Annotated in this window: 55 protein-coding genes, 1 tRNA gene and 1 pseudogene (1 of these 57 cut by a window edge); 33 read left to right on the top strand and 24 right to left on the bottom strand. The window is 70.0% G+C overall.

Features of this window, described 5'->3' with window-relative positions; all coding sequences use genetic code 11:
* The 3 genes in view from DI005_RS09235 to DI005_RS09225 are tightly spaced (at most 15 nt apart) and all read right to left on the bottom strand, a layout consistent with a single transcriptional unit that may run on beyond the window.
* Positions 1–1384, bottom strand: partial view of an ABC transporter substrate-binding protein gene (locus tag DI005_RS09235; RefSeq protein ID WP_113641863.1) — the 5' portion only. It extends 134 nt beyond the left edge of the window; the window shows 1384 of its 1518 coding nt (coding positions 1–1384); its start codon is at positions 1382–1384; its stop codon lies off the left edge, out of view.
* A 15-nt stretch (positions 1385–1399) separates the two neighbouring features.
* Positions 1400–1735 (bottom strand): hypothetical protein, encoded by a 336-nt coding sequence (locus tag DI005_RS09230; RefSeq protein ID WP_113641862.1) that lies wholly within the window; start codon positions 1733–1735, stop codon positions 1400–1402.
* 6 nt (positions 1736–1741) lie between these two features.
* Positions 1742–2707 (bottom strand): DUF6772 family protein, encoded by a 966-nt coding sequence (locus DI005_RS09225; RefSeq protein WP_112267951.1) that lies wholly within the window; start codon positions 2705–2707, stop codon positions 1742–1744.
* A gap of 301 nt (positions 2708–3008) precedes the next feature.
* Between DI005_RS09225 and DI005_RS09220 the strand changes: the two genes are divergently transcribed.
* Positions 3009–4187 (top strand): phosphatidylserine/phosphatidylglycerophosphate/cardiolipin synthase family protein, encoded by a 1179-nt coding sequence (locus DI005_RS09220; protein WP_112267949.1) that lies wholly within the window; start codon positions 3009–3011, stop codon positions 4185–4187.
* Positions 4188–4243: 56 nt separating this feature from the next.
* Here the strand turns inward: DI005_RS09220 and DI005_RS09215 are convergent, their stop codons facing one another.
* From DI005_RS09215 to DI005_RS09200, 4 genes are read right to left on the bottom strand one after another with little or no spacing between them, the layout of a single operon-like run.
* Positions 4244–5257, bottom strand: a complete 1014-nt coding sequence (locus DI005_RS09215; RefSeq protein WP_113641861.1) for a 2-hydroxyacid dehydrogenase — start codon at positions 5255–5257, stop codon at positions 4244–4246.
* Positions 5254–5871, bottom strand: coding sequence for a histidine phosphatase family protein (locus DI005_RS09210; RefSeq protein ID WP_112267945.1), 618 nt, complete (start codon positions 5869–5871; stop codon positions 5254–5256). The genes DI005_RS09215 and DI005_RS09210 overlap by 4 nt, the downstream gene beginning before the upstream one ends.
* Positions 5868–7334, bottom strand: coding sequence for an FGGY-family carbohydrate kinase (locus tag DI005_RS09205; protein WP_113641860.1), 1467 nt, complete (start codon positions 7332–7334; stop codon positions 5868–5870). The genes DI005_RS09210 and DI005_RS09205 overlap by 4 nt, the downstream gene beginning before the upstream one ends.
* Positions 7331–8818, bottom strand: coding sequence for an FGGY-family carbohydrate kinase (locus DI005_RS09200; RefSeq protein WP_113641859.1), 1488 nt, complete (start codon positions 8816–8818; stop codon positions 7331–7333). The genes DI005_RS09205 and DI005_RS09200 overlap by 4 nt, the downstream gene beginning before the upstream one ends.
* A 221-nt stretch (positions 8819–9039) precedes the next feature.
* Here DI005_RS09200 and DI005_RS09195 point away from each other — a divergent pair, with 221 nt between their 5' ends.
* A complete protein-coding gene (locus DI005_RS09195; protein ID WP_112267937.1) occupies positions 9040–9828 on the top strand; it encodes a DeoR/GlpR family DNA-binding transcription regulator in 789 nt (262 codons plus the stop codon).
* 180 nt (positions 9829–10008) lie between these two features.
* Here the strand turns inward: DI005_RS09195 and DI005_RS09190 are convergent, their stop codons facing one another.
* Complete coding sequence (locus DI005_RS09190) at positions 10009–11043, bottom strand: CdaR family transcriptional regulator (protein WP_113641858.1); 1035 nt, start codon at positions 11041–11043, stop codon at positions 10009–10011.
* Positions 11044–11138: 95 nt separating this feature from the next.
* Between DI005_RS09190 and DI005_RS09185 the strand changes: the two genes are divergently transcribed.
* Genes DI005_RS09185 through DI005_RS09175 form a run of 3 tightly spaced genes read left to right on the top strand, consistent with a single transcriptional unit; the run spans position 11139 to position 15522 of the window.
* Positions 11139–12035 (top strand): alpha/beta hydrolase, encoded by an 897-nt coding sequence (locus DI005_RS09185; RefSeq protein ID WP_112268322.1) that lies wholly within the window; start codon positions 11139–11141, stop codon positions 12033–12035.
* Complete coding sequence (locus DI005_RS09180; protein ID WP_113641857.1) at positions 12035–13819, top strand: ABC transporter ATP-binding protein; 1785 nt, start codon at positions 12035–12037, stop codon at positions 13817–13819. Before DI005_RS09185 ends, DI005_RS09180 begins: the two co-directional genes overlap by 1 nt.
* Positions 13816–15522: an ABC transporter ATP-binding protein gene (locus DI005_RS09175; protein ID WP_112267931.1), complete on the top strand. Its 1707-nt coding sequence runs from the start codon at positions 13816–13818 to the stop codon at positions 15520–15522. Before DI005_RS09180 ends, DI005_RS09175 begins: the two co-directional genes overlap by 4 nt.
* Before the next feature lie 9 nt (positions 15523–15531).
* Here the strand turns inward: DI005_RS09175 and DI005_RS09170 are convergent, their stop codons facing one another.
* Entirely contained in the window at positions 15532–16080 is a 549-nt protein-coding gene (locus DI005_RS09170) for a TetR/AcrR family transcriptional regulator (protein ID WP_112267929.1), read from the bottom strand.
* Between the two features lie 76 nt (positions 16081–16156).
* Between DI005_RS09170 and DI005_RS09165 the strand changes: the two genes are divergently transcribed.
* A complete protein-coding gene (locus DI005_RS09165; protein WP_113641856.1) occupies positions 16157–17350 on the top strand; it encodes an FAD-dependent monooxygenase in 1194 nt (397 codons plus the stop codon).
* A 30-nt stretch (positions 17351–17380) separates the two neighbouring features.
* On the top strand, positions 17381–18184 hold the full coding sequence (locus DI005_RS09160; protein WP_113641855.1) for a hydrolase: 804 nt from the start codon (positions 17381–17383) through the stop codon (positions 18182–18184).
* A 16-nt stretch (positions 18185–18200) separates the two neighbouring features.
* Here DI005_RS09160 and DI005_RS09155 read toward each other — a convergent pair whose 3' ends face one another.
* The 4 genes from DI005_RS09155 to DI005_RS09140 all read right to left on the bottom strand — a co-directional run bounded on the left by DI005_RS09155 (position 18201) and on the right by DI005_RS09140 (position 21523).
* Positions 18201–18614, bottom strand: coding sequence for an OsmC family protein (locus DI005_RS09155; RefSeq protein WP_112267923.1), 414 nt, complete (start codon positions 18612–18614; stop codon positions 18201–18203).
* Between the two features lie 21 nt (positions 18615–18635).
* Positions 18636–19064 (bottom strand): hypothetical protein, encoded by a 429-nt coding sequence (locus tag DI005_RS09150; protein WP_113641854.1) that lies wholly within the window; start codon positions 19062–19064, stop codon positions 18636–18638.
* A gap of 17 nt (positions 19065–19081) precedes the next feature.
* Entirely contained in the window at positions 19082–19630 is a 549-nt protein-coding gene (locus DI005_RS09145) for a hypothetical protein (RefSeq protein WP_137096409.1), read from the bottom strand.
* Positions 19631–19804: 174 nt separating this feature from the next.
* Entirely contained in the window at positions 19805–21523 is a 1719-nt protein-coding gene (locus DI005_RS09140) for a dihydroxy-acid dehydratase (protein WP_113641852.1), read from the bottom strand.
* Positions 21524–21635: 112 nt separating this feature from the next.
* On the opposite strand from DI005_RS09140, the gene DI005_RS09135 reads away from it, so the two are divergent.
* Both DI005_RS09135 and DI005_RS09130 read left to right on the top strand, forming a co-directional pair.
* Entirely contained in the window at positions 21636–22037 is a 402-nt protein-coding gene (locus DI005_RS09135) for a DUF2267 domain-containing protein (protein WP_112267915.1), read from the top strand.
* 49 nt (positions 22038–22086) lie between these two features.
* On the top strand, positions 22087–22398 hold the full coding sequence (locus DI005_RS09130; protein ID WP_113641851.1) for a hypothetical protein: 312 nt from the start codon (positions 22087–22089) through the stop codon (positions 22396–22398).
* Positions 22399–22547: 149 nt separating this feature from the next.
* Here DI005_RS09130 and DI005_RS38920 read toward each other — a convergent pair whose 3' ends face one another.
* From DI005_RS38920 to DI005_RS09110, 4 genes are all read right to left on the bottom strand, one after another.
* Positions 22548–23819, bottom strand: coding sequence for an MSMEG_1061 family FMN-dependent PPOX-type flavoprotein (locus DI005_RS38920; RefSeq protein WP_233520064.1), 1272 nt, complete (start codon positions 23817–23819; stop codon positions 22548–22550).
* 7 nt (positions 23820–23826) lie between these two features.
* On the bottom strand, positions 23827–24834 hold the full coding sequence (locus DI005_RS09120) for an iron-siderophore ABC transporter substrate-binding protein (RefSeq protein WP_112267911.1): 1008 nt from the start codon (positions 24832–24834) through the stop codon (positions 23827–23829).
* Positions 24835–24923: 89 nt separating this feature from the next.
* Complete coding sequence (locus tag DI005_RS09115) at positions 24924–26075, bottom strand: homoserine O-acetyltransferase (RefSeq protein WP_113641850.1); 1152 nt, start codon at positions 26073–26075, stop codon at positions 24924–24926.
* Positions 26072–27379 carry a bifunctional o-acetylhomoserine/o-acetylserine sulfhydrylase gene (locus DI005_RS09110; protein WP_112267907.1) on the bottom strand — a complete coding sequence of 436 codons (1308 nt, stop codon included), beginning with the start codon at positions 27377–27379 and terminating at the stop codon, positions 26072–26074. The genes DI005_RS09115 and DI005_RS09110 overlap by 4 nt, the downstream gene beginning before the upstream one ends.
* 227 nt (positions 27380–27606) lie before the next feature.
* Here DI005_RS09110 and DI005_RS09105 point away from each other — a divergent pair, with 227 nt between their 5' ends.
* Genes DI005_RS09105 through DI005_RS09095 form a run of 3 tightly spaced genes read left to right on the top strand, consistent with a single transcriptional unit; the run spans position 27607 to position 30247 of the window.
* A complete protein-coding gene (locus DI005_RS09105; protein WP_113641887.1) occupies positions 27607–28560 on the top strand; it encodes a MetQ/NlpA family ABC transporter substrate-binding protein in 954 nt (317 codons plus the stop codon).
* Positions 28557–29594: a methionine ABC transporter ATP-binding protein gene (locus DI005_RS09100; protein WP_113641849.1), complete on the top strand. Its 1038-nt coding sequence runs from the start codon at positions 28557–28559 to the stop codon at positions 29592–29594. Before DI005_RS09105 ends, DI005_RS09100 begins: the two co-directional genes overlap by 4 nt.
* Positions 29595–29647: 53 nt before the next feature.
* Positions 29648–30247 carry a methionine ABC transporter permease gene (locus DI005_RS09095; protein WP_112268318.1) on the top strand — a complete coding sequence of 200 codons (600 nt, stop codon included), beginning with the start codon at positions 29648–29650 and terminating at the stop codon, positions 30245–30247.
* A gap of 143 nt (positions 30248–30390) precedes the next feature.
* Here DI005_RS09095 and DI005_RS09090 read toward each other — a convergent pair whose 3' ends face one another.
* Positions 30391–30843, bottom strand: coding sequence for an SgcJ/EcaC family oxidoreductase (locus DI005_RS09090; protein WP_113641848.1), 453 nt, complete (start codon positions 30841–30843; stop codon positions 30391–30393).
* A 118-nt stretch (positions 30844–30961) separates the two neighbouring features.
* On the opposite strand from DI005_RS09090, the gene DI005_RS09085 reads away from it, so the two are divergent.
* The 4 genes from DI005_RS09085 (at position 30962) to DI005_RS09070 (ending at position 34713) form a co-directional block, all read left to right on the top strand.
* Positions 30962–31333, top strand: coding sequence for a YciI family protein (locus DI005_RS09085; protein ID WP_113641847.1), 372 nt, complete (start codon positions 30962–30964; stop codon positions 31331–31333).
* Positions 31330–32541, top strand: a complete 1212-nt coding sequence (locus DI005_RS09080; RefSeq protein ID WP_113641846.1) for an RNA polymerase sigma factor — start codon at positions 31330–31332, stop codon at positions 32539–32541. The genes DI005_RS09085 and DI005_RS09080 overlap by 4 nt, the downstream gene beginning before the upstream one ends.
* 141 nt (positions 32542–32682) lie before the next feature.
* Positions 32683–34131, top strand: coding sequence for an MFS transporter (locus DI005_RS09075; RefSeq protein WP_228714147.1), 1449 nt, complete (start codon positions 32683–32685; stop codon positions 34129–34131).
* A 9-nt stretch (positions 34132–34140) separates the two neighbouring features.
* On the top strand, positions 34141–34713 hold the full coding sequence (locus DI005_RS09070; protein ID WP_112267897.1) for a TetR family transcriptional regulator: 573 nt from the start codon (positions 34141–34143) through the stop codon (positions 34711–34713).
* On the opposite strand, the gene DI005_RS09065 is transcribed toward DI005_RS09070, so the two are convergent.
* Together DI005_RS09065 and DI005_RS09060 are read right to left on the bottom strand one after the other, a co-directional pair.
* A complete protein-coding gene (locus DI005_RS09065) occupies positions 34710–35177 on the bottom strand; it encodes a hypothetical protein (RefSeq protein WP_113641845.1) in 468 nt (155 codons plus the stop codon). The two genes, DI005_RS09070 and DI005_RS09065, sit on opposite strands and share 4 nt — an antisense overlap.
* Positions 35178–35442: 265 nt before the next feature.
* On the bottom strand, positions 35443–36465 hold the full coding sequence (locus DI005_RS09060) for a saccharopine dehydrogenase NADP-binding domain-containing protein (RefSeq protein ID WP_113641844.1): 1023 nt from the start codon (positions 36463–36465) through the stop codon (positions 35443–35445).
* Between the two features lie 108 nt (positions 36466–36573).
* On the opposite strand from DI005_RS09060, the gene DI005_RS09055 reads away from it, so the two are divergent.
* The 5 genes from DI005_RS09055 to DI005_RS09030 all read left to right on the top strand — a co-directional run bounded on the left by DI005_RS09055 (position 36574) and on the right by DI005_RS09030 (position 41492).
* Entirely contained in the window at positions 36574–38610 is a 2037-nt protein-coding gene (locus DI005_RS09055; RefSeq protein WP_233520063.1) for a heavy metal translocating P-type ATPase, read from the top strand.
* Between the two features lie 177 nt (positions 38611–38787).
* Positions 38788–39213: a hypothetical protein gene (locus DI005_RS09045; RefSeq protein WP_137096420.1), complete on the top strand. Its 426-nt coding sequence runs from the start codon at positions 38788–38790 to the stop codon at positions 39211–39213.
* 64 nt (positions 39214–39277) lie between these two features.
* A tRNA-Ile gene (locus DI005_RS09040) sits at positions 39278–39351 on the top strand.
* Between the two features lie 115 nt (positions 39352–39466).
* Positions 39467–40738, top strand: a complete 1272-nt coding sequence (gene xerC / locus DI005_RS09035) for a tyrosine recombinase XerC (RefSeq protein ID WP_113641841.1) — start codon at positions 39467–39469, stop codon at positions 40736–40738.
* A 205-nt stretch (positions 40739–40943) separates the two neighbouring features.
* Complete coding sequence (locus DI005_RS09030; RefSeq protein WP_113641840.1) at positions 40944–41492, top strand: NUDIX domain-containing protein; 549 nt, start codon at positions 40944–40946, stop codon at positions 41490–41492.
* On the opposite strand, the gene DI005_RS09025 is transcribed toward DI005_RS09030, so the two are convergent.
* Positions 41478–42611 (bottom strand): tetratricopeptide repeat protein, encoded by a 1134-nt coding sequence (locus tag DI005_RS09025; RefSeq protein ID WP_113641839.1) that lies wholly within the window; start codon positions 42609–42611, stop codon positions 41478–41480. The two genes, DI005_RS09030 and DI005_RS09025, sit on opposite strands and share 15 nt — an antisense overlap.
* A gap of 156 nt (positions 42612–42767) precedes the next feature.
* A complete protein-coding gene (locus DI005_RS09020; RefSeq protein ID WP_113641838.1) occupies positions 42768–43157 on the bottom strand; it encodes a helix-turn-helix transcriptional regulator in 390 nt (129 codons plus the stop codon).
* 147 nt (positions 43158–43304) lie between these two features.
* Between DI005_RS09020 and DI005_RS09015 the strand changes: the two genes are divergently transcribed.
* The 8 genes from DI005_RS09015 (at position 43305) to DI005_RS08980 (ending at position 50009) form a co-directional block, all read left to right on the top strand.
* Positions 43305–43586, top strand: coding sequence for a helix-turn-helix domain-containing protein (locus DI005_RS09015; RefSeq protein WP_170200602.1), 282 nt, complete (start codon positions 43305–43307; stop codon positions 43584–43586).
* Entirely contained in the window at positions 43580–43933 is a 354-nt protein-coding gene (locus DI005_RS09010) for a WhiB family transcriptional regulator (RefSeq protein ID WP_113641836.1), read from the top strand. The genes DI005_RS09015 and DI005_RS09010 overlap by 7 nt, the downstream gene beginning before the upstream one ends.
* Positions 43930–44259 (top strand): hypothetical protein, encoded by a 330-nt coding sequence (locus tag DI005_RS09005; RefSeq protein ID WP_199542682.1) that lies wholly within the window; start codon positions 43930–43932, stop codon positions 44257–44259. The genes DI005_RS09010 and DI005_RS09005 overlap by 4 nt, the downstream gene beginning before the upstream one ends.
* Positions 44260–44321: 62 nt before the next feature.
* On the top strand, positions 44322–45074 hold the full coding sequence (locus DI005_RS09000; protein ID WP_113641834.1) for a hypothetical protein: 753 nt from the start codon (positions 44322–44324) through the stop codon (positions 45072–45074).
* Positions 45071–47206 carry an FtsK/SpoIIIE domain-containing protein gene (locus DI005_RS08995; RefSeq protein ID WP_113641833.1) on the top strand — a complete coding sequence of 712 codons (2136 nt, stop codon included), beginning with the start codon at positions 45071–45073 and terminating at the stop codon, positions 47204–47206. Before DI005_RS09000 ends, DI005_RS08995 begins: the two co-directional genes overlap by 4 nt.
* Before the next feature lie 811 nt (positions 47207–48017).
* The gene (locus DI005_RS08990) at positions 48018–49142 is read left to right on the top strand and encodes a hypothetical protein (protein WP_233520062.1); all 1125 of its coding nucleotides are present in this window, start codon (positions 48018–48020) and stop codon (positions 49140–49142) included.
* 196 nt (positions 49143–49338) lie between these two features.
* On the top strand, positions 49339–49752 hold the full coding sequence (locus DI005_RS08985; protein WP_147263833.1) for a hypothetical protein: 414 nt from the start codon (positions 49339–49341) through the stop codon (positions 49750–49752).
* The gene (locus DI005_RS08980) at positions 49749–50009 is read left to right on the top strand and encodes a GntR family transcriptional regulator (protein ID WP_369973566.1); all 261 of its coding nucleotides are present in this window, start codon (positions 49749–49751) and stop codon (positions 50007–50009) included. Before DI005_RS08985 ends, DI005_RS08980 begins: the two co-directional genes overlap by 4 nt.
* A 649-nt stretch (positions 50010–50658) precedes the next feature.
* On the opposite strand, the pseudogene DI005_RS08975 reads toward DI005_RS08980, so the two are convergent.
* Positions 50659–51871, bottom strand: a pseudogene (locus DI005_RS08975) (IS256 family transposase).
* A gap of 209 nt (positions 51872–52080) precedes the next feature.
* Here DI005_RS08975 and DI005_RS08970 point away from each other — a divergent pair.
* The 4 genes from DI005_RS08970 (at position 52081) to DI005_RS08955 (ending at position 54536) form a co-directional block, all read left to right on the top strand.
* On the top strand, positions 52081–52833 hold the full coding sequence (locus DI005_RS08970; protein WP_113641830.1) for a class II aldolase/adducin family protein: 753 nt from the start codon (positions 52081–52083) through the stop codon (positions 52831–52833).
* Positions 52834–52900: 67 nt separating this feature from the next.
* Entirely contained in the window at positions 52901–53089 is a 189-nt protein-coding gene (locus DI005_RS08965) for a hypothetical protein (protein ID WP_113641829.1), read from the top strand.
* Positions 53090–53115: 26 nt separating this feature from the next.
* Positions 53116–54252, top strand: coding sequence for an ABC transporter substrate-binding protein (locus DI005_RS08960; RefSeq protein ID WP_233520067.1), 1137 nt, complete (start codon positions 53116–53118; stop codon positions 54250–54252).
* Entirely contained in the window at positions 54249–54536 is a 288-nt protein-coding gene (locus DI005_RS08955; RefSeq protein ID WP_113641827.1) for a hypothetical protein, read from the top strand. The genes DI005_RS08960 and DI005_RS08955 overlap by 4 nt, the downstream gene beginning before the upstream one ends.
* Before the next feature lie 438 nt (positions 54537–54974).
* Here the strand turns inward: DI005_RS08955 and DI005_RS08950 are convergent.
* On the bottom strand, positions 54975–55393 hold a 419-nt coding region (locus DI005_RS08950; protein ID WP_147263830.1), incomplete at its 5' end, for an integrase core domain-containing protein.

Genomic DNA, 55393 nt, shown 5'->3' with positions numbered 1-55393 from the left:
TCTTGCATGCCCGACTGTAGAGCTCCTCGCGGCGCCCGCGATCGGAGTCCCGGTGCGCCTGCCGCAGGATGGTGTCGAGCTCGGGGTTCCGGTAGCCCATCCGGTCGGCGTCGGAGTCGTACAGCCTGCCGAGCGTGAAGTCGGCGTCTCCGGTGGTCACCGTGTTGATCTGGAGGTCCATGTCGAACTCCTTGGCGTTCAGCCGCCGCAGCCACTCCGCCTTCTCCACGTTCTGCGGCTCCACGGTGACGCCGATCTTGGCCCAGTCCGAGATCATCGCCTGCGCGAGCGCGTCGGCGAGCGGTCCCGTGTCGCTGAACCACATCAGTGAGGTGCGGAAGCCGTCGGCCAGCCCCGCGTCGGCGAGCTCGCGCTTCGCCGCGTCGGGATCGTGCCGGTAGGGCTCCTGCGGCGCGTGCCCGAACACGGTGGAGGGGATCGGCGCCGTCATCAACTCGGCGCCGTCGCCGAAGAGGTTCTTGACGATCCCGGCGACGTCCACCGCGCGCCACATGGCCCTGCGCACGCGCGGGTCCGTGAACGGCTCCCTGCCGCAGTTGAACCAGTTGAAGTAGTACGCGTAGCTCGGGATGGTCTCCAGCCGGATCTCGTCGAGGCCCTCGAGCTCGCGAAGCTGGTCGGGCGGCACCGGCCACAGTGCACTCAGCTCCCCGGTGCGCAGCGCGGTGATCTGGCTGGAGGTCTCGGGGATGTAGGGGAGGGTGACGCGGTCGAGCTTCGGCTTGCCGCCCCAGTGTTCCACCGCGCTCAGGCGCAGCTCGTCGGACGGCGTGAATCCGTCGACCCGGAACGGCCCGCTGCCGATGGGCTTGCGGAAGAACCCCGGCTCGTTCATCTTCGCCGCGGGCAGGATGAACATCAGCGTCAGGTTCACCGGCATCGTGCCCAGTGGCTCGCTGGTGGTGATGCGCAACGTCGTGTCGGTCTCGGCCTCGACGGCGCTCACCGAGGTCCACAGCGCCGACTGCGCCGTCCCGGCGTCCTTCACGCGCTCCAGCGAGGCCTTCACGTCACCGGCGGTGAGCTTGCTGCCGTCGTGGAAGGTCACGTCGTCGCGAAGCTGGAACACCCACGTGTTCTCGTCGGTCTGCTCCCAGGACGTGGCCACACCGGGCACCAGCTTGTCACCGTCGCGGCGGATCAGCGTGTCGTAGATCAGCCGCCCCGCCAGCAGCGTGCTCTCGTCGACGCTGCTGGGCCCGTGCGGATCGAGATCGTTGACCGGCTGCGCGAACGCCGCCTTCAGCGCGTTGGCGGCCGCGCCGCTGTCACCGCCGCCGACGCTGCACGCGGCCAGGTAGGCGCCGGCGAGGCCGATGCCGCTGATCTTGAGGAAGCCGCGCCGGTTGTACGTGCTCACCATGTGTGTCTCCAATGCTCATTCTTTGAGCGTGAGGTAGATCTGAACCTTGACCGATCCTTCGTCCCCCTCGACGGATCCGCGGATCCGTAGCCATTGCCCGAACTCCCGCACGGGCCACGAGATCATCCCCTCGCCCTCGGCGACCTGTGGCGGGCACTCGGCGTCACACCAGTGCAGGCCGTCCGGGGAGACCTGCGTGGTCAGCACCACCTTCACGTCCGGAGCGGACGCGCGCAGCACCTGCACGAACCAGCGCGCCTCGGTGGCCCAGCCCGCCTCGTAGGGTTCGGTGGCGAACTCGCCCTCCAGCACGCGGTACCGTTCGAGGACGGCGGCTTGTGACTGTCGCATGTAGACCTACCAATCGACCGAGATCAGAACCGAGTCCAGGAAGAGGAAGTTCCTGACGTTGGTGTGGGTGCGGGTGCTGACGTAGAAGTTGAGCAGGTTGTCGAGCGAGTCGTAGCGCTCCTCGTACGCGGGCACGGGCACGTCGCGCATGTCGTAGACGCGGTCGTTGACCTGCAGCTCCACGTTGCGCTGCTTCTCGGTGTCGAGCTGCCAGCGCAGGTAGTGCCAGTTGACCTTGGTCGGCACCTCGTTGTAGCAGAAGGACTGCGGTTCGCCGAAGTAACGCCAGTCGTCGGGGTTCGGTGCGGTGAAGTCGTCGGTCGCGGCGAGCTTCGCCTTGCCCTCCAGGTGTTCCCTCGGTGTCGGCTCTGGCACCACCGGGTACATCCAGCGACGGGTGAACCGGTTCTCGAGGTCGGTGTTCTGGTAGCGGGCGACGCAGTGGTAGCGGACGCCGCGGTCGTCGCAGATGTCGGTGGCCACGGTGAACGCGCCGAACTGCTGTTCCGAGGGGTGGATGTTGCCGTCCCACTCGCCTGCGCCCGCCTGCTGCGCGGCGCCGTTCTCCTCCGACGCGGCCTCGGCCTTGTAGGTGAAGTACGTCTCGAACTGGACGAGGCCCTTCTTCGCCATGGTGAGCCTGCGGATCGCGACCGCGGTGTGGCCCGCAAGCGGCCGGGTGGCGACCTTGAGCGCGTAGGTGCCGGTCATCGCGCCGTGCGTGCCGACGTCGAAGAACGTGCACGAGCTCAGCTGCGGTGGCCGGAAGTCGCGCATGTGGTCGTCGACGGTGTCGAGGTTGCCCTCGCCGTCGTGGTTGCCGATCAGCTCGGTCCAGCCGTGCGTTCCCGAGTTGAACTGGTCGAACACGAGGATGCGAGAGAGCGGGTTGTAGCGGGAGAGTGCCGGGTCTGCGTCGAGCACGGCCCGGCGCAGACTTCCGGCGAGCTCGGAGTCGGTGATGTTGCCCAAAGGTGTCAGCTCCTGACGGGAGGCGGCCCACGGGAAGAGGATGAACGTTCACGTGAGCGCTAACTGAGATCGGGATGAACGTTAACTCCCGATGTCGCCCGAGTCAACGGTGTCGCTCAGCGAAACGTCGCGACCTTGACAGCGCTCGCCTGGCGGCCGTACGTTTCTGCTTCAGTCCCACCATTAACGTTAACTTTAACGTTAATTCTTCGCATTCCGAACTTCCGCCGAGACGTCATCGGCTGTTGGTGCTCTGTTCGCACTTCCCGGGCAAGGTCGCCCCGGACGAAAGGAATGATCGATGCGTGTAAAGGCACTGCTCACGGTGCTCACCGCGGCGGCGCTCGCGGTCACCGGCGCGGCGATACCCACGGCGGCCGCGGGCGCCGGCGAGAACCCGAGGCCGTGCGCCGACGCTCCGGCCGCCCCGGTACGGACCGGCGCGGTCTTCAACGATCCCGCGGCCGGTGACCCCACCGCGATCGTGCGGCAGATCTGCGCCCTGGTGAAGCAGGCCCCGAGCGGCTCGCGCATCCGCATCGCGCACTTCGTGATCTCGGGGGAGGCCGGAGCGGACTTCGCCGCCGAGCTCGTCAGGGCGCACGAGCGTGGCGTCGACGTGCAGGTGGTGCTCGACGGCTGGCAGGTGACCAACCCGGCCGTCGGGGCGCTGCGGGACGTGCTCGGCACCGACGAGACGCGGCGGTCCTGGCTGCACGTCTGCACCGGGCTCTCGCCCGAGGGCAACACCGCCGCGTGCATCGGGACCAAGGGGCAGCACAACAAGTTCTACCTGTTCTCGCGCACCGGCGGACAGTCCGATGTGGTCGTGCAGTCCTCGGCCAACTTCACCGACCTCAACTCGACGACCTACTGGAACAACGCACTCACGCTCGTCGGCAACTCCAAGCTGTACCGGGCCTACGACTCGTACTTCGAGGACCTGGCGGCCGAGCGTCGTACCGACGACTACGCCCGCGTCACCGGTACGGGAATGCGTGGCGGCTCGGTGACGTCGTACTTCCATCCGTTCGCCACGCAGGACCCGGTCGCCGCGTTCCTCGACGAAGCCGGTTGCCGTACGGCCACCACGATCCGCATCGGGATGTCCGAATGGGACACCTACCGGATCGGACTGGCCGAGCGGCTGGTGGAGCTGGCCGGTGACGGCTGTGACGTTCGCATCGTGCATGGCCTGATCGACGACGAGGTGCGGCGGCTGCTGGAGTCGCACCCGAACATCGCCTTGCGCGCGCTGGACGACGCCGCCGTGCTGCCCGGCCGGATCCACTCGAAGTACCTGCTACTCGAAGGCGAGTACGACGGCGAACCCGGCTCGAGGTGGGTGCTCACCGGCAGCCCGAACTTCAACCAGACCTCGTTGCGGCGCAACGACGAGGCGATGCTGAAGACCAACCTCGGCACGGTGTACGCGCAGTACGAGGACAACTTCCGGACGATGTGGGCCGCGGCGGGCTGAGCCGGTAGGCCCCCCGGACGAGGCCGCCGCCGGCGAGGGCGGCGGCCTCGTCCGCGTCAGGGGCGTACCGCGTTGGCGACAGGCTCGCCGCGCAGGAACCGGGCCACGTCGGCGGCGACCGTGCGGGCGGCGTTGTGGGCGGTCTGCTTGCTCGCGCCCGCGAGGTGCGGGGTGCTGACCACGCCGCGGGTGCGCAGCAGCCGGGAGGCCGGCGACAGTGGCTCCTCGGGATAGACGTCCAGGGCCAGCGCGAAGAGGTGGCCGGAGTCCAGCGCGTCGCATGCGGCGTCGTAGTCGAGCAGACCGCCGCGCGCGCAGTTGACCAGTATGGACCCTCGCGGCATGCGCGCGATCTCGGCCGAGGCGATGAGTCCCTTGTTCTCCGACGTCAGCCGGGCGTGCAGCGACACGACCTGTGAGCGTGCGAGCAGCTCGGCCAGCTCCACGCTCTCGACGTCGCCCTCCGGCGCGGCGTACGGGTCGTGCACGAGCACGCTGGCTCCGAAACCCCTCAGGATCGCGGCGACCCTGCGCCCGATCGCGCCGTAGCCCACCAGGCCGACTGTGGCGCCGTTGAGTTCGAGACCCACCTGGTCGTACTGGTAGTAGTCCCCGCGCCAGACGCCGCCGCGCAGCTCGCCGTGGGTGTCGGGAACGCGCCGCGCCGCCGCGAGGATCAACGCGACCGTGTGCTCCGCCGTGGCGACCGCGTTGCGCCCCGGCGTGTTCGTCACCGTGACGCCGTGGCGGGCGGCCGCCGCCACGTTGGCGTTCACCGGACCGCCCCTGCCGACGGCGAACAGCTCCAGATCGGGACAGGCGGCCAGCACCCGCTCGGTGAGCGGCGCGAACTGGGTCACGCAGACGCGCACGCCGGCCAGCGCCTCGATCAGCTCCCCCTCGCTGCCCGAGGCCTCGTCCACCTCGGCCACGGGGTGGTACGGCTCGACCGGCCACGGCAGGTCCAGCGTGCGGATCTCCGGGTCGTCGCCGAGCTCGGCGCGCAGTGCGTCGACGAGCAGGGAGGTGCGGACGAAATGGTCGCCGGCGGCCAGGATGCGGACCGTCATCGTGTCTCCTCGATACGGGTGTTGAACTCGATCAGCGCCGCCCGGCCCGTACCGGTCCAGCGCACGGTGGTGATCGCGCAGTTGCGCACGACCGGGAACACGGTGCGATAGGTGGACAGTGGCAGGCCGAGCAGCCTGCACAGCACCAGGCGGTGCAGCGTGGAGTGACCGACTACCAGCACCCGGCCCTCCGGTGCCGCCGCGACGACGTCGGCGAGGCAACGTTCGGCGCGCTCGGCGGCGCGCACGGGATCCTCTCCGCCGGGAAGGTGAAAGGCGACCGGATCGGCCTGGAATGCCTGCCGGGCCTCGGGAAACCGCGCGGCCATCTCCTGGCCGGTAAGGCCCTCGCCCTCGCCGAAGTCGAGCTCGGTCAGCCGGTCGTCCACTGTGGCCCGCAGCCCGATCGCGCTTGTGACGGCCTTCGCCGTGTCCTGCGCCCTGCTCAGCGGTGACGCCCACATCGCGGTCAGCCCGGCGTGCGTGGCCCAGTGAGCGAGGAGGTTCGCCTGCTGCCGTCCACGCTCGGTCAGGGAGACGTCGGTGCGCCCGGTGTAGCGGTTGTCGTGGTGCCATACGGTTTCCCCGTGCCGCACCAGAACCAGGTCGGTCATCGTGTGCTCCGTTCTCGCGCGTGCCGGGTGAGCTCGGCAGGCAGCCAGCCGCGCTCGTGCAATGCGGCCACCAGCCTGAGGTAGCCGTCCGTCAGGACTTCCGCCTGCGCGGGATCCGGGTCGAGGACCTCGCGGGGCGGGTCGCCCGCCACGTCGGCGAGTGGGTTTCCCTCGGCACGGGCGAGTAGTGCCATGCCCGCCGCGGGGTCGGCGTCCTCGGGGACCGTGACCGGGCGGCCGAGCGTGTCGGCGCGCAGCTGGCACCAGTACCGGTTGCGCGCACCGCCCCCGGTGAGGCTCAGTGGGCCGTCGGCCGGCGCGCCGAGCAGGTCGAGGTAGTCGAAGCAGAGCCGCTCGGCGAAGGCGACTCCGCGAAGCAGGGCCGCGTAGGTGTCGATGTCGTCGCCCGGTTCGCCCACGGTGATGCGCTCAGCATCACTCGCGACGAACGGGAACCGCTCGCCGCGCGAGACGAGGGGATAGGCCGAGACCGTGGTGTGCGGGCGCGCCGCCGCCTTCGCCGTCAGTTCGCCGAGGTCCGCCCCGCCGAACTCCGCGGCGAGCACGCCCGCACCCACGCTGGAGGCGCCGCCGGGCAGCCAGTTGCCGTCGGGAGCGCGGTGGGAGTAGACCACACCCAGTGGGTCGTGGATCCGTTGTGGAGTGACGCCCTTGAGCACGAGCGTGGTGCCGAGGACGCTGTTCCACGAGCCGGCCTCGAAGGTACCGGAGCCGAGCAGCGCCGCGCAGCCGTCGGTCATTCCCGCGATCACGGGCGTGCCGTCGGGGATTCCGGTCTCGCCCGCGGCCTCCCGGCCGATGCCGCCGAGCGGCGTGCCGGGGCGTACGACCTCGGGGAGGACGGCAGGCGAGATGCCGAGTTCGTCGAACATGCCGGCCGGCCAGCGTTCGGCGTCGAGGTCGTAGCCGGTCTTGAGCGCGTGGCTGGAGTCGACGGCGGTGGGCCGCCCCACCAGCCTGCCGGTGAGGTAGTCGGCCTGGTGGAGCAGGCGGACGTCGCGACGGGGTGTCCCGGCGAGGAGCCACAGCAACTTGGGCAACGCCCAGGATGCCTGTGGCCGGTAGCCCAGCCGCTGCCAGAGCGCCGTACCCGCGTCGACGACGCGCTGCGCCTCGGCGCCCGCCCGCGCGTCGTCGTACATCAGCCCCGGCGACACCGGCTCGCCGTCGCGATCAGCGAGCAGGATCGTGCCCGAGGTCGCGCACAGTGCGACGCCCCGCACGAGCCGCCCTCGGACGCCCGCCATCGTCTCGCGGGACGCTGCCGCGAGCGCGCTCCACCACGCGTGCGGGTCCTGTTCGTGCCGGTCGTCGTCGCGCGTGCCGCGCAGAGGATGCGACCCCGTGGAAACGGGTGTGCCCGTTCGATCGGCCGCCAGGCACCGCACGCTCTGCGTGCCCACGTCGATGCCGAGCCACACGGGCTCGAAGGTCTGCGTCATGCTCCCGGTCCGGTCGTCTCGCCGGCCCGCCAGCCCTGGGCCGCGATCTCGCGCAGTTCCAGGAACCGGCCGTACAGCCCGGTGTAGTGGCGCGCGCGGTCCGGATCCGGCTGCCAGTAGCTGGCCAGCCGCACGTGGTGCGAAGCGGCGGCCAGATCCGGCTCGGCTCCGGTCGCGACGAGCCCCGACAGAAACGCTCCCCGCGCGCCGACCTCCGTATCGGCCGAGCGGGCCGTCGGCACGCCCACGACGTCGGCGATCAACTGACACCACAGGTCGCTGACGGCGCCCCCGCCACACAGGCGCAGGTCACGCACGCGCGCCGAGGAGGCTGCGACGCAGTCGCGGATCACCAGCGACAGGCCCTCGAAAACCGCCCTCGCGAGGTCGGCCCGGTCATGTTCCAGGCTCAGCCCCCAGAACGTGCCCCTCGCGTACGGGTCGAGGAACGGCGCGCGCTCTCCGGCGGGGGAGAGGTACGGCAGGAAGATCAGCCCGTGCGCTCCGGGCGGCGATCCGGCGGCTAGCGCGCCGAGTTCGCGCGGGTGGTCGAGCCCGAGCATCCGGGTGGTCCAGTCGAGCACCTCGGTACCCGCGAGGGTGGGGAAGGCGCGCAGCACGTCGGTGCCGTGGTCGAGCACGATCGTGAGGCCGGACGGCTCTCCCGAGGTGTCGACGGTGTCGTGCACGACCTCGGTGCACAGCGTGGTGCCGAGGATCGTGCACGCCTGCCCCGGTTCCGTCACACCCATCCCGACCGCCATCGAGACGACGTCGTAGGGCGCCAGGACCACCGGCGTGCCTTCGGCCAGACCCAGCCGGGATGCCGCTTCGCCGGTCAGCGGCGCCGAGCGGGCCGTGTGGTCGATGATCTCGGGCAGCAGCCGCGCGGCCCAGTCGAGGCCGAACAGGGCGAGGAGCTCTGGCGAGTAGGCGCGGGCACGTGGATCGAGGAACGGCACCGAGGCGTCGGAGAAATCGGCGCCCCGCACGCCGGTGCACCGGGAGAACAGCCACCCACCGCAGTAGAGCGCCGTGGCGGACTTCGACAGTCGCGCGTGATCGTGTTCGTGGAGCCATGTCAGGATCGCGTGCGGCAGACCGGAGAAGCCGAGCGAACCGTTGAGCTGGAAGGCCTTCTCGGCCGTTCCCGCGCGGCGCCATCCCTCGACGACCTCCGCGGCGCGGCCGTCGGACCACAGGATCGCGGGCCCGGTCGGCTCGCCGTCCTCGTCCACGAGCCAGCATCCGTCGCCCTGCGCCGTCAGCGCGACGAACCGGACGTCGTCGCGTGCGTGCGTGAGCACCTCTCGCACGGCGGCGACCACGGCCTCCCACACAGCCGCCATGTCCTGTTCGGCCCAGCCCGGCCGCGGACGCAGCACCTCGGTGGCGCGGCGGGACACGACGATCTCGGCTCCGTCGTCGCCGAACAGCACGGCCTTGATCATCGAGGTGCCCGCATCGACCGCGACCGCTGCCATGTCGATTCCTCCTGTCCGCTCCGCTCCCGCGCGGAGTCGTGATCCAGGAGAGCGCGTCATGGAGCCCGACACAACAGCAACGGGCAAGACATCGCGGGTTCGTGCGATGATCGCGTTAGCTCAAGCGTGCGTGACCAGTTGTCATCGCAGGTCGATCGGTGATCTGGCGTTGCCATAGCATCAGCGATCTAACATTTTCTCACACGGAGTCGGGAGGTGCCATGACGGCCGGCCGGGCGTCGTTGCAGTCCGAGCGCAGGCAGCGCATCCGCGAGCGGGTGAGCGGCGACGGCTTCGTGCGGGCCAGCGCGCTGGCGGCCGAATTCGGTGTCAGCCTCATGACGATCCACCGTGACCTGGAGGCGCTGCAGCGCGCGGGCTGGCTGCGCAAGGTCCGCGGCGGTGCCACCGCGGTGCCTTCCGAGGTCTTCCATGGCGACGTTGCCCAGCGCAGGGAGGCGATGGCGCCGACGAAACGGGCGCTGGCCATGGCCGCCGCGAGCGAGGTGACCGAGGGGCAGGTGCTGATGCTCGACGAGAGCACCACGTGCCTGCATCTCGCGGAACTGCTGCCCGAGCGGGCGCCCTTGACCGTCGTGACCCATTTCCAGCCGGTGATCACGATGCTGGCGGGAAAACCCGGCATCAGCCTGATCGCGCTCGGCGGCGAGTACTTCCCGGCCTACGACGCGTTCCTCGGTCTCTACACGGCCGAAGGCGTGTCGAAGGTCAGGGCCGACACGCTCTACCTTTCCACCACAGCGATCTCGCAGGGGCGCTGCTATCACCAGTCGCAGGCCACGATCCAGGTCAAGCGGGCGATGATGGAGTCGGCGTCGCGCCGGGTGCTGCTCGTCGACCACACGAAGTTCGCACGCCAGGGCCTCTACGCGCTCGCCCCGCTGACGGCCTTCGACCTCGTGCTGGCCGACGACGGGCTGCCGCCCGCAGAGCAACGCCGGATCCGCGACTCCGGGGCGGCGCTGAGGATCGTGCCCGCTCCGTCCTGAGCTTCCTCATCCGTGTGATCGAGCGCCGACGGCGTTCCGGCGACGTGTCCGCCGGGAGGTGCCCGCGGCGGCGACCCCGGAGTGGCCGTCAGCCGCGCCATCGACCTGGTGCGTGCGCACGCCGGGGCTGTCCACGCCCAGCGTGGGTCCCGCGCCTGTGCCGTGTCGCTCCGGCGAGCGTCAGTCGTCGAGCAGCCGCCACGCGGTGAGGGCGAGCCTGGCGCGGGTCAGCCCGGTGGGCTCGGTGAGTTCGATGCCGAGCGCCTGCCCGATGCGTTCGAGCCTGCGGGCGACGCTGCTGTGGTGGAGGTGGAGCCGCTCGGATGCCTGGCGCAGGGATCCGGTGGCGCAGTAGGTGTCCAGGGTTTCCAGATCGTCCGGGCTGCCTGCCAGGCGGGCGATCGCGACCACGTCGGCGTTGCCTCGCAGGGCGTCGCGGCGTACCTCCGCGAGCAGCGCCAGCGACCCCAGCTCGTGGTGGTGCACCACCGGTTGGCGGCGGGTGGCGAAGCGCAGGGCCGTGCGCGCTTGGCACCAGGACCGTTCCGGGCTGCCGGTGGCGCCGATGCCCGCGTGGACGCCGGCTGGAAACCGTTCCGCGTCGAGGGTGGTGGCCAGGATGACGCCCACGCCGTCGAGCGGTGCGGCCTTCACCGGTCCCGCCGGGCAGACCAGGCCGCCGACCCGGTCGAGCGGCAACTCCGACCGGACGGCGGCGACGCGGACGGGCTGGTCGGCGGCGAAGCCGAGGAGCCGCAGCGCCCGGTTGCGGCCCGCCTCGTCGCTGTCGGCGCTGATCACGAGTTCGACGAGGGCGGGGTCGGCCATCGTGGTGCGGGCCGGTCCGTACCTTTCCACCACGGCCGCAGAGGCGATGGCGAGCCGGTCCAGCACCACGTCGTCGAGCGAGCTGGGCGTGACCGCGCGTTCCAGCCACACCGTGCCGATCTCCTCGCCGTCCAGCGTGATCGGGACCGTGGTGGAAGCGGGCTTCGCCGGTTCGGGTGCGGGCCTGCCATCGGGTGCGTAGCGGATCACCTTCCCCTTGTCGTGCAGGCGGATCCCGGCCACGCACTCGGCCAGGTTCGCCGAGGCACGGGCGAGCGCGGGAAGGTCCACCCGCCTGCGCATCAGCGTGTCGTAGAACATGACGACACGAAGGGCCCCTTCGACGTGGGAATCCAGGTGCGACAGCCGCTGCGCCAGTGCCTCCATGGCCTCAGGATATGCGCGTTCGGTGCACGGCCAGGCCGGATCGCGCGACGGATGGCGGCTGCCCTCCGTGGGGCCCGGCCAAGAGGATGGTCGGCATGGATCCCGAACTGGAAGCATTCCTCGCGCTGTTCCCGAAGACCGACCTGACCGATCTGGAGACCTCGCGCAGGAACTTCGCCGAGCTGGCCGTCGCGGTGCCCGCTCCCGATCTCACGGACATGCAGGTCGAGAACCGCACGGTGCCCGCCGATCCGGACGTGCCGGTGCGGATCTACCGTCCGCACCTGGCGCAGGGCGCCATCGTCTGGATGCACGGCGGCGGCTGGGTCATGGGCGACCTCGACACCGAGCACCCGTGGGCAGCGCGGCTGGCGGGCCTTTCCGGCGCCGTGGTGATCTCGGTGGGCTACCGCCTTGCCCCCGAGAACCCGTTCCCCGCCGCTCTGGACGACACCTACGCGGTGCTGAACTGGACGGCCGAGCACGCCGCCGAGCTGGGTATCGACGCGGCGCGGATCGCCGTCGGCGGACACAGCGCGGGCGGCGGCCTCGCGGCCGGCGTGGCGTTGCGGGCGCGTGACGAGCAGGGCCCGCCGATCCGGTTCCAGCTGCTCAACCAGCCCGGCCTGGACGACCGGCAGGGGACGTGGTCGGCGCGCAACTTCACCGGCACGCCCTGGATGAACCGCGACAAGGTCACCGAGGCGTGGCGGCACTACCTCGGTTCCGCTCCCGCCACTCCGTACGCCGCCCCGGCGCGGGCCACCGATCTGACCGGCCTGCCGCCCGCCTACGTCTCCACCGCGGAGTTCTGCCCGAACCGCGACGAGGACATCGAGTACGCGCTGCGCCTGCTCCAGGCGGGGGTGCCGGTGGAGCTGCACCAGTGGGCGGGCACGTTCCACGGGTCGCAGGCGATCCTGTCCGCCGAGGTGTCGCAGCGCCAGCTCGCCGAGCTCGGCGCGACCGTCCGCCGGGCACTGGCCGGCTGATGACCGCCACCGACCTCGCCGAGGCGAGGGCAGTGTCCACACCGGCCGCCGCCGAGGCGCCGCCGAGCACGGCCCGGCTGCTGCGTCCTTTCGCCGGGAGTTTCGCGGCCGTGGTGGTCCTCCAGGTGATCGGCGCGGTCGCTGGCCTGGCGCCGTTGCTGGCGGTGGTCGAACTGGGCCGGACCCTGCTCTCGCCGGGGCCGATCGATCACGGCCACGTCTGGTTCGTCGTGCTCGCGGGTGCGGCGGGCCTGCTCGTCCGCCTGCTGTTCACGGCCGCGTCGGCGGGGATCGGGCACCTCGTGGACGACCAGGTGCAGTTGTCGTTGCGCCGGGCGCTGGCCGCGAGGCTGGGAAGGGTGCCGCTCGGCTGGCTCTCCCGCCGCCGGACCGGGGAGCTGGCGAAGGTCGTGGGGGACGACGTGAGCGCGGTGCACCCGTTCGTCGCGCACGCCCCCGGCGAGCTCGTCGCCGCGTTCGTGGTGCCGCTCGTGTCCCTGGTGTACCTGTTCACCGTCGACTGGCGGCTCACGCTGATCACGCTGATTCCGGTGGTGCTGGCGGTGGCGCTGGTGCCGCTGATGATGACCCCGGCGCGGCGGCGCGAGCAGGAGGAGTTCGACGCGGCGATGGGCCGGATCGCGAACTCGGTCGTCGAGTTCGTGCAGGGGATCGCGGTGGTCAAGGCCTTCGGTGGCGCCGGGCGTGCCCACCGCCGGTTCCTCACCGCGGCGGACGACTTCGGCCGCGTCTTCTTCCGGTGGGTGCGTGGTCTGTCCGAGGTCGCCGCCGGGATGCAGCTGGCCCTGTCGCCGCCGTTCGTGCTGCTGGTGGTGCTGATCGGAGGCACGGTCCTGATCACGACGGGTGGCCTGGCCGCGCCCGACCTGTTGCCCTTCCTGCTGCTCGGTCTGGGCCTGACCGCTCCGGTGGCGGCACTCGGCCACGGGTTCGACGACCTGCAGGCCGCCCGGCGCGCGGTCGGCCGGATCCGGGACGTGCTGGCGGTGCCGTCGCTACCGGAGCCCGTGCGCCCTGCCTCGCCGCGGGGGCAGCGGGTGGAGCTGCGGGACGTCCGGTTCGCCTACGAATCCGGACACGAGGTGCTGCGCGGCATCGACCTGGTGCTGGAGCCGGGCACCGTCACCGCGCTCGCCGGGCCGTCGGGCAGTGGGAAGTCCACTGTGGTCCAGCTGTTGCCCCGGTTCTTCGATCCCACACACGGTTCGGTCACGCTGGGAGGCGTCGACCTGCGCGAGCTCGGCAGCCGGGAGCTCTACCGGAAGGTTTCCTTCGTCTTCCAGGACACCGTGCTCCTGCGCGCGTCGGTCGGCGACAACATCGCGCTCTCGGCGCCGAACGCCGGTCTCGACGACGTGGTGCGCGCGGCCCGGCTGGCGAACGTCCACGAGCGGATCCTGGAGCTGCCGCGGGGGTACCACTCGGTGATCGGGGAGGACGCGGTCCTCTCGGGCGGAGAGGCGCAGCGGATCTCGCTGGCCCGGGCACTGCTCGCAGACGCGGCTGTCCTCGTGCTGGACGAGGCGACGGCGTTCGCCGACCCGCAGACCGAGCAGGCGGTGCGCCGGACCCTGAAGGCGCTGAAGGGCGAGCGCACGATTCTCGTCATCGCCCACCGCCTGGAGACCATCGCCGACGCCGACACCGTCGTGGTGCTGGAGGACGGGACGGTCGCCGAGCGCGGCAGTCCCGCGGAGCTGCTGGCACGCGGCGGAAAGTTCGCGGCGTTCTGGCAGTCCCACCGACGAGGAGAGTTCCGATGATCCGCATGTTGCTGCGTGTGCTGGGTCCCGAGTACGCGAAGCCGGTACGCCGCACGGTGGCACTGATGACGATCACCGCGATCGCCGAGGGCCTTTCCTACGCGCTGCTGGTTCCCGTGCTGCGAGCGCTGTTCGGCGGCGATCCCGGTGGTGCCTGGCCGTGGCTGGCCGCGTTCGGCGGTGCGGTCGCGGTGTTCGCCGTGCTGCGCTACCTCAGCGACCTGTCCGGGTTCCGGGTAGGGACCTCGCTGCTGCTGGGGATGTATCACCGGCTCGGCGACCACCTGGCCCGCCTGCCCATCGGCTGGTACAGCGCGGCCCGGGTCGGTGAGGTGTCGGTGCTGGCCAGCCGGGGCGTGCTGGACGCGATGGGTGTGGCGGCGCACCTGCTGGCGCCGTTCGTCTCCGCCTGCGTGACGCCGTTGACGATCGTCGCCGTGCTGCTCGCTCTCAACTGGCAGCTGGGGCTGGCAGCACTGGTCGCCGCGCCGATCGTCGCGGCGATCCAGATCTGGACGGGACGCTCGATGGCGGCTCACGACGCCGAGCGGCACGAACGCGACCACGAGGCCGCCGGGCGGGTCATCGAGTACCTCCAGGCCCAGCCGGTGCTGCGGGCAGGCGGCCGGACCCACGAACGGTTCGAGATGCTCGACGACTCGCTGCGCGAGGTGCAGCGCGCGTCCCGTCGCACCCTGCTGTCGGCGCTGCCCGGCACGGTGGGCCTGACGCTCGCGGTGCAGGCCATGTTCACCGTGGTGCTGGTGCTGGGCACCCACCTCGCGCTCGGCGGGCACATCGGGGTGGCGGAGGTGCTCGCGATCCTGGTGCTGGCCGCTCGCTGTGCGGATCCGCTGCTGTCGCTGTCGGACATCGGGGGCAAGCTCCGCGGCGCGCGCTCCGAGCTCGCGAGGCTCGACGCGGTGCTGAGGACGGAACCGCTGCCGGAACCCCGCGACCCGGTCGAACCGGAGGGGCACGCACTGGAGTTCGACGCGGTCACCTTCCGGCACGGCGACCGCGTGGTGCTCGACGGCGTTTCGCTGTCGGTGCCGGAGGGACGGCGGCTCGCCGTGGTCGGGCCGTCGGGTGCGGGCAAGAGCACGTTGCTGCGGCTGCTCGCGCGGTTCCACGACGTCGACGCGGGCGCGGTGCGCGTGGGCGGCGCGGACGTCCGCGAGATCGAGACCGGCGAGCTGATGTCGCGGATCGCCATCGTCTTCCAGGACGTCTACCTCTTCGACGGCACGATCGAGGAGAATGTGCGGCTCGGTCGGCCGGGCGCGAGCGTCGCCGAGGTGCGCGCGGCGGCGAGCGCGGCGGGACTGGACGACGTGGTGGAGCGGTTGCCCGGTGGCTGGGCGGCGAACGTCGGGGAGGGTGGCGCGCTGCTGTCCGGCGGTGAGCGTCAGCGGGTCTCGATCGCGCGGGCGTTGCTCAAGGACGCGCCGATCGTGCTGCTGGACGAGGTGACCTCCGCGCTGGACCCGGTGAACGAGGCGGCGGTGCACGCTGGCATCGAGCGGTTGCTCGCGGGGCGGACGGTGGTGCTGGTGGCGCACCGGTTGCGGACCGTGCGGAACGCCGATCGGATCGTCTTCCTGGAGGGCGGCCGGGTCGTGGAGGAGGGCGGCCACGACGAGCTGCTGCGCCGGGGTGGTCGCTACGCGGAGTTCTGGAGGCTCGCCACGACGCCGGGGTAGGCGAGGGGGTCACCTCGCGGGGAGGCCGAGGGCCGCGCAGGCGGCGTCGAGTGCGGCGGTCCGCAGCTCGTCGACGGGCGTGTCGGCGAGCAGCACCAGGCAGTCGCCGAGCCCGCCGAGCGCCACGATCGCCCGTGCCTGGGCGGCGACGTCGGCGCCAGGGCCCACCAGCAGCGTGGTGAGGCGGCGACGCCAGTCCACGATGCGCTCGACGAGACCGAACTCACTCAGCGTCGGCAGGTCGCGCAGCATCAGGCCGGTGACGACACGATGGCGGTGGGAGACGTCGAAGTAGCGGCCGAGCAGCTCCCGCGGGTCCACCTCCTCGGCGGCCTCGTCCTCGGCGAGCAGGGCGTCGAGGTCGTCGGTCAGCGGCTGCAGCAGGCTCGCGACGAGCTCCTCGCGGGACGCGAAGTGGTAGTACAGCGCGGGTTTGGTTAGGCCGAGCCGGTCGGCGATCTGGCGCAGGCTCGTCTGCCGCACGCCCTGCTCGGCGAACAGCTCGAGCGCCACCTCCTGGATGCGCTGCCTCGTCCGGCTTGTCCTCGGTCTCGCCACGCGTCACACCCTAGTTCATTGACCGACCGGAAGGTAAACGGTTTACTTACCGGAAGGTCAATGAACGGGGGTACCGATGAACGTGCTGATCTCCGGGGCGAGCGTCGCCGGCCCGGTCGTGGCGTACTGGCTCGCGCGGGCGGGGTTCTCGCCGGTGGTCGTGGAACGGACGCCCCGCCCGCGGCTCGGTCTTGGCGGTCATGCGGTCGACCTCTTCGCGCCGGCCATGGAGGTGGCCCGACGGATGGGCATCGTGCCCGCGTTGCGCGAGGCCGCGCTCCCGCCGGCGACGATCCGGCTGGAACGACCGGGCAAGCCGGCCATCGAAACGGACCTGGCCCACCTGTCGGACGCGTTCGCCGAGGCCAACCACGTCGAGGTCATGCGTGGCGAACTGGCCTCGACGCTGCACGACGTGACGCGGGACGACGTCGAGTACGTCTTCGGCGACTCGATCCGGACGCTCGCCGAGGACGCCGGGGGAGTGGACGTCACGTTCGACAGCGGGCGCACGCGGCGGTTCGACCTCGTGATCGGCGCTGACGGCCTCCATTCGAACGTGCGGCGGCTCGCGTTCGGGCCCGAGCGCGGCTTCCTGCACCACCTCGGCGGCCACCTCGCGGTGTTCACACTGCCGGACCGCCTGGGGCTCGCCGGGCGGACGGTGCTGTACAACGCAGTGGACCGCGTGGTGGCGATGTACGCGGTGCCGCGCACCGGGCAGGCGCGGGCGGTGCTGCTGTTCCGCTCGGGCGAGCTGTCCTACGACCACCGCGACGTCGCCGAGCAGAAGCGTCTGCTGCGCAAGGAGTTCGCCGGTGCGGGCTGGGAGGTGCCCCGCCTGCTCGACGCCGCGGAGGACGCCGACGACTTCTACCTGGACGCGATCGCCCAGGTCCGGATGGACACGTGGACGCGCGGCCGCGTGACCCTCGTCGGCGACGCCGGGTACTCGCCGGGGCCCGCGGTCGGCGGTGGCACCACGCTGGCGATGGCCGCGGCGTACGTGCTCGCCCGCGCGCTCGCGAACGCGCGCGGCGACCACGCCGCGGCGTTCACCGCGTACGAGCACGGCGTGCGCGACTACGTGCTCCGCTGCCGCGAGGTCGCACCGCGCGTGCTGCGCAACGGCATCCCGCGCTCACCGGCCCACGTCGCGCTCACAGCGCTCTCGATGCGGCTGCTGCCACGGCTGCCCCGTGGCATCCGCCGCCGCGCGCTCGCGGGCGGGGCCAGCAGCACACTGTCGTCCTTCACCCTCCCCGGGTGAAGATGGACCCTCTGGGGAAGGGAGAACACGATGAGCTTCTGGATCTGCCGGACGTGCGCGGTGGAGCACGACGAGCGCGTGGAGGTCTGCGCGATCTGCGCCGACGAGCGACAGTGGGTGCCGGCCGATGGCCAGCAGTGGACCACGCTCGCGGAACTGGCGTCGGCGGGCCGGCGGGTCGACGTCGTGCCGCTGGAGGCGGACCTGTTCGGTCTCCGCAGCGATCCGGCGGTGGGCATCGGCCAGCTGTCGAAACTGCTGCGCACGCCGGAGGGCAACGTGTTGTGGGACCCGATCGGCTTCCTCGACGACGACGCCGTGCGCCGGGTGCGGGAGCTGGGCGACGTCGTGGCGATCGCGGCCAGCCATCCGCACATGTTCGGCGTGCAGGTGGAGTGGAGCAGGGCGCTGGGCGGCGTGCCGGTGCTCGTCTCCGAACCAGACCTGGAGTGGGTGGCGAGGCGCGACCCGGCGATCAAGCCGTGGTCGGGCACCGTCGAACCGGTTCCGGGCGTGACCATGACGCAGCCGGGTGGCCATTTCCCGGGCAGCGCGGTGGTGCACTGGGCGGCGGGCGCCGAGGGGCGGGGTGTGCTGCTGAGCAGTGACACCGTCTTCGCCAACCCGGACCGCGTCTCGGTGAGCTTCATGCGCAGCTACCCCAACCGCATCCCGCTGTCGGCCGGGGTCACGGCCCACCTCGAACGCTTCGAGTTCGACCGGCTCTACGGCAACTTCGACAACGTGATCGCCGAGGACGCCAAGGCGGTGGTGCGCCGGTCGGCCGACCGCCACATCGGCTGGGTCCGCGGCGACTTCGACCACCTGACCTGACGGGCTCCGGCCGCGGCTACTCGATGATCGTTCGCACCGGGGTGCCACGCTCGACGGTGCGGCTGACCGTGCACAGCTTGTCGTGGGACAGGGCGACCGTGCGCGGCAGCATCGCGCGCGCCGCGTCGCCCTGCTCGCCCTCGGGGAAACGCACGTGGAACGTCACCGAGAGGTTTTCCATCCGGTTGCCGGTCTCGCGATCGGACACCTTGTCGCCGCTGACGGCGACGGTGAACTCGGTCGGCTCGGTCCGCCTGCTCGTGGCGACGTCGGTGTCGATGGCCGTGCAGCCGCCGATGGCGGCGAGCAGCAGCTCCACGGGGCTGAAGTCGTCGCCGCCGATGGGCAGGGTGCCGCCGCGGTCGTTGTGCGCGACGTAGCGTCCGGCGGAGACGCGCTCGATGCGGACGGACCTCTCGGATGTCGTCATGCCCCGAACCTACCGGCGAGGTCAGGCGTCGAGGCCCACCCAGTGCCGGGTGTCCTTCCGCCGCGCCTGCACCAGTGCCAGCGTCCCGAACAGCAACAGGATCCCGAGTCGCTGGCTGTTCGCCGGGCCCGTGCTGCTCGCGTACTCCGGCAGCGAGTTCACCACGAGCTCGGCGAGGACGATGACCAGCGCGAGGACGCTGCCGATCGAGCTCACCCTGACGCCCGTGGGTTTGCGCTGGAGCAGCAGCACGCAGCCGGCGAGGGAGAAACCGGCGCAGGCTCCGTAGAGCGCGGCGAAGAGCACCACCAGCAGCGGGTCCACCACCACCTCGTCCAGCACGCCGAACACACTCACGAACACCAGCAGACAGACCAGGCCGACCAGCCCGCCGAACACCACGGCCAGCACGGTGGATACCTTGCTGGGCCGGTACTCCGTTGGTTCCATGTCCGTTGCTCCGATGGTCAGGCACCCACGGCGCCGAGGAAGATCCGCCACTGGCTCTTGGCTATGTCCGCGCCCTCGGCGCAGATGCTCTGCGCCTCGGCGGCCAGCTGCGGTGGGGGCGAGGGCTTGTCGTTGAGTCCGTAGCAGGGCATCGACCCGGCGAGCTGGCCGACCGTGGAGCGGATGGCGCTCGCGGTGGTGAGCACCGCGCCGTAGAGCAGGTGCGCGTGTTCGGGGTTCCCGGCCGTCAGTGTCTGCGCCGTGGCGTCGGCGACGTCGGCCGCCGCCGACAACGCCGTGCCGCACACCGTGTCGGTCAGCGGCGTCTGGCGGGTGCAGCGGTCCAGGCTCTCGGTGCCGGGATGCGCGGCCAGCGCGGCCTCGTACGCATCCCGGATGTCGCGCTCGACGGGCAGCTCCTCCGGGGTGGGCGCCGGAGCGGAGGTTGTGGTCGTGGGCGACACGGCCACCGAACTCCGCGGGGTCGCCGCGTCCTGCCCGCCCCCGCACGCGGCGAGCAGAGTTCCCGTGGCGAGGGCGAGTGCGGCACGAATGGTCCATCCCATGTCGCCAAAGCTAACCGCGAGCACCGCTGAGTTGAGCGACCCTGGCCGGTAATTGCCACGATCCGAAGTGGACCCAACCGCAGTGAAGGCCACCTTCACTGCGGTCAACGCAGTGAAGGTGGCCTTCACTGCGGTCCGGGCGAGGCGGGGCACGCGGGCTGGGGCAGGCGGGTGTCAGTGGGACTCGCGGCTGACCTTCGAGCCGCTGGAGCCGCGGAGGAAGTCCAGGTCGGCGCCCGTGTCGGCCTGCCCGACGTGGTCGACGTAGAGGCGTTCCCAGCCACGGCGCGGGCTGGCGAAACCGTCGAGGGTGGCCCGGTTCGGCGTCCGCGCGCGCAGTTCCGACTCGGGCACGTCCAGGTCGATCCTGCGTGCCGCGACGTCGAGGACCACAGGGTCGCCGGTGCGCGCGAGCGCGAGCGGGCCGCCCGCCGCCGCCTCGGGAGCGACGTGCAGCACGACGGTGCCGTACGCGGTGCCGCTCATCCGGCCGTCGCACACGCGCACCATGTCGCGCACGCCCTCGGCCAGCAGCTTCGAGGGAAGCGGCATGTTCGACACCTCCGGCATCCCGGGGTAGCCCTTGGGTCCGCAGCCGCGCAGCACCAGCACCGAGTCGGCGTCGACGTCGAGGTCCGGGTCGTCGATGCGGGCGTGGAAGTCCTCGATGGAGTCGAAGACGACCGCCCGGCCGCGATGCCGGAGCAGGTGCGGGGAGGCCGCCGCCGGTTTGATGATCGCGCCGTCCGGGGCGAGGTTCCCGCGCAGCACGGCGATTCCGGCCTCCTCCTGCACCGGCTCGGCGCGGGAGTGGATCACGTCGGGGTCCCAGCTCCGCGCGCCGTCCAGATGGTCGGTGAGCGGCTTGCCGGTGATGGTCAGCGCCGCGGGATCGAGCAGGTCCCGCACCTCGCGCAGCACCGGCAACAGCCCGCCCGCGCGGTGGAAGTCCTCCATGAGGTACTTGCCCGCGGGCTGCAGGTTCACCAGCAGCGGCACGCGGGAGCCGATGCGGTCGAAATCGTCGAGGGTCAGCTCGATGCCCAGCCGTCCCGCGATCGCGAGCAGGTGGACGACGGCGTTGGTGGAGCCACCCGTGGCGGCCAGCGCGACGATCGCGTTGTGGAACGACGCGCGGGAGAGCACGGTGCTGGGCCTCCGGTCCCGCGCGACCAGGTCCGTGACGAGCCTGCCGGTCTCGTGCGCGGACTCGAGCAGCCTGCTGTCGGGCGCGGGTGTGCCGGCCAGCCCGGGCAGCACCGTGCCGAGTGCCTCGGCCATGATCGCCATCGTCGACGCCGTGCCCATCGTGTTGCAGTGACCGCGGCTGCGGATCATCGCGGACTCCGAGCGCGCGAAGTCCTCGCGGTCCAGCGTTCCGCCTCGGACCTCCTCCGACAGCCGCCACACGTCGGTGCCGCAGCCGAGCGGCCTGCCCCGGAAGGTGCCGGTGAGCATCGGCCCGCCGGGAACCACGGCGGCGGGCAGATCCACCGAGGCAGCAGCCATGAGCAGCGCCGGGATCGTCTTGTCGCAGCCGCCGAGCAGGACGACGCCGTCGACCGGGTTGCCCCGCAGCATCTCCTCGGTCGCCATCGCCGCCATGTTGCGCCAGAGCATCGCGGTGGGCCGCAGCTGTGTCTCGCCGAGCGACACGACGGGGAGGTTCAGCGCGATCCCGCCCGCCTCGTGGATGCCGTCCCTGACCGAGGAGGCCACCTCGCCGAGGTGCGCGTTGCACGGCGTGAGGTCGGAGGCGGTGTTGGCGATCGCGATGTGCGGGCGCCCCGTGAAGGCGCTGCCCGGTAGTCCGCGTCGCATCCACGCGCGATGGATGTAGGCGTTGCGGTCGTCGCCCGAGTACCACTCCGCACTGCGCAACTCTGCTGCCATCCCACGCACTATGCCCGCTCGGAGACGATCTCGGGAAGACCCCGTGTAACGGGGGCGCGAACCGGGTAGGCGAGAGCAGGAGAGCCGGAACTCGACGTGACGAGGAGGCGCGATGAAGGAACACGAGATCGTTGCGGCGGTGCGCAAGACCGTGGGCCTCACCGACCCCGGGCACGCGGAGTCGGCGACCCGCGCCACGTTGTCGGTGCTCGGGCAGCGGCTCGCCGGGGGCGAACCGAAGGACCTGGCGGGGCAGTTGCCGCCCGCCATCGCCGAGGCGCTGCCCACCACCGGCGGCGCGGAACCGTTCGGCCTGGAGGAGTTCTACCGCAGGGTGGCCGAGGCCGAGGGGCGCGACTGCACCCAGGACAGCGCGCGGGAGCATGCCCGAGCCGTGGTGGCCACGCTCAAGCAGGGCGTGAGCAAGGGCGAGTTCGACGACCTGGTCTCGCAGCTGCCCCGCGAGTACCGGGACGACCTGCTCTCCACGGCCCCCGTGCGGGAGCACCGCTGATGGACGGGGCGGAATCGGTGCCCACCGACGACTCTGCCGAGCCGACCGCGTGACCGGCCACGAAGCGAGCCGGGGGTTCGCCGCGATGCCCGCCATCGTGCTCAACACCGCCGCCGACCCGGCGCAGTCCAAGGCGTGGCTGTGCGACGTGCTCGGCGTCGGCCCCGGTGACGTGGACTGTCACCTCGACCCGCCGCACGCGTACTTCGCGTGGCCCGGCGGCCAGGCGGAGCTGCGCGTCGACGGCGGGGGCGCTGGCGCGAGCACGGCGCACCTGCGGGTCAGCGGTGACGGCGACCTCGCCGCACGGGCGTTGGCCGCGCTCGCGGCCCAGGTGGACCAGAACCTCGACCCGGGCTGAACCGGTTCACGGCATGGGCCCGGTACGTGCCGGACGGCGTGCCCGGTTCGGTCGAGGTCGAGCGCACCGTCGCCGCGACCGGGCGTGTGCACGCCAGCGAGCGTCGAGGAGCAGCTTGCTTGGGGGTTTCCACGCAGTGAAGGTGGCCTTCACAGCGGGGGCGGAACCCGCGTCCGGCCTTCGCCGAGGGAAGCGCGCAGCGCGGCCTGGCTCTTGAACAGCGTGCCCGCCGTGGGAATCGTGTTCGGTTCCGGCCAGGTTTCCTTGTCCCACAACGAGGAGCGCGTGAACGCCCGGCCACAGTGGACGAACAGCTCATCGACCTCCACCGTGATCGCCAGGTCCGGCGCTGTCCCGTTCACCGCGAGCCGCTCCAGGAGCGGGCCCTCGCGCACGATCGTTGCCGTGCCGTTGACCCGCAGCGTGTGGTCGACACCGGGAACGACGAACAGCATGCCCACACGTGCGTTGCGCAGGATGTTGCGCATGCTGTCCACGCGCCGGTTGCCGTTGCGGTCGGCGAAGGCGAGCGTCCGGCCGTCGCCGAGGACGAGCACGGTGCCGGCCGGGTCGCCACGGGGTGACACGTCGACGGACCCGTCGTCGGCGCTCGTGGCGAGCAGGAAGAACGGCGACGCCTCCAGGAACCGCCGCGACTCGTCGTCGATCCCGGCCACCGGTTTGTCGAGGATGACCTGCGCCGGCTCCTCGACCACGTCGCGCAGCTCGTCCTCTGTGGACACGGTCCGCCCGGCGTGATGCCTGCCGATCGGCACGATCAGCGGGCTCGCCGAGACGGGGTCGGGCACGACCCGGCACGGCAGCCCGAACACCTCGCGCACCAGCTCCTCCGAGACCACGTCGGCAGGCGAGCCCCCGGCCACCAGGTCGCCGTCCTTGAGCACCAGCAGGTGGTCGGCGTAGCGGCAGGCGAGGTTGACGTCGTGCAGCACGGTGACGATCACGGTGCCCTCGCCTCGGTTGAGGTCGGCGAGCAGGTCGAGCAGCTCCACCTGCTCGGCCACGTCGAGCAACGTCGTCGGCTCGTCGAGCAGCAGCACGCCCGTGCGCTGGGCCAGCGCCATCGCGATCCACGCGCGCTGGCGCCAGCCGCCGCACAGCTCGTCGACGTACCGGTCGGCCAGCTCCAGCGTGCCGGTGGCCCGCATGGCCCCGGCCACGGCCTCGTCGTCGGCACCCGGACCGAGGCCGACGAGGTCCGCCACCGTGATGCCCTCAGGCGCTGACTGCGCGGGCGGCAGGAGGCCGAGCCTTCTGGCGACCTCCACGCCCGGCAGCGTGTGGATGGCCTTGCCGTCGAGGTACGTGGCCGCGGACCGCAGCGCCCGCTCGCGCAGCATGGCCGACCTGCCGGAGCCCTGAGGCCCGGCGATCACGGTGAAACCCGGCTGGTCCGGCACGTCGCGGTCAGCCCGCGAGCGCGTCGGCGAACATCGGCACCGTCTTGTCCAGCGCGTAGGACAGGCCGACCACCGAGGCGCTCGAAAAGGCCTGCGACACCGTGGGGTCGCTCAGCACCACGCTGCGCCCGTCCTTGACCGAGGGAATGTTCTGGTACAGCGGGTCGCGGGTGGCCTGGTCGGCTTCGACGCCGATGGGGAACAGCACGGTCAGGTCGGCGTCGAGCAGGTCGAGGCGCTCGCCCGAGATCGGTACCCAGAAGTCGTCACCGGCCAGCTCCTGCACGGTCGGCGAGTTGACGAACCCGAGCTGCTCCATGAACTCGACGCGGCCGTCGCCGTTGACGTAGGCGCCCCACGATTCGGAGGTGCGCGCGGCGATGGCCACCGTGGTGTCCGTGAACTCGGGGTGGTCCTCCGCGGCCCTCGCGAACTTCGCCTCGAGGTCGTCGTGCAGCTTCCTGGCCTGGTCCTGCTTGCCCAGCGCCTTGCCGATCAGGTCGAGCTGGTCCTGCCACGAGGTGAGGTAGGCGTCGGCGCCCTCGGGGACGCCCACCACGGGCACGCCGAGCTGGCTGAGGCGGTCGTAGCGTTCGCGGTCGCCGCTCGCGCGGGTGTCGAGGATGAGGTCGGGGTTCAGCCCGGCGAGCTGCTCCAGGTTCACTTCCATGGTGCCGAGCTGGGTCGGCGGGTTGGTGTAGCGCTGCTCGACCCACGGGCCGAGGCCGTCGCCGCCCACGGCGAGCCAGTCGCTGACGCCGACCGGCTCGACGCCGAGCGCGAGCGCCACCTCGGCATCGCTCCACCCGAGCGCCACCACGCGCTGCGGTGCCTTCTCGATCGTCACGTCGCCGAACTTGGTGTCGACCGTGACGGGGAAGCCGGTGCCGGTCTGTGCCTGGCCCGTGTCCTCGCCGCCCTCGTCACCGCCCGTCGAGCAGCCCGCGAGCGCTACGAGCACACCCGCGAGCAGCACGGCGAGACCTCGACGGACCGGGGGCAGTGCAGTGCGCATGGCGGGTGGCCTTTCGCGGGACGGCTCTTAGCTGTGGCTACCCTAACTTCCGATCCTCGTTCTGAGTACGCCCGCTGCGATGACGACCGTCACACGAGCTCGGTCTTCAGCAGGGTCGTCACCAGCTCGGCCACCTGGTCGGTCTCGATCAGGAACCCGTCGTGGCCGTGCTCCGAGGTGAGCACCCACGGCTGCCCGGAACCCGGCAGCGCGGCGGCCAGCTCCCGCTGCTGCTCCAACGGGTACAGCCGGTCGCTGTCGATCCCGGCCACGACCGTGGTGGCCGTGACCCTGCGCAGGGCCGCCGCGGCGCCGCCCCGGCCCCTGCCGATGTCGTGGGTGTTCATCGCCTCCGCCAGGCGCAGGTAACTGTTGGCGTCGAACCGGCGGGCCAGCTTCGCCGCGTGATGGTCCAGGTAGGACTCGACGGCGAACCGGCCGCCGGAGAGCGGATCCTCGCCGGGCTGAGGGTCGGCCCCGAACCGGGCGGCCAGCTCCGGCTCGCTGCGGTAGGTGAGGTGCGCGATGCGCCGTGCGACACCGAGGCCGCGGTGCGGCCCGTCGCCGTCCGGGGCGAAGTAGTAGTCGCCGCCCCGGAAACCTGGGTCCGCCCTGATCGCCGCGAGCTGCGCGGAGGTCCAGCCGATCTGGTCGGCGCTGGAGCGGGCGGGCGCGGCGAGCACGGCGAGGCGCCTCACGCGCTCCGGGTGCGAGACGCCCCACTCCAGCGCGCGCATGCCGCCCATCGACCCGCCGAGCACGAGCGCCCACGACGCGATGCCCAGCTCGTCCGCCAGTGCGACCTCGGCGGTCACGAGGTCGCGGATCGTCAGGCGCGGGAACCGGCTGCCCCACGGCAGGCCGTCGGGTGACGTCGAAGCCGGCCCCGTGCTGCCCTGGCAGCCGCCGAGCGCGTTGGGCGCCACGACGAACAGCTCGCCGGTGTCGAGCGCCCTGCCCACGCCGACCAGGTCGTCCCACCAGCCGGGGCTGCGATGGCCTGGTTGCGCCGGTCCCGCGACGTGGCTGTCGCCGGTGAGCGCGTGCAGCACGAGCACCGCGTTGGAGCCGTCGGCGGCGAGCTCCCCCCACGTCTCGTACGCGAGGCGGTAGCCGGGCAGCACGCCGCCGCGCTCCAGCGCGAGCGGCCGCGCCGAGCGGAACCACCGCCGCCGGCCGGGCGGGTCTCCTTCGCGCCAGGCGCCGCTGACCGGAAGGAGACCGCCCGTCCGGTCGGTCACAGCTTGTCCTTGGCCGCCCGGAAACCCGCCTCGAGGTCGGCCTTGAGGTCCTCGATGTGCTCCAGTCCCACCGACAGCCGCACGAGGCCCGGGGTGACGCCGGTGACGGTCTGCTCGTCGGCGGTGAGCTGCGAGTGGGTGGTGCTCGCCGGGTGGACGATGAGGCTGCGCACGTCGCCGATGTTCACGAGCTGGCTGAACAGCTCGGTCCCGTCGACGAAGGCCCGGCCCGCCTCGACGCCGCCGCGCAGGTCGAACGAGACCACCGCGCCCGCGCCCCTCGGCAGGTACTTCCGCGCCGCCGCGTGCCACGGGCTGGACGGCAGCCCCGCGTAGTAGACGGCCGCCACCTCGTCGCGAGCCTCCAGCCACTCGGCGAGGGCCTGCGCGTTGGCGACGTGCCGTTCCAGCCGCAGCGACAGCGTCTCGATCCCCTGCAGCACCAGGAAACTCGTCAGCGGGGCGATCGCGGCTCCGGTGTCGCGCAGCAGCTGCACGCGCAGCTTCGCGGCGAACGCGCCGGGGCCGAGCGCCTCCCAGTACCGCAGCCCGTGGTAGCTCGGGTCCGGATCGGAGAAGTCGGGGAACCGCCCTGCGTGGGCGCCGAAGTCGAACGTGCCGCCGTCGACCACGATGCCGGCGATGGCGGTGCCGTGCCCACCGAGGTACTTCGTCGCCGAGTGCACCACGATGTCGGCGCCGTGCTCGAGCGGGCGCAGCAGGTACGGAGTCGGCACCGTGTTGTCGACCACGAGCGGCACCCCGATCTCGTGGGCGAGCCCGGCGACCGCCTCGATGTCGAGCACGTTGGACCGCGGGTTGCCGAGCGTTTCGGCGAAGAACAGCTTGGTGTTGGGCCGCACCGCGGCGCGCCACTGCTCCAGGTCGTCGGGATCATCCACAAAGGACACATCAATGCCGAGCTTGGGCAACGTGTAGTGGAAGAGGTTGTAGGTGCCGCCGTAGAGCGAGGCGCTGGACACGAAGTGGTCGCCGGCGCGCGCGAGGTTGAGGATCGTCGCGGTCTCGGCGGCCTGGCCCGAGGCGAAGGCCACAGCGGCGACCCCGCCCTCCAGCGCCGCGACGCGCTGTTCGAACACGTCCTGCGTCGGGTTGTTGATGCGCGTGTAGATGTTGCCGGGCTCGGCGAGACTGAACAGATCGGCGCCGTGCTGTGTGTCCCTGAACACGTACGAGGTGGTCTGGTAGATCGGCGTCGCCCGCGCTCCGGTCGCCGGGTCGGGGGCGGCGCCCGCGTGAATCTGCTGCGTCTCGAACGACCAGCCCGCCGCTGTCTGTGTCATGGAGGTCTCTCCCTCTGTGCTCGGAAAAAGCGCTTCGGTGTCACAGTCAACCGACACCGGGCCGTGCGGCCCACCCTTTCCCAGCACTCGGAACGGATGCCGATTTCTCTTGGAAAGAAAGGAATTCCGGATAGCACGACCGGGTGAGCGAGGGCAAATTCCTTGCCTGTTGGCCCAGGGTGTGGAACGCGCTGCCGTGCCGGCGCACCCGCGGGCACAGTGGCCTCATGACAGAGCACAACCCGGGCGAACCCGAGCCCGCGCTGCCGGAGAGACCGAAGCGCACCAAGGGAATCCTGATCGGAATCGGCGCCGTGGTGGTGATCGCGCTCGTCGCCGTCGTGGTTCTCCTCGTGAGCGGAAGCGGCGACGACACCGCGTCCGGCGACCGCGTCACGGTACGGATCGGCACCACCGAGGCATCGTCCGAGTACTGGGTGGCGTTGCGGGAGATCGCCGCCGCCGAGGGGATCGACATCGAGCCGGTGAACTTCAGCGACTACAACCAGCCCAACCCCGCCCTGACGCAGGGCCACACGGACCTGAACCTGTTCCAGCACCTGCTGTTCCTCGCCAACCACAACACGGCCAGCGGCGACACGCTCACGCCGATCGCCTCCACCTATGTCGTGCCGCTCTCGCTGTACTCGCGCAAGCACGACGCCGTCGAGGACATCCCGAGGGGCGGCACCGTCGCGATCCCGAACGACCCGACCAACCAGGCTCGCGCGCTGCTCGTGCTGCAGGAGGCCGGCCTGGTCCGGTTGCGCGACGGCGGCACCGTGCTCTCCACCCCCGCCGAGATCGACGCCGCCGCGTCGAAGGTCACGGTCACGCCGGTGGACGCCGCGCAGACCGTCGCCGCGCTGCCGTCGGTGGACGCCTCGATCGTCAACAACAACTACGCGCTCGACGGCGGGCTCGACCCCACGACAGCGCTCTTCGCCGACGACCCGTCGAGCCCAGCCGCGGAGCCGTACCTCAACCTGATCGTGGCGAGGGCCGAGGACAAGGACGACCCGGCCTACCGCAGGGTCGCCGAGCTGTACCGCGACCCGAGGGTCACCGAACTGGTGCGGGCGGAGTCGCACGGCACCTCGGTGCTCGTCGACCGGCCCCCGGCCGAGCTGGAGAGGATCCTCGCCGAGCTGACCGCAACCGTGCGATCGGCGGCGCAGTGACCGCTGCGGCACCGCTGATCGAGTTCCAGGACGTCACAAAGACGTTCCGCACCGGCCGGGGCAGGCCGGTGACCGCGCTCGACGGCGTCACCCTCGGCATCGACGAGGGTGACGTCTTCGCGATCATCGGCTACTCCGGCGCAGGCAAGAGCACGCTCGTGCGGCTGATCAACGCGCTCGAGCCCGTCACGTCGGGCCGGGTGCTCGTCGACGGCACGGACCTGAGCACGCTTCGCGAGCGCGGGCTGCGGGAGGTGCGCCGCGGCATCGGCATGGTCTTCCAGCAGTTCAACCTGCTGCGCTCGCGGACGGTCTTCGGCAACGTCGCCTACCCGCTCAAGATCGCCGGCTGGGGCAAGGCCGCGCGGGAGAAGCGGGTCGCCGAGCTGCTCGGTTTCGTGGGGATCACCGACAAGGCTTGGCACTATCCCGGGCAGCTCTCGGGTGGCCAGCAGCAGCGGGTCGGCATCGCGAGGGCGCTGGCGACCAACCCGAAGATCCTGCTCGCCGACGAGTCCACGAGCTCGCTCGACCCCGAGACGACGAGCGAGGTGCTGCGGCTGCTCAAGCGGGTCAACACGGAACTCGGCGTGACGATCGTGGTGATCACGCACGAGATGGACGTCGTCAGGGAGATCGCCGACAAGGTCGCCGTCCTCGACTCCGGCCGGGTGGTCGAGCAGGGGCCGGTCGCCGACGTGTTCGCCTCGCCGAAGGAGGAGACGACGCGCCGGTTCGTCGAGACGGTGCTGCGCGACCAACCGCGCGGTGACGACCTCGCGCGCATCCGTGAGCGGCACCGGGGGCGGCTCGTCGCCACGCGCGTCGGGGACGACCGGCGCATCGGGGCCGTGCTGTCGGACGCGCTCGGCAGGCACGGCGTGCGGTTCGAGCTGGTCTACGGCGGCATCAAGGAACTGGGCGGGCGCGCGTTCGGCGGGCTCACGCTGGAGCTGCTCGGCGAGGAGTCCGCCGTGGACGCTCTGGTGGCCGAGCTGCGCGAGGTGACCGAGGTCGAGGAGCTGGTGCCGTGAACTGGGACCTGCTCGGACCGGTGCTGCTCGACGCGATCGGGCAGACGCTGTTCATGGTCGTGGCGACGATGCTCGTCGGCGGTGTGCTCGGCCTCGGGCTCGGCATCCTGCTCTATACGACGCGGCCGGGCGGCATCCTCGCCAACCGCGTGGTGTTCACGGTGCTCAACGTGCTCGTCAACATCATCCGCCCGATCCCGTTCATCATCTTCATCACCGCGATCGGGCCGTTGACGATCAGCGTCGTCGGCACCCAGCTGGGCACCACGGCGGCGACGTTCGCGCTCATCGTGGCCGCGACGTTCGGCATCTCCCGCATCGTGGAGCAGAACCTGGTGACGATCGACCCCGGCGTGATCGAGGCGGCGCGCGCGATGGGCGCGAGCCCGTGGCGGATCATCACCACGCTGCTCGTGCCGGAGGCGCTCGCGCCGCTGATCCTCGGCTACACGTTCGTCTTCGTCGCGGTGGTGGACATGACGGCCGTAGCCGGGGCGGTGGGTGGCGGCGGGCTGGGCGACTTCGCGATCGCCTACGGCTACCAGCGTTTCGACTGGACCGTGACCGCGGTGGCCGTGGTGCTGATCGTCGTGCTCGTGCAGGCGGCGCAGTTCGCCGGGAACCGGCTGGCGCGCAAGGCGTTACGGCAGTGAGCCCCTCGGCGGGGTGGCGAACCAGTTGACGGCGAGGAACGAGCCGGGTTCCTCGCGGTCGGCGCCGATGAACGCGCCCGGACGGGATGTCGTCGACACGGTAGGTGATCCCCGTGGCGGTCAGCCTCACGTCGCCGATCGTGTCACGGCGCGAGATCGGTCGCGGAGCGGAACGAGCCGTCCATGTAGAACGGCGTCGACGTGTGCTCGTGGGTGATCCGCCACGCGCCGTCGATCCGCCGCAGGCACACGGTCGCGCGGTACCAGAGGTCGAAGCGTTCCCCGGACCCGCTCGGCACGGCCGACATCCGGTTGAGGCTGTGGCAGAAGGCGACGTCGCCGTCCACGGTGACGTCGAGGTCGCGGACCTCGGCGTCCACCGGGCCGTCGAACGTCGCCAGCCACGCGCGCACCGCGTCCGCGTCGAGCACCTCGGCGCCGGTGTGCCGCAGCGGCGGCGCGAGGTCGAACCTCACGGTGTCCGGCGTGTAGCGGGCGACGAGCGTGTCGGCGTCGCCCGCGCGCAGCGCCGCGGTCTGCTCGGCGATCACGGCGCGGACCTCGGTCTCGGCCTGGCTCAGTACGGTGCTGCCCATCGGGTCCTCCTCGGTCGGGGCACCCTCCCGCGGGTGCCGCTCACGGGGTTGTAGAAGCCGAAGCGGCGATTTCGACATCCATCGGTGAGAGAATTCGCGAGAGTTCCGGGAGGCATCGGTGAAGTACGTGATCCTGATCTACGGCAACCCCGCGTCGCGCGAGATCTGGTCCCGGCTCACGCCCGACCAGCGGCAGGAGGGGCTCGGCGCGTACGCCGCGCTGGACGCCGACCTCGCCGCGTCGGGGGAGATGATCGTGTCCGAGGCGCTGGCCGATCCGGCGAGGACCACCCGCGTCACGGTGCGCGAGGGCACGACGCTGACGAGCGACGGCCCGTTCGCCGAGGCGAAGGAGCTGCTGGCCGGGTTCTTCCTGGTGGACTGCGAGAGCACCGAGCGGGCCGTCGAGATCGCCGCGCGGGTGCCGGAGGCCGAGCTCGGCCTCGTGGAGGTGCGCCCCGTGGTGGAGCTCGACGAGCTGGCGGGGTGAGCGAGCCCGTCGCCTTCGAGGGCCTGCTGCGCGAGCTGGCCCCGCGCGTCCTGGCCGTGCTCGTGCGCCGCTACGGCGGGTTCGACACGTGCGAGGACGCGGTGCAGGAGGCCTTGCTCTCCGCCGTGCGCCAGTGGCCTGCCGAGGGCGTGCCGGCCAACCCGATGGGCTGGCTGGTCACCACGGCGTCGCGCAGGCTGATCGAGCTGTGGCGCAACGAGTCGGCGCGCAGACGGCGCGAGGAGGTCGTGGCCGCGCGGGCGGTCCCCGAGCCCGAGCCCGCATCCGGCGTCGATGACACGCTCACGCTGCTCATGCTGTGCGCCCACCCCTCGCTGACCCCCGCATCGCAGGTGGCGCTGACGCTGCGGGCGGTCGGCGGGCTGACGACCGCGGAGATCGCGCGCGCGTTCCTCGTGCCGGAGGCGACCATCGCGCAGCGCATCAGCAGGGCCAAGCAGCGCATCAAGGCCTCCGGTGGCGAGTTCCGGCTGCCGCCCGAGGCCGAGCGGTCCGAGCGGCTCGGCGCGGTGCTGCACGTGCTGTACCTCGTCTTCAACGAGGGCTACACCGCCAGCTCGGGGGAGACGCTGCAGCGCGTGGAGCTGAGCGAGGAGGCGATCCGGCTCGCCCGGCAGCTGCACGAGCTCGTGCCCGGCGACGGCGAGGTGGCCGGGCTGCTCGCGCTGATGCTGCTCACCGACGCGCGGCGGCCCGCGCGCGCCCGCGACGACGGCACGCTCGTGCCGCTCGCCGAGCAGGACCGTTCGCGGTGGAACGCCGCGCTCATCGCGGAGGGCACGGAGCTGCTCACCCGCACGCTCGAGCGGGCGCCGATCGGCCCATACCAGTTGCAGGCCGCGATCGCGGCGGTGCACGACGAGGCCGCGAGCGTCGAGGACACCGACTGGCGGCAGATCCTCACGTTGTACGACCTGCTGGAGAGCATCGCGCCGGGTCCGATGGTGACGCTCAACCGCGTCGTCGCGGTGGCGATGGTCCACGGCCCCGAGCGTGGCCTGCGCGAACTGGCGGACGCCGAAGGCGACCGGGCGCTGGCCGGGCACCACCGCGTCGACGCAGTCCGGGCGCACCTGCTCGAGCTGGCCGGCGACACCGACGCCGCGCGAGACCACTACCGGAGGGCCGCGCGCCGCACGCTGAGCCTGCCCGAACGACGGTACCTGGAGGCCCGCGCCTCCCGGTGAGACGCGAATCATGCTCGTTCCTTCCCCCTCCGCTGGTCGGCGGATTGCGCCCCGGGGGTGAACACAGGTTTACTTCAACGGGCGCGGTGAACAGAGGTTCACCGCCGTCGTGTGCCTGCCGAGGGAAAGGGGAGCTCAGTCGTGGCCGCAAGGTCGTCCGCCGGGTCGAGAGCCGCGATCGGGGTGCTCGCGTCGTCGGGCATCGTGGTGTCGCTGATGCAGACGCTGGCGGTCCCGCTGCTGCCGGAGTTCCCCCGCCTGCTCGGCACCACGCCCTCCAACGCCGCGTGGCTGATCACCGCGACGCTGCTGACCGGGGCCGTGTTCGCGCCGGTGCTCGGCAGGCTCGGCGACATGTACGGCAAGCGGCGCATGCTGCTCGTCGCACTCGCCGCGATGGCCGTTGGCAGCGCGCTCGGCGCCGTGAGCAGCGAGTTCGTGGTGGTGCTCATCGCGCGCGGCCTCCAGGGCGTCGCGATCGGCGTGATCCCGCTCGGCATCAGCATCATGCGCGACGAGCTGCCCCCTGAGCGGGTCGGCACCGGCATCGCCGTGATGAGCTCGACGCTGGGTGCCGGTGGTGCCGTCGGCCTGCCGCTGACCGGGCTCGTCGCCGAGCACGCCGACTGGCACTGGCTGTTCGCCGGTTCCGCGGTGTTCGCCGTGATCCAGATCGTGCTCGTGTGGCTGCTCGTGCCGGAGTCGCCGGTGCGCAGCGGCGGCCGGTTCGACGCCGTCGGCGCGATCGGGCTGTCGGCGGCGCTGCTGTGCCTGCTGCTGCCCGTGTCGCGCGGGACGGAGTGGGGCTGGGGCAGCCCGCTCGTGCTCGGCCTCTTCGGCGCCGCGCTCGTGCTCTTCCTCGCGTGGGGTTACTACGAGCTGCGCGTGCCCTCCTCGCCGCTGGTGAACCTGCGGGTGTCGGCGCGTCCCGCGGTGCTGCTGACGAACCTCGCCTCGGTGCTCATCGGCGTGGCGATGTTCGCCTCGTTCATGGTGAGCGCGCAGATGCTGCAGGCGCCGAGCGGAACGGGGTATGGCTTCGACCTCTCGCTCATGCTCAGCGGCGTCGCGCTGCTGCCCGTCGGCTGCGCGATGGTGGCGTTCTCCCCACTGTCGGCGAAGATGTCGGCCCGCTGGGGACCGGCCGTCACGATGGTCCTCGGCGTCGGCGTGCTCGCCGTCGGCAACCTCGCCCGCCCGCTGGTGCACTCGCCGCTCGCCGGGGTGATCGTGGTGGTCACCGTCACCGCGATCGGTGCGGCACTGGCCTACGGCGCCGTGCCCGCGCTCATCATGCGCGCCGTGCCGATGTCGGAGACGGCTGCGGCCAACAGCCTCAACGCGCTCGCCCGCTCCATCGGCACCTCCACGTGCAGCGCGATCGTCGCCACGGTGACGGCGGGCATGGTGGTGCAGGTCGGCGGCCACGTCTATCCGTCGACGGACGCCTACACCGTCATCTTCGTGATCGCCGGTGGCGCCGCCGCGCTCGCCGGCGTGATCGGTCTGCTGACGCCGGGCCCGGGCAACGGCGCCGAGACCGCGACGGTGCCCTCCCGGGTGGCCGCCACCGCGGGCGGGTCGCGTTAGCCTTACGCGGTGTCCACTCCGGAACGCCTCGCCACGGCGGCTCGCGACGCCTTCCTGACCCGCGCCGCCGTGCTGCAAGCCGCCCGGCGCCGGTTCTCGCTGCACGGCTACGCCGACGTCAAGCTGCGGGACATCGCCGCCGACGCCGAGGTGAGCGCAGCGCTGGTGCTGAAGTACTTCGGAAGCAAGGAAGAGCTCTTCGCCGAGGCGTCCAGTTTCGAGGCCGACGCCGAGGTCCTGCTCGACTGCCCGCTGGAAGACCTCGGCGAGCACCTCGTGCGCACTCTGCTCGACTACCACGAGCGTACGCAGGCGGATCCCTTGCTGCGCGCGCTGTTCACGTCGTCCCGCCCCGGTGGCGCGACGTTCCGGGAGAACTTCGAGCGACAGTTCGTCGCCGAGCTGAGCCGTCGTCTGGACGGTCCGGAACCCAGGCTGCGCGCCGAGCTCGTGTGCGCGCATCTGATCGGCCTCGGCGCGACGCGCCTCGTGCTGCGCATCGGCGCCGAACCGCGCGAGCGCGTGATCGCGAGGACGGCGCCGCTGCTCCAGGGCTGGATCGACGGCACCCAGCCCTTCTAGGGCTCGGGGACGAGCGTGCCGAGGTCGATGCCGGGCCCGTTCTCGGCCTCGTCGATGTCCTCTTGAATGTCGGGCGCGATGTAGTCCGTCATCGGCGGGCGCGGCGCGGGTTCCATCGCCCGCTGCCTGGCGATGTCGTCGCTGTCGCCGTCGCCGGTTCCGGCGGCGGGCACGGCAGGCTCCGGCTCCTCGGCCACGGCGTCCCCGGCCACCGGCACGGGTGCCGCGGTCACCGGGGGCGGCGGGGGAGGCGCCGGCTTCGCGGAAGGTGTGGCGAGCAGCTTCAGCTCCCTGACCTCGTCCAGATCCCGCACGGCCACGACGGACTCCGGCACCGTGGCCTGCCGCGACGCGGGCGGCTCCGGCGTGGCGGTCTCCGTGGGCCAGAGCGTGATCGCGAGTGCCGCGGCGGGCACCACGGCCGCGGCCGAGCCCAGCGAGATCCACAGCGTGCGCCTGCGCATGGACGTACACCCTTCGTGTCGTTGTGGCGCCGAATCTAGTGCCCCCCGCCGGAAGTTCGCCGCATAATTCGGTGGCCCAGCTTCCCGCCGGCTGCGTTGCCGGTCCGCCCAAGTACGGCCCAGTACGAGGACGAACCGGCGCCTTGCCGGCGGAAACCTGGATCCACCGACTCAAGCAACAGACTCCCGGCGGAGGACACTAGCAGTCAGCCGTCCTTGACCAACTCGATGTCGGCGGTGGTGAATCGTTGGCGTAACGGGGCACTCACCGCGTCGTTCTGGTGAGGACGCGCAGCCCGATCCTCTCCGGCAGCCCGGCGAACGCGGTCAGCTCGTCGAGATGGTGCACGCCGGGCGGCAGGCCGCGGCCGAGCAAGGTGTGCGCTACGTGCGCGGCCACGAGCCCGGTGACGTGGCCCTGGGCGTTGCCGGTGAGCGCGTAAGCGACGCGATGTCCGTTGTGGACGGCCTCCGCGGCGACAGCGAAGCCGTCCGATCCGAAGTGGACCTTGCCCGCCGCGGCCGTGAGCGCCCGCAGCACGTCCAGCCTGGCCGCCAGGCGCAGCAGCCCGGTGCGCCGCAGGGCGAACAGCAGGGTCGTCAGCACGCGCGAGTCCAGGCACAGCCTCGTGGTCACGTCGGTGACGCCGAGCGTGCGCCGGAGCGTGTACTGGTCGGAGAACGGGAACGGGTGGGCCGTGCGGTGCCCGTACCCGGGCAGGAACACCCTGGCGGGGCCGCGGGCCGCTCGCTGCCGGGGCGCCACCAGCTGGGTGAGCGTCCAGCGCAGGGCGTCGGCACCGTGCTGCTCGCCCGCGCCAAGGAGAACGGTGACGTCGATGCGGTCGGCGCCGCCGAGGTCGCGGCACGCGCGCCCGGCGAGCACGTTGGTCAGGCCGGGTGCGAGCCCGACGCTGAGCACCGCGGTGGCGGCCGCTTCGAGGGCCGTCTCGGTCAGCTCCTCGGTGAGCGCCAGCAAGTGGTACGACGCGCCGACGTCCACCAGGTGCACGCCGTTGCTCAGGCAAGCGCGAGCGAGCGCGCCGTCGGAAGGCTTGACGCACAGCACCACCACGCCCACGCCGTGCTCGGCGAGCAGTCGCTCGAACCCCTTCACGTCGGTGACGTCGAGCCCCGCCGCCGTGGCCCCCACCTGGTCGGCGAGCGCGCGGGCCCGACCGAGGTCGCGTCCCGCGCACACCACCCGTCCCGGTGACCACTCCGCGAGCGAGCGCGTGACGGTGGCGCCGACGGCGCCGTATCCACCGACGACCAGAACGGTTCGCATGCGCCTACTCAACACGGGAGAGGGGCTCGGGTCAAATACGGGCAGGGGGTACTTGCAAATATACCCCCACGGGGTATAGTGGTGTGCGTTCGGCAAAGGGAGGTCGTCGTGGAGACACAGCAACACGCGCAGCACGGACAACACGACACACGCACGGTTCACTCCGGGCATTCCGGGCACGGCGACCACGCCGCGGTGTTCCGCGACAAGTTCTGGCTCAGTCTGGTGCTCGCGATCCCCGTGGTCGCGGCGTCCGGCATGATCGGCGACCTGCTCGGCTACGAGGTGCCCGGCTGGGCGAGCTGGATCTCGCCGGTGCTGGGTACGGTCGTCTACTTCTACGGCGGCTGGCCGTTCCTGTCCGGAGCGGTGGGGGAGCTGCGCGAGCGCAGGCCCGGCATGATGACGCTCGTCGCGCTCGCCATCACGGTCGCGTTCGTCGCCAGCGGGCTCACCACGCTCGGCATCGGTGACCTGGAGCTCGACTTCTGGTGGGAGCTCGCGCTGCTGGTCGTGATCATGCTGCTCGGGCACTGGCTCGAGATGCGCGCGCTGGGACAGGCGTCGGGCGCACTGGAGGCGCTGGCCGAGCTCCTGCCCGACACGGCGGAGCGCGTGGAGGACGGTGAGGTCCGCCCGGTCGCGCTCGCGGACCTGCGTGTCGGCGACACGGTGCTGGTCCGCTCCGGCGGCCGGGTGCCCGCGGACGGCAGCGTGGTCGACGGCAGCGCCGAGCTGGACGAGTCGATGGTGACGGGGGAGTCGCGCACGGTGCGCCGCGACGTGGGCGACCGTGTGGTCGCCGGGACGGTCGCGACGGACTCGGCCATCCGCGTCCGCGTCGAGGCGGTCGGCGAGGACACCGCGCTGGCGGGCATCCAGCGGCTCGTCGCAGACGCACAGGGCTCCCGCTCGCGCGCGCAGGCGCTGGCCGACCGGGCCGCGGCGATGCTGTTCTGGTTCGCACTCGGCGTCGGGGCCCTGACCTTCGCCGTGTGGCTCGCGCTGGGCGACGCGACCACCGCCGTGGAACGCACGGTGACGGTGCTCGTCATCGCCTGCCCCCACGCGCTGGGCCTCGCCATCCCGCTGGTGATCGCGATCTCGACGGCGCTGTCGGCCAAGGCGGGCATCCTGGTGAAGGACCGGCTCGCGCTGGAGCGCATGCGCACCGTTGACGCGGTGCTGTTCGACAAGACCGGCACGCTCACCCAGGGCAGGCCCTCGGTCACGGCCGTCGTCGCGGCCGGTGAACACGAGCGCGACGAGGTGCTCGCGCTGGCGGCCGCGGCGGAACGCGACTCCGAGCACCCGCTGGCCCGCGCCATCGTGGAGGCGGCCAGCGAGCGTGGTGCCGTGCCCCCGGCGAGGGATTTCCGATCGCTGACCGGACGCGGTGTGGAGGCCACAGTGGACGGTCGCGCGGTCGCCGTCGGCGGCCCCGCACTGCTGCGCGAGCGCGGCGCCGAGCCGCCCGTGGAGCTGGCCCGCGAGACGGGGGAGTGGGCCGCGCGGGGCGCGATCGTGCTGCACGTGCTCGTCGACGGCGAAATCGCCGGCGCGCTGGCGCTCGCCGACGAGGTGCGGCCCGAGTCGCGCGAGACCGTGGAGAGGCTGCACGCCGAGGGCATCCGGGTCGTCATGATCACCGGCGACGCGCGCAACGTCGCGGAGGCGGTGGCGAAGGACCTCGGTGTGGACGAGGTGTTCGCCGAGGTGCTGCCCGCCGACAAGGACGCGGCGGTGAGCGAGCTGCGGCAGCGTGGCGAGCGCGTGGTGATGGTCGGCGACGGGGTGAACGACGCGCCCGCGCTGGCACGCGCCGACGTCGGCATAGCGATCGGCGCGGGCACCGACGTGGCCATCGAGTCGGCGGGCGTGGTGCTCGCCTCCGACGACCCGCGCGGCGTCCTCGCGACGCGCAGGCTCTCGGCGGCCAGCTACCGCAAGATGTGGCAGAACCTCACGTGGGCGACCGGGTACAACCTGCTGTCGGTGCCGCTGGCGGCCGGGGTGCTCGCGCCGATCGGGTTCGTGCTCCCGCCCGCCGCCGGAGCGATCGCGATGAGCCTCTCGACCGTGATCGTGGCCCTCAACGCCCAGCTGCTCCGCAGGCTCGACCTGCGCCCGGCGGATCGTGAGTGACGCTGCCTGCCCCGGCCCGCGAGTCGCGCGCTCAGGCCCGCGAGTCCCCCGCTCAGGCCCGCGAGTCCCCCGCTCCGGCCCGCGAGCTGCCCGCTCCCGACGCCGAGTTGCCCGCTCCCGACGCCGAGTTGCGCGTTCGGGACCGTACGGCCGCGAGGTTGTGCTTGGCTTGGCCCCATGCGCATCCCGCCTTTGGAACCCGTCGTCCGCGTTGTGACCGCCCTGCGTGCCGCAGGCCTGAACCCGGCGGTGGGTGGTTCGGGCCTGCTGGTGGCGCTGGGCCTCGCCGAGGTCGCCAACGACTGGGACGTCACGGTCGACGCGGACGCCGAGACGGTGAGGGAGGCACTTGACGCGGCGAGCCTGACCTACCGCGAGCTCGACCAGGGCCGGTACGTGATCGACGGGGTAGACGTGATGGTCAACTTCGCCCTGACGGGCCCTGCCGGTGTGGAAGCCCTGCCGACCAGGGTGACGGGAGAGTGGCAGGGCCTGCCGATCGGAGACCCGGAGGTGTGGGCGAGGGCGTACCGCCTGCTCGGCCGAGAGGCGAAAGCGGATCTGCTGGAGCGCTACCTCGAGAGCCGGGAGCACCAGATATAGTGCGACTCGCTGGGCCTGCCAGGCTGTCACCACGGGCTCAAGCGGGGAGCCGGAGCGCTCCCGGGGGCCGGTAGCTCAGTTGGTTAGAGCAGGGGACTCATAATCCCTTGGCCGCGGGTTCGAGCCCCGCCCGGCCCACCCTTCTGACCAGGTCAAACAGCATTCTAGCTCGAGCCTCAAGATCATCTGTCCATGGTTGTGTCCATGGGTGGATCGTTGACGTGGCCCTGGCTGTCGTCGGACGCTGGGTGTCATGACTGGGGCAGAGCAGGGGAGCGACCGCCGAGGCAGGGGCAACATCCGCCGCCGCGGTGGCTCGTTGCAGGTGCGGGTGTACTCGGGTGTCGATCCGGTGACCGGCAAGGAGATCTACCTGTCGGAGACCGTCAAGGGCACCGACAAGGCGGCGTACCGGCGCGCCGACAAGGTCATGACGAAGCTGCAAGCGCAGGTAGACAAGCAGCGCTCGCCGAGCACGGCCGTGACGTTCTCGTACGCCATCGACGAGTGGCTACGCACGGCGGATATAGAGCCGACGACGAGGCACGGCTATGTCGGCTACATCGAGCGCACCATTCGGCCTGCGCTGGGCGAGATGCCGGTGAACAAGCTCAGCGCGCGTAATCTCGAAACGCTCTATGGCGAATTGCGGCGATGCCGGGTGCGTTGTGATGGGATGCCGTTCATCGAGCACAAGGTTGAGGGCGAACACGACTGTAAGAAGGCGAAGTGCAAGCCGCACGAGTGCAAGGCGATGGCTCAGTCCACGGTGCGGCAGATCCACTCGATCATCAGTGGTGTGCTCAACGCCGCCGAGCGGTGGGACTGGATCACCTCGAACCCGGCCAAGGTTGCTCAGCGGCCGCGCCAGGCGCCGCCACAACCTGATCCGCCGTCGCCGGCGCAGGCTGCGCGGTTGGTCGAGAAGGCGTTCGAACTGGACGAGGCGTGGGGCACGCTGGTGTGGCTTGTGATGACCACAGGCATGCGCCGTGGTGAAGTGTGCGCCCTGCGTTGGTCCCGAGTCGACCTGGACGAGGGCATTGTCGATGTCCGCAGCAGTTACACGACTGTGCGCGGTGTGGGCAGGGAGAAGGACACGAAGACCCACCAGATTCGTCGCATCGCGCTTGACACGGAAACGATCGTGCTGCTTCGCGAGCATGAGGCGCGGTGTCAGGAGATGTTTGCGGAACTCGGCGCGAAATGGCAGGAAGATTCTTACGTCTTCGTCGGCATGCGGGGTGACGTGATGAGCCCGTATCCGCCAGATGCTGTGTCGAACCGATACAAGAAGATGGCTACGCGGCTTGGGATAAAGACACACCTGCACGCGCTACGGCACTACTCCGCGACAGAGCTGTTGACCGCCGGCATAGATCTCCGAACGGTTGCGGGCCGCCTCGGACACGGCGGGGGCGGAGCGACAACCCTCCGCGTGTACGCGGCTTGGGTCGCTGCGGCGGACCGGAAAGCTGCTGAAATTCTCGGCTCACGAATGCCGAAGCGTAGACCTTCAGACTAGGCAAGCAACGCAGCTCCGGCTTACGCGGCGTGCGGGCTCCACACACAAGGCTCCGCCGGTCGAACGTCGATAAGCCTTGAAGCCGAACTCGCCCGACGCGCGCTGTTGATGCTGTGGCCGGGCCTGATGATTCGCCGCAGGTTCCGCCGCAACGGCGCGGAACCACACGGGCACGTGTCGATCACCGCAGCGTAGCCTGTGGCTCGTGGCTGAGGAACGCGGCGCATGGCAGACTTTCGGTGAGCGGCTGATCTACGACAACCGCTGGGTCAAGGTGGGCTTGACCGACGTGCAAGCTCCGAACGGAAGGCGTTGGGAGTACCACGTGGTGCACCTCGCCCGCATCGCCATCGCGCTGGTCGTCAACGATCGGGATGAGGCGCTCATGCTCTGGCGGTACCGGTTCGCCACGAAGCAGTGGGGGTACGAGTTGCTGGGTGGCCTCGTGGACGACGGGGAGGACTCCGCCGCGACCGCGGCGCGGGAGGCGGCCGAGGAGAGCGGCTGGCAGCCCATCGGCGAGGGCGAGCATCTGGTGAGCTTCGAGCCGCTTCCGGGCCAGGTCACCGCGCCGATGGACGTCTACCTCTGGCGCGGCGCCGAGCGCATCGGCGACCCGACCGACACCGAGGAGGTCGGCCGCGTCGAGTGGGTTCCGCTCTCCCGCGTCAATGAGCTCGCTCAGCGGCAGGAACTGCTCGGGTCGGGCACCCTCGTTGCGCTGCTCTACTACCTGAACTCACAGCGATCGTGATCTACCGGTCGGCAGGATCAAGCCGCCCAGTCGTCGGAGATGCCGGTCGGACCTGATCTGGAGCCCAAGCTGCCGGGCCTGGCGTGCGTAGCGTTGGGCCTCGTCGCGGTCCCCGGCCGCGGCATGTGCGAAGGCGAGATCGACCATCATGCCCACCCTCGCGCGCACGAAGGCCGCAGGTAGCCGGGGGAGCGCGTCGGTGAGGTGCTGGATGGCCTCCGGTTCGCCCAGCTTCGCCAGTGCGTTGCCCCGCCAGCGGTCGAGGTGCGAGTCGCCGAGGAACAGGAACGGCAGCGACGGGTCATGCGGGTCCACCGGTAGGAGCTCGTCGGCGCTGTCGAACGCCCTGAGCGCCTGTGGGCCGTCACCTGCTGCCGCGAAGCCCTCGCCGCTCGCTGCGGTCAACCATGCCTGGAGCAGGGACGACACCCGATGTTCGCCAAGGGAGCGGGCGTGGTCGAGTTGCTCGACCGCGCTCGCGGTCTCACCGATGTCGATCAGCACGAAGGCCTGCTCGGCGAGCGCATGCGCCAAGGCGGTGGGCGAGCCGAACTCGCGGGCGGCCGCCTTCGCGCGCTCGTAGTGGCCCCAAGCTTGGCTGATGGCGTTTCGGTCGAGCGACACCCAGCCGGCGAGCGTGGACGCTTCCACGAGGACCTGCGCCAGCGCCTCCCGCTGACCTCGGGCCGTGCTGTAGCTGAGGAGGCCCTCGAGCTGCTTGATCAGGCTGTGGAGCTGGTCCAGCAGGGTGATACCACCGAACTGCCGGTCGACGCGTCGTGCGTTGTCGACCTGCTGACGGAACGCCTCGACAGCCCCCGCGTCGACGCTGCGCGCCAGCGCCAGCCGTGACCGCAGCTCGGCGACCTCGTCGTCTTCGTCGTCATCCGGGAACCCGAGCTCGCCGTTCGTCCGGCCGTACACGTCGCGGAACAGCCGTCGGTATGGCTCACTCACCTGCTCGTGGCCGTTCTCCCACCGGGAGAGCTTCGTCTTCAGGCTGGCCGGCTCCATGATCGCGAGACCCAGCGCGTCGGCGCGCCGAACCACCAGCGTGATGACGTCCGCGGCCTTGTACTCGAGCTGCTTGCGGACAGCCTGCAATTTGGTCGCGGCCATCAATTATCACCTCGGCGATAATCGTGCTGACCTGCGAAGTTAATTGTGGTTAATGGGCTCAGGGTTAACCGCCGCCACCTGCGAAGAATGCTTGCGCTGCCGTTTCCTGGTTTCATGAACGAAGACACCAAACGGCACCGGCAGCGCATCGGCGACCTACCGAGAGCGGCGGCGCAACGTCGGGTCGGTCAGGGCCGCGACATCAACGCTCATCGCGTCCAAGCGCTTGGTGATGTCGTCGAGTCGGCCTTCGATCGCAGCCAGCCGCGCGAGGATCTGATCGGTCGGGTCATCTCCGGTTTCCCCAGGGCGCAAAGGCTTTCGTCCGGCAAGTACCGCCGAGAGGTGGCCCGGATGCCACTCCAGGGCCAGGGACAGCGCCTCGAGTGTGCGCTTGCTGCGGCGCCGCTCCACGGTGCGGTGCTGGAGTTCACGCACGATCGCCTGCGAGACGTGCGAGCGCTCCGCGAGCTCGCGCTGGCGGAGTCCGAGCTCGTTCATGCGCTCGTTGATCGCCCGCGCGACTGCAGTCCAGTCCTCCGTCACCCATTCCTCCGTGGTCCGCCTCAGCGCCGAGATTAGCGCTCCACCACGAAGGCGCGAGGGCGCCTCGCGCAATTGGGTCAATACTATCCGTACATACGCTGATATTAGCGCATAATTGCGCTGAAACTATCTCGAAGGAATTCATTCATGGATACCCCTATGTCGAATGCCGGCAAGCCGGTGTTCTACACGGTCCGAGAGGCGGCACGGATCGTCCGTGTCGACCCGTCCACCCTCTACCGTGCCATCCGGGAGGACGCCTTCCCGGCTGTCCGAGTCCGGTACCGCTACGTCATCCCTGCCGCCGCGCTCGAACGGCTGATCAGCGAGGCAGCCGAGTCGGGACGGTGCGTCGACCCCGCCCGCATCGTGGCCGAGCGTCGTACCGCGCGCGAGGTTGCCCGGCTTGCCGGGGGTGACGCGTGGTGAACCAGGACGACTACGACGAGATCGCCGAGAGCCTCGACTATCTCGCGGATCTGCCCGACGACGTGCTCTGCGAGGTTGTCACCCGCGACGGCCTGTGTTTCTGGGCTTTCGACCGCGACGGCATGCCGGACCTGACTGGCGTGCCGGACCCGGACCGCGCGCTCGCGGCGGCCGCATGCGCCGGGTGCCCGGTCATCCAGGAGTGCCTCGAGCTGGAGCTCCGCGCCGCAGGCGCCGACACGGTTGGAATCTGGGGCGCGCTGGCCGACACCGATCGGCGCGAGGTCTACCGCGTGTGGAAATGGCGGCACATCAACCGAGGTGTGTGGGGAGAGGAGCTGCCGTGACGATCGACCTCACCCCTGAGCAGGTCATGGCCGGAGCGGGAGTACTGCTCGCTTTGGCAGTCGTCTGGCGGCTCGGTAGCCGACGGGCGCGTAAGGCCGCAGAGACCGCACGTGCCGGCGCGCGGGCGGTGTCACTTGCCGGACGTGTCGTGTTCATGGCGGCCGCGTTCGTCGGCGTCCAGTGGCTGGTGATCGTGAATCCAGGCAACACGACGTTGCTGGTCGTTGTGCTCGCTCTGCCCGATCTCCTCGCCGCCTACGTGCTGACGCGCACGTTGACGGTCACGTCGCTGGACACGACAAGGCGCCGAGGTGACCGCCGATGAGTGACCAGAAGCGGGGCAGGGAAAGGGTGGCCGCCTCCGGGCGGCCACCCGGCCGCACCACAATGGAGCCGCGGGCGTCCACCAGTGCACAGCGACTCGCACAGGAGGCAGCCGAGGCTGCGGAGCTGCGTTCGTACCAGGCAGATCCGGACGTCATTGCCTTGCGCGTCGAGAAGGTCCGCGCGCAGGTCGACCGCCTCTGCTGGGCCGGGATCATCCTTGGTCTGGCGTTCACCATGGCCAACGTCCAGTCGTTCGCGGCCGGCGACGCGGCCGCCTGGTCACTGCCGTGGCTCGCGGCGTGGCTGCTCGATCCCACCGTGTCGCTGGTATTGCTGGCGATCCTGCGGGCTGAGCAGGTGACGGCGCGGTACCAGGTTCGGACAGGACGATGGGTTCGCCGCGCGAAGTGGTTCACCTTGGCGGCGACCTACGTCATGAACACCTGGGAGTCCTACGCGGCAGCGTCGTTGTCCGGCGTCGTGCTGCATTCGGTGCCGCCGTTGCTCGTGTTCGTGGCCGCCGAGGCGGTGACAGATCTGCGCGACAAGCTGACCGAGGCCGTGAACGTCGCGTTCGCGGAAGCCTTCTCGGTCACTCGGGGATCTGACCGGCCTGGTCGCCGCACTCCTCGCAAGCCAGCGCGGCGGAAACTGTTCCACGACTACCTGGTGGAGGCACGAGAGGCATGGACGCCGGATGTGGTCATCACCCCAGCATGGGTGCGTCAAGCGACTGGCTGCTCCCGAGGCTTGTCGCCTCGCGTGGCCGAAGCCCTTGCGCACGAGATCGCGCAGGGAGGCGAGCGCTCATGAACGCCCACGAGCCGGGTTCCATGAACGCATCCGCGACAGGCTCGTCCCTCGCGCGCGAGGGTTCACCGGAATTGCAGCGATGCGAGTCCGTCCTGGACGGTGAGCTCGTCGAGGACCAACCATTCCCGGCTGTGCGGGTCCCGTGGCGTCGTCGGCTGCGCCGGTGGTGGCACTCTTCCCCACGGGTGCCCCTCAGTCTGAAGACTCGTGCGCAGGCGGTGCAGGCGTTGAAGGACGGGATCGTTGCCGTCCTGCGCTCGCCCTGGCGGTTCGTGGGGGCGGTGGTGCGCGGACTTGTGACAGGCGCGCGGTCGTGGCGCCGGTGGATCACCGTACGGGACTATCGCGAGGCGGCAGAGGAGTCTCAGAAGCTTGCGGACAAGTTCACCGAGATCAGGGCGCTGACGTTGTTCCGGTGGAAGGTTACGGGTGCGGTACTCGTCGCCATTACCTTGGCGATCTTCATCATCGCCGCCATCTACGGTGAGCGCCCGTTGTGGATAGTTGCCGCCGCGGCGTCCGTGGCGCTGGCCGTCCTGGGCAGGCGCAAGGACGGGAAGCCGGGACGCAAGCCGTCACTGGCGGGACCGCGCACCCTGACGTGGACCATGGACACCCAAGTCTTGGTAGACGCCTTCCGCGACGCGAAGCTGGTCGGGAAGGACGAGTCGCTCCGTCTGGTCGAGCGGGCCACCCGGGTCGGCGACGGCTGGTCGGTCATCGTCGACCTGCCTGCCACCCGTAAGGCCGCAGACGTCGTGAAGCACCGCGAGGCACTCGCCTCAGCGTTGGCAGTCGACGAGATCCAGTTGATCGTGGAGCGTGTACGGGGGAACGGCGGGCACGCGGGCAGGGTGTCGATGTGGGTCGCCGACGAAGATCCGTACGCGACTCCGCCGCGGCGAACACCGTTGCTCGGGGTGTCGCAATGGGACGCGTGGCAGCCGGTGCCGTTCGGCCGGGACGCGCGGGATCGCCGTATCGATCTGCCCCTGGTGTGGACATCATTGCTCGTTGGCGCGATCCCGAGGCAGGGAAAGACCTTCGCGGCACGGCTTGCCGCCGCCGGCCTCGTCCTCGACCCGCATACGAGGTTGTACGTCGCGGACTTCAAGGCAGGAAAGGACTGGGTCGCTGCGGAACAGGTCGCGCATCGCTTCCTCTCCGGTGACGACACGGAGCATGTGCTGGCGTTGAAGGACTGGCTCGTCGAGCTGGTCTCCGAGGTGCAAAGCCGGTACCGGCGAATGCGAGAACTCGATGACGAGGTCTGCCCCGAATCCAAGATCACGCCAGAGATGTCCAGGGATTCGGCGCTGAATATGCCTATCACAGCGATCTTCATCGACGAGGTCCAGGTTCCATTGGAGGACCGAACGCCCATCGACGTGCAGGGCAAGAAGCTCACCGCGGGCGAGTACATCGGGGAGTTGCTCACGTGGCTGGCGAAGAAAGCCCCCGCGGCCGGGGTCGTGCTCGTCCTCGCGACACAGCGGCCCGACTCGAAGACCATCCCGTCCGGGCTACGCGCGGTGCTCGGCTCGCGCTTCGCACTGCGGGTGATGGACTGGCGGGACAGCAACATCGTGCTCGGAGAGCAGATGAACACTCGTGGCTACGACAGCAGTCGGCTGCTTCCCTCACACAAGGGTGTGGGCATCCTTCGTCCGGACGGCGAGACGCAGGCCGGAGCTGACGTCCTCGCGATGACGGTGCGGACCTACTACATGCCAGGGGAGGACTGGTATGACATCTGCCGTCGCGGTCGTGCTCTACGGCTGGCGGCCGGGACACTCACCGGTCACGCGGCGGGTGAGGACACCGCGTTGCTGCTCGACCCTGTAGCCGCCGCGAAGGCGATCGGCTCCGCGCCGGCGCCCGTCGATCTACCGGAGCCGTTGGCGGCAGTGGTCGAGTACATCGAGGCCAACGCCGACGACCGCGAGTTCGTTCCGACAGCTGAACTCGTCGGTGCTCTCGACCTCGAGCCGAACGCGTTCGGGCGGCAGATGAGTGAGTTCGGCTGTTCGTCCGAACGGAGGAGGATCACGACCGAGGACGGGGAGACGCGGCAGGTGCGCGGCTACCTGGTCGCGGACATCCGTCGAGCCGCTACCGAGCAGGGCGGCTGACGTGGGTCGTAAGCCGTCACGAGCCGTCCCCACCCGTCACGGCCGTCGTGACGGGTGGGAACCGGCTGTTATCTGCGAAAACAGCGCCAGTGACGCCTGTGACGACACCGCCGGAAGCCGTCTCGGCGGCGCTCTGCGCGTAGCTGTCGAGGGTGATCGGAGTCGTCGTCTGGACAGCCGTCACGCAGCGACGCAAGCAGCTCTGCGAGTGAGTCGAGCGCTTGGCTGATGTCGTCGATGCGTCGTTCGATCGCATCCAGACGGCTCGCGAGGTCGTCGTCTCGGGCCGTCATCGGCTGGTCCTCAGTGTCGCACCCCGATGCTCGACCTGTCGCGGCAGCGGTAGTTCGGTCGGCTGGTGCCGGCTGCGGTTTCTGCGATGCCGACCCGGCATTCGACCCGTAGGGTGATGCGCGAACGGCCCATGCAGGCGCCTTTCGCATCGTGGACATCCAGCCGCCGGAGGGAGCAACATCGAGCCGGGCTGGACGATGTGGCCGCAGACGGCGGTGTAGAGGCCGTCGTTTCGCCGTGGGCCGCGGGCGAACTCGATGTCGGTAACTGCGTGCTCCCGGCCATCTCGCTCGCAACGGTGCCAGACGACGTGCAGTCTCCCGGTGGTCGTCAAGGCTGATCTCCCCGAATCCATGAATCGTCCTGAACAGTGACGATGATGTGTGTAAGACTAAAACCAGCTTGCCATCAGCGCAGGCGGAACGAGTACGACACGCACCAGACATGGGGCCGTCTTATGGGAGTCAATGGCAGCGGTTCTACGGGAGCGAGCCACGGCGGTAGAGAGCCGCGCACCGTGCTCGAGCAGCAGATACGCGAGGTGCGCCGGGAGACGCTTCAGGAGTTCGTGGAGTTCGCCGAGCGCTTCGCCCGTGAGCACGGAGAGCAGGGAACCTTGAGTCTGCGTCACCTGGACCGCCTGGTATCCGGTCGTGGTCCGAAGGGAAAGCCGCTGGGCAAGCCGCGACCGGCTACAGCGCGCCTCCTGGAGCGAATCTTCGGCGTGCCGATCGACGTGCTGCTGTCCGCCCCTGCCGAGCGGCCGACGAGTGACGCGGGAGAAGCGGAACTGCTGACGAGGTTGCGGAGTGCGGCGCAGGTGGACGACGAGCTGATCGACCTGCTGCATGGGCAGCTGACGATGATCCGACGGCTCGATCGGCAGCTCGGAGCAGTCGTAGCGCACGAAGAGACGGCGACCAAGGTCGAGCAGGTCTCGGCTCTGTTGCGGCACAGTCTCCAACCGGCTCGGCGTCGCCGCCTGGCGTCGCTGCTGTCTGAGGTGTGCACACTCGCTGGCTGGCAAGCACTTGATGCCGGGCGCCTGTCGACGTCGTGGCGCTTCTACGAGCGCGCGAAGACGGCAGCTCGGGAGTCCGGTGACCTGATGTTCGAGGCACACGCGACCGCTGAACAGGCATTCGTGCTAACCGATCTTGGTCAACAGGTCGATGCTGTCCAGTTGCTGAGCGAGGTACGCAATCAGGTAGGCCGCGGCCCAAGGGTCTTGCGTTCCTGGCTCGCTGCCGCTCACGGCGAAGTTCTGGCGGGAACCAACCGGCGCACGGCGAGCTTGCGAGCGTTCGATGAGGCGGCTGCGTTGCTACCTGCCGGCCATTCCGACGTGGAGCGTCCGTATGTGGCTCTCGGTGACGTTCATCTTGCTCGCTGGCGTGGGCACGCGCTGGCGCGCGTCGGTGAACCCGATGCGGTCGATGTTCTGACGGGTGCGCTGGACAACCTCGACCCGAGCTTCACACGCGCACAGATCGCGTTACGGGTCGATCTTGCAACCGCGTACGTGCATTCAAAGGATCTGGACGGTGCTCGACACCATGTCGAACATGCCGCGGCGCTTGCCGACGCGATCGGCTCGAACCGGCAGCTGGCGAGGCTGAGGGGCCTTCAGCTTGCCGGTTGAGCACGCGTCATCTCGTCCGCCAAGCGTTGGCTTGCTAGTCAAGTCGGTGCTACCGCTCGGGCGGGTGCTGTGGCGGACTGGGTATGGCCCTCTGTCACGTCTGTGTCGTGGTTGTGGCGGACGCAGGTCGTGCCAGCCGGGGCGTCGAAGCGGCAACATGGGATTCCTCGTCGGCCAGAGCGGGAGGATATGCGAAGTGAGCAGGGCGTTCGATCCTGGAGGTTGCTACTCGGCGATGGATTCGTCGCAGTGGCTCACGCTCAAGGCCGCGTTGGATGGTGACGAGAGTCGGCGTCGAGAGGCTTTGGATGTGCTCGGTGCGCTGGTCGTTGACGACTGGCTGGACCCTAGCCCCGTGCCGGACATGGTCAACCGTGGCCTTGCCGAGCGAGCGGATATGCGCGTGGCTCGTGAGGCGCACCAGGATCGCCGTGTCCACGAACGCTGTGAGTTCGGCATTCATGTTCTTCAGCGGCAGCGTGATGAAGAACGGCCGTACGAGCCACAACGACTCGACGCGGCCGGACGTGTGCTGTTGGGAATCGCCGCGGAACTCCTGAACCTCGCCCGCGACCGAGACGTTGATAGGGAAGCGGAGGCAGGGCTGTGAGCGCCGAGGTGACTGCACGGTCTCGTCCGCGCTACCGACTCAACCTAGACGGACCGGTATATGTGTGGCAGCAGGTTGCTGATCATATCGAGCAACGTATATGTGCAGCCGAGTTCGCCATCCGTCTGCCGAACCGCGAAGTCCTCGCCCGTGAGTACGGCGTATCAGTCGGCTCCGTGCGTCGAGCGGTCAAACACCTTGCAGACCGCGGATCGCTGAGGACGACCAAGGGACGTGGAACGTACGTGGTGCCGTAGTACGGCTACCGAGCTTCCGGTTTGAGTCGATGCAAGTCACTTGAACTCGGACAGTTGACTAGCGTTACAGGTCAATATCGCTGCAGCCGTCGTCGTGGAGACTTCTGGGTTGGGTTCCATGCGCGTGCCACTGCGCATGGCTGCCCGCTGGTCCTGCAAATATGCCTGCAGGCACTCGGGTGCGCGCTGCCAGGGCCGGGACAGGGCGCAAGATACGTCATCCGACGCAGGGCGATCGCGGCGCACAACTCCCGGGCCTCCTGCTCACTGTGGACGATCGAAGCCCAGCCGGGTGAGACCGTGCCTGAACGGTCCAGCTCGGCCCTGGTCACCTGAACCGTCTACATCGACCACGTCGGTGATAGCGAGCTTGCCCGGCCTGCCGAACACGCCACCGACGGGTTGCCGATCAACCCCGAGGCATGCGACGGCCACCCCGGCATCGGCTGCCCATGTGCGCACATGATGCGCTCGTCATCTCCCGTGTACCGAACTTCGGCTCCTAGATCGGCACCTGCTTCGCCTGCTCCTCCACCCCTCACAGAAGCATCCGCCACCGACGACGAGCCAACGCCATGCTCCGGTCACGTGACGACGAATAACGCCTTCAGAGGGTCCGTAACACGAGCGGTGTTTCTGGCGGTTTCGATTAGTAGGTCTTGGCTCCCGGCCAGCGGTCACCGAAGGTGACGGCGAAAGCGTTGATCACGGGCTTCCAGCGCACTGCCCAGCGGGCGGCTCCGGTGCCGGTCGGGTCGAGGCTTCGGGTGACAAGGTACAGGCACTTCATAGCCGCTTGCTCGGTCGGGAAATGCCCGCGTGCCCGTACCGCGCGGCGGTAGCGGGCGTTGAGGGATTCAATGGCGTTTGTCGAACAGATCATCCTCCTGATCTCGATGTCATAGTCAAGGAAGGGCACGAATTCGGTCCAGGCTTTGCGCCAGAGTCGAATCAATGCTGGGTAGGTTTCCGACCATTTATCATCGAGCTCGTCCAATGCAACTTCCGCGGCATCCGCCGTCGGTGCAGAGTAGATCGCTTTTAGGTCCCGTTTCAGCTCGTCCGCGTATTTCCTCGATGTCAATCGGAACGAATTCCGGATAAGGTGGATTATGCAGGTTTGCACGATCGTCTGCGGCCACACTTGTTCGACCACGTCGGGAAGTCCTTTGAGACCATCGCAGATCAGGAAAAACACGTCTCGGACGCCGCGGTTTTTCAGGTCGACCAGGACGCTCATCCAGAACTTCGCGCCCTCGCCGCCGGTACCGGCCCACAGCCCCAGGACGTCCCTGCGGCCGTCGACGGTGACCCCGATGGCCGCGTAGAAGGGCCGGTTCGCGACCTGGCCGTCACGAACCTTGACCACGATGGCGTCCACGAACACCGCCGCGTACACCGGACTCCAAGGGCCGTGAGGCCCAGTCCTGCATCTCGGCGATCACCTTGTCGGTGATCCGGGAGATCGTTTCTTTGCTCACCGAGGCCCCGTAGATTTCCGAGAAATGAGCCGAGATCTCCCCAGTTGTCATGCCCTTCGCGTACAGCGACAGCACGACCTCGTCCACGTCCCGCAGGCGACGCTGGCGCTTCTTGACGATCGTTGGCTCGAATGTGGATTCCCGGTCACGTGGAACGTCGATCTCGACCTCGCCGACAGCATCCGAAACCACAGTCTTCTTCCGCGTTCCGTTCCGAATATTTGTGGACTCCCGATCCGAATCGACACGGTTCTTCTCGTGTCCGAGGTGGTCGGTCATCTCCTCGTTCAGCGCTGTTTCCAGCACGTTCTTCGTGAAGAGTTTCAACAGCCCGTCCGGGCCGGTCAGCTCCAGCCCACGGTGCCGCGCCTCGGCCACCATCGCCGCCGCAGCGGCCTGCTCCGGCGACAACCCGGATTCCGACTTCCTGATCTCCTTCTCTGCGCCCACGGCGTCAGATGCCATCACTCACAGTGCCCATCCCGCCGGACCTCAGCCCGGCGTGTCGGGCCAGAAACACCGCTCACGACACAGTCCCCCATCAGGAGTGTGCCCGATGGCCCACTCCCAGAACTGATTAGGTGACTTCGATGGGTGAGTTGAGCTCGCTGCGCGAGCTGGTCGCGGATGCGTGCCGGGTGCTGGCCGGGCGTGGTCTGGCCGACGGGATCCTCGGTCACGTCAGCCTCCGCGTCGACAGCGACCGGATCCTGGTCCGCTGTCGCGGGCCGCGGGAGAAGGGCCTCGGATATACCACCGCGAACGACATCCGGGTGCTCGATTTCGATGGCCAGGCCGGCGCCGCGGGGGAACTCGACGGTGGCTATCAGGCGCCGAACGAATTACCGCTGCACACCGAGGTACTGCGGACCCGTCGCGATGTGGACGCTGTGGTGCACGCGCATCCGCCCGAGGTGGTCGCCTGTGATCTCGCCGGTATTCCGATCCGGCCGATCGTCGGAGCGTTCGACATCCCCGGCTGCAGGCTGGCGGCTGACGGGGTGCCGGTGTACCCGCGCGGCGTCCTCGTCCGGACGAAGGCACTCGCGGTCGAGATGACAGCCGCCATGGGCGACCATCCGGTGGTGCTGTTGCGAGGGCACGGGCTCACCAGCGCCACACCGTCGGTCGAGCAGGCCGTGTTGCAGGCGGTCAGCGTCGATCACCTGGCGCGGATGTCGACCCGGGTCGTCGCGGCTGGTGGAGTGCTCGAGGACCTCTCGCCGGAGGACATGGCGGAGCTTCCCGACCTCGGTGCCACGTTCAACACCGCGATGGCTTGGCGTCACGAGATCGCCCGGCTCGACGGCGTGGTGGCGTCGCGGGTCATTGTGGGTTCGTAGTGGCGGGCGCCAGACGGCCGGAAAGGCCACGGGTGGAAATGGTGGCGGCCCGGCCCCGGATCGCGTCGTGGCCGAGGTCTTCGACCGTGTTCGCTCCCGTGGCGCGGAGCCGCTGAACATGCACCGCACGCTGGCGCACTCGCCTGAGGTTCTCGCCGCGTACGTCGGCCTGGCGCACACTTTGCGTGATTCGGCCAACGTCGCGCGGGCCTATTGCGAGCTCGTCATTCTCCGAACCGCTCACCTGACCGGATGAGGTGTGAACGTGAGTCTTCGACGTTGGTGCGTGGGTCTCGCAGTGATTTCGTTGTGTGTGGCGGATGCTCGGCCGCGGTCGCTTCGAAGAACGGCAGTGCATACACTATTGGAATCGTCGTCAGCCAGACCGGCTCGGGGAGTCAGCTCGGTGTTGGCGAGCTTCAGGGCGCCCAGCTTGCTGTCGACCGCATCAACGCCGCGGGCGGGGTCAACGAACGCAAGCTCCGCCTCATGTCGGCCGACGATCAGAGCAACCCGGCTCAGGCCGTTCTCGCCGTGCGGCGGATCGTCGGCAAGGTGGACGCGATTGTCGGTCCCTCGCTCTCGGGGCCGTGCAAGGCCGTGATTCCGCTGGCCACGAGCGCCCAGACGGTCAACTACTGCCTTTCACCAGGGGTCAAACCCGCCGCCGCCAGCTGGCAGTGGTCGGCCAGTGCGGCCACTGAGGACTTCACCGAGCGCCCGCTCGAATACTGGAAGAGCCAAGGCCTCACCAGGATCGGCCTGATCAGTACGACGGACCCCAGCGGCGTGGACGGCGCGTCCGCCACCAAGCATGCCGCCGCCGCTGTGGGCATGACCGTCGTCGGTGCTGCGTCCTACAGCGCGGACGCGGTGTCGGTGACGTCGCAGCTACAGGCTGTCGCGGCTGGGCAACCGCAGGCACTGGTGGTGTGGAGCACGGGTGCCGCGGCTGGTGTCGCGTTCAAGGGCATCCGGGAGATGGGGCTGCACCTGCCGGTGGCGACGACAGACGGCAACCTCACGTACAGCTTTCTCAAGCAGGTAAGGACTATCTGCCGGATCCGTTGCTCGTCCCAGCCACAGGACTTCTGGTGGCAGAACTCGCCGCGCGACGATGCCGCCCGGCTGCTGGAGCAGCAGTACACGAACAGTTCCGGGCGCGGAACGGTGCGGCTCCGGACTTCGGCCCGGGAGTGGCGTTCGACGCGGTTTACCTCATGGCGAAAGCGCTGGGAGACGCTCAGGGCGATCCGTGCCTGGCCCGTGAAGTGCTGGAGAACCTGCACGGTTTTCCCGGCGTCGTCGGTACTTATTCGTTCGGGCCCAAGGAGCATCGCGGGCTCACCAAAGACGACGTCGCGGTGGTCAGGGCATCCGGCGATGCGTTCACCTATGTCGGAAGGTAGGACGGCATGACCGGGTTCGTCCAAGTCCTCCTGAGCGGCCTCGTGGACGGCTGCGTCTGCGCGCTGATCGCGCTCGGAATGTCCATAGTGTACTCCATCAGCCGGATCATCAACCTCGCCCAGGGCGGTTTCGTGGTACTGGCCGCGTTGACGGCGGTGTCGCGTCAGCAACATCTGCAGCTGGCGCCGCTGTTATCCTCGCGCAGCTTGGCGCCGGACACGATCGCGCACTGCCCGAAGAGTGTGTGCTCAACACGTTTTGGCGGATGGATGACACCGCCCTCGCGGCGCTAGCGGCATGCCGCGGCACACTCGAGCGCGCCTTCGGCGAATACCTACTGGTGCGCAACCTCGTCGGCACTCCTGACGAGATCGCGGCGCGGTGTCGGGAGTACCGGGATGCTGGGGTCACCGCGATCGAGCTGAAGCCGGTGTTCCGCAGCAAACGAGTTCATCAAGATGCTAGAGATGTTCATGTCCGACGTCGCCCCAGCCGTCTGACCCTTCTCGAGGCCACGGCTATGGGGAGTCGCTCGTAGGCAGCGGCCCGCTCGTATTGGCGTCGGGATCCTTGTGGTAAGTGAACGGGTATGCCCCAGGCCATGATGACGCCCGGGGCCCCTATCAGCCGATATGCCTCCTTGGCGAGTTGATCGAACGCGGGCCACTGCGCGTCCGGCCGCGGTGTCGAGAAGTGATACGCCCCGGGTCTGGTGCAGGTCTTGTTGTCTGTCACCCAGCCCGGGCGGGCTGGACGGGTTGATCGTAGCTTGACGTGCGGTGGGCGGCCTCGATGGCCGCCGGGGTGCGTTGGCCGAGCTCGCCGTGGAGGCGGCGGTGGTTGTACCAGTCGACGTATTCGGCCACGGCGAGCTCAACATCCCGAATCGATTGCCATCCGCGACCAAGAACGATCGGGTTATGGATCAACTCGCCCTTGAGCAACGAGTTGAATGCCTCAGCCATCGCATTATCGTAGGAATCCCCACGCGAACCAACGGAGGCGACCACTTCTGCGTCGGCCAAGCGCTCAGTATAACGAATCGCACGATATTGAACTCCACGGTCGGAATGATGTACAAGTCCGGTCACGTCTTGCCCGGCTCGTTTCCTGGCCCAGATCCCCATCTCCAACGCGTCAAGGGCGAGAT

Source organism: Prauserella sp. PE36, assembly GCF_003311655.1.
GTDB classification, from domain to species: Bacteria; Actinomycetota; Actinomycetes; order Mycobacteriales; family Pseudonocardiaceae; genus Prauserella_A; species Prauserella_A endophytica.
Note: the sequence above shows the minus strand (reverse complement) of the source record. Positions and strands in the feature narration are given on the sequence as shown.

What these genes read in the sequence shown, in the direction of transcription:
- DI005_RS09230 (WP_113641862.1), bottom strand. Translation starts at nt 1,735, where the DNA reads ATGCGACAGTCACAAGCCGCCGTCCTCGAACGGTACCGCGTGCTGGAG.
- DI005_RS09220 (WP_112267949.1), top strand. Translation starts at nt 3,009, where the DNA reads ATGCGTGTAAAGGCACTGCTCACGGTGCTCACCGCGGCGGCGCTCGCG.
- DI005_RS09215 (WP_113641861.1), bottom strand. Translation starts at nt 5,257, where the DNA reads ATGACGGTCCGCATCCTGGCCGCCGGCGACCATTTCGTCCGCACCTCC.
- DI005_RS09210 (WP_112267945.1), bottom strand. Translation starts at nt 5,871, where the DNA reads ATGACCGACCTGGTTCTGGTGCGGCACGGGGAAACCGTATGGCACCAC.
- DI005_RS09205 (WP_113641860.1), bottom strand. Translation starts at nt 7,334, where the DNA reads ATGACGCAGACCTTCGAGCCCGTGTGGCTCGGCATCGACGTGGGCACG.
- DI005_RS09200 (WP_113641859.1), bottom strand. Translation starts at nt 8,818, where the DNA reads ATGGCAGCGGTCGCGGTCGATGCGGGCACCTCGATGATCAAGGCCGTG.
- DI005_RS09195 (WP_112267937.1), top strand. Translation starts at nt 9,040, where the DNA reads ATGACGGCCGGCCGGGCGTCGTTGCAGTCCGAGCGCAGGCAGCGCATC.
- DI005_RS09190 (WP_113641858.1), bottom strand. Translation starts at nt 11,043, where the DNA reads ATGGAGGCACTGGCGCAGCGGCTGTCGCACCTGGATTCCCACGTCGAA.
- DI005_RS09185 (WP_112268322.1), top strand. Translation starts at nt 11,139, where the DNA reads ATGGATCCCGAACTGGAAGCATTCCTCGCGCTGTTCCCGAAGACCGAC.
- DI005_RS09180 (WP_113641857.1), top strand. Translation starts at nt 12,035, where the DNA reads ATGACCGCCACCGACCTCGCCGAGGCGAGGGCAGTGTCCACACCGGCC.
- DI005_RS09175 (WP_112267931.1), top strand. Translation starts at nt 13,816, where the DNA reads ATGATCCGCATGTTGCTGCGTGTGCTGGGTCCCGAGTACGCGAAGCCG.
- DI005_RS09165 (WP_113641856.1), top strand. Translation starts at nt 16,157, where the DNA reads ATGAACGTGCTGATCTCCGGGGCGAGCGTCGCCGGCCCGGTCGTGGCG.
- DI005_RS09160 (WP_113641855.1), top strand. Translation starts at nt 17,381, where the DNA reads ATGAGCTTCTGGATCTGCCGGACGTGCGCGGTGGAGCACGACGAGCGC.
- DI005_RS09155 (WP_112267923.1), bottom strand. Translation starts at nt 18,614, where the DNA reads ATGACGACATCCGAGAGGTCCGTCCGCATCGAGCGCGTCTCCGCCGGA.
- DI005_RS09150 (WP_113641854.1), bottom strand. Translation starts at nt 19,064, where the DNA reads ATGGAACCAACGGAGTACCGGCCCAGCAAGGTATCCACCGTGCTGGCC.
- DI005_RS09145 (WP_137096409.1), bottom strand. Translation starts at nt 19,630, where the DNA reads ATGGGATGGACCATTCGTGCCGCACTCGCCCTCGCCACGGGAACTCTG.
- DI005_RS09140 (WP_113641852.1), bottom strand. Translation starts at nt 21,523, where the DNA reads ATGGCAGCAGAGTTGCGCAGTGCGGAGTGGTACTCGGGCGACGACCGC.
- DI005_RS09135 (WP_112267915.1), top strand. Translation starts at nt 21,636, where the DNA reads ATGAAGGAACACGAGATCGTTGCGGCGGTGCGCAAGACCGTGGGCCTC.
- DI005_RS09120 (WP_112267911.1), bottom strand. Translation starts at nt 24,834, where the DNA reads ATGCGCACTGCACTGCCCCCGGTCCGTCGAGGTCTCGCCGTGCTGCTC.
- DI005_RS09110 (WP_112267907.1), bottom strand. Translation starts at nt 27,379, where the DNA reads ATGACACAGACAGCGGCGGGCTGGTCGTTCGAGACGCAGCAGATTCAC.
- DI005_RS09105 (WP_113641887.1), top strand. Translation starts at nt 27,607, where the DNA reads ATGACAGAGCACAACCCGGGCGAACCCGAGCCCGCGCTGCCGGAGAGA.
- DI005_RS09095 (WP_112268318.1), top strand. Translation starts at nt 29,648, where the DNA reads ATGGTCGTGGCGACGATGCTCGTCGGCGGTGTGCTCGGCCTCGGGCTC.
- DI005_RS09090 (WP_113641848.1), bottom strand. Translation starts at nt 30,843, where the DNA reads ATGGGCAGCACCGTACTGAGCCAGGCCGAGACCGAGGTCCGCGCCGTG.
- DI005_RS09065 (WP_113641845.1), bottom strand. Translation starts at nt 35,177, where the DNA reads ATGCGCAGGCGCACGCTGTGGATCTCGCTGGGCTCGGCCGCGGCCGTG.
- DI005_RS09060 (WP_113641844.1), bottom strand. Translation starts at nt 36,465, where the DNA reads ATGCGAACCGTTCTGGTCGTCGGTGGATACGGCGCCGTCGGCGCCACC.
- DI005_RS09045 (WP_137096420.1), top strand. Translation starts at nt 38,788, where the DNA reads ATGCGCATCCCGCCTTTGGAACCCGTCGTCCGCGTTGTGACCGCCCTG.
- xerC (WP_113641841.1), top strand. Translation starts at nt 39,467, where the DNA reads ATGACTGGGGCAGAGCAGGGGAGCGACCGCCGAGGCAGGGGCAACATC.
- DI005_RS09025 (WP_113641839.1), bottom strand. Translation starts at nt 42,611, where the DNA reads ATGGCCGCGACCAAATTGCAGGCTGTCCGCAAGCAGCTCGAGTACAAG.
- DI005_RS09015 (WP_170200602.1), top strand. Translation starts at nt 43,305, where the DNA reads ATGGATACCCCTATGTCGAATGCCGGCAAGCCGGTGTTCTACACGGTC.
- DI005_RS09000 (WP_113641834.1), top strand. Translation starts at nt 44,322, where the DNA reads ATGGAGCCGCGGGCGTCCACCAGTGCACAGCGACTCGCACAGGAGGCA.
- DI005_RS08995 (WP_113641833.1), top strand. Translation starts at nt 45,071, where the DNA reads ATGAACGCCCACGAGCCGGGTTCCATGAACGCATCCGCGACAGGCTCG.
- DI005_RS08970 (WP_113641830.1), top strand. Translation starts at nt 52,081, where the DNA reads ATGGGTGAGTTGAGCTCGCTGCGCGAGCTGGTCGCGGATGCGTGCCGG.
- DI005_RS08955 (WP_113641827.1), top strand. Translation starts at nt 54,249, where the DNA reads ATGACCGGGTTCGTCCAAGTCCTCCTGAGCGGCCTCGTGGACGGCTGC.